Origin of the sequence: Streptomyces sp. NPDC102462 (assembly GCF_044765425.1) — a bacterium.
GTDB lineage: Bacteria > Actinomycetota > Actinomycetes > Streptomycetales > Streptomycetaceae > Streptomyces.
Window position 1 is genome coordinate 1 of record NZ_JBIWKB010000005.1, and the last position, 57,671, is coordinate 57,671.

A 57,671-nucleotide genomic window follows, 5' to 3' on the forward strand; every position below is an offset into this window, starting at 1 on the left:
ACCGCTTCCACGGAGACTGGAACTACACCCTCCACCCCGCCAGCCACCCACCGCACCCGGACCGCCCCCGGCAGGGCGGGACGTCAGCCGGCGGCTTTTACCCCCTCACGCCCTATGACCTGCAGCACCCGGATCTGACCGGCATGACACGCCAGCAGCTCAGCGATCTCATCGACACCGTGATCCCTGGGCTGGAAGAGCACTGTGAACAAGCCCGCCACCGATCCCGCGGCGGACCACGCCGCGTCGCCCGCGGCACGGGCCGCAAACCCACAATCACCCCCGCCGACAAGATCCTGATCACCATCCTCTACCTGCGAAAGCACTCTCTTCAGGAGCTTCTCGGGCAGCTCTTCAACACCACCGCCATGACCATCAGCCGCGCAGTCAAAGACGTCCGCCCCCTCCTGGAAGTACACGACGTCTGCATCCCCGCCTCAACAGCCCGATTCCGCACGCCAACCGACATCGCCAGATTCCTCAACCCTGACAACACCAAGATCAAACCAGCGTGTTGATTCCCGGCAACTCCTGAAGTTACTAACATTCGCGTTAGTGTCACGCCGCCGAGTGGTGGCGGTGGTCCGGCCGGACCGTCGCCTCGATCGGGGCCGCCTACGTCGTCTCCGAGGCCGGCGTGGGGATGCGGTGGTTGCTGAGGAGGCGGTGTCAGACCGCTGTGCCAGGGTGTGCATCATGACCGTAGTCAGGAGTTCGGCCGATCGGGGTGGTGCCGTGGACGCCCTGTTGTGGCGGTGGGTGGATCACGTCGACCGTAACGGCGAGATGGGCATGCGACGGCCCGAATGGTTCGCGCAGGCAGGGGAGTTGGCGCTGGCCGAAGAGGTCACCTGGTTCGGGATGACGACCTCCGGCGGCTGGTATCACGGCGATCTGCCCGCCGGGCTGAGCAAGGCCCCGGTGTACGCGGGCTACTCCTGGCACCAGCAGGAGAGCGGGCCGCCGGTGGCCCGGGCCGGCATCGTCGTCGTACCGCTTGCGGATCCGGACCGGATCGCGGCGGCCGAATGGAGCGACGAGTACGGCGGTTACGAACCGGCGCCGGTGGACGGGTACGCCGTCCTGTGCAGCAGCCCGTTCGATCCGGTGACCGGCGGGGACCGCGCGGCCGGGGTCGCCCTCGGCGAGGCCCGGCGCATCATCGCGGCCGGCGACGCCGAGGGGCGCCGGGCCAACTACGCCGAGATCGTCACCGATCCGGACCGTGGCGGCAACGCCCTGTTCTTCCCCGTAGCGGGAGAGGAAAGGGAGGGCTACGAGGCCGTCGAGCCGGACGGCACGATCGTCTGCCTCTGCTTCATCGCCTACGACTTCGTGTAGGGGGCGTGGCGATGACCGTGTCCCACGGACGACATCAGGATGCCGCGACCGTCAGGTGGCGGTCCATCGGCCGTGTGCGATCAGGCGCCGCCATGGCCGGAGTTCCGCTGTCCCGGTGGTGGGGTGGGTAGGTCTTCCGGTAGGAGGGTTTGGAGTTGGGGCATGGTGGGGGAGGTCATTGCGGCCAGGCGGCGGGCCTGGCGGGTGGCCATCTGTTCGACGGTCTGCCGGGCCAGCCGCGCGTTGCCGAAGGAGCGGTCCCTGGGCTGGGCCTTGAAGAACGCGAGCAGGGCCTGCGGGACGTCGGGGGCGCACTCGAAGCCGGAGGCGGCGGCGTGCTGCTGGACGATGGTGACCAGTTCCTCCGAGCTGTAGTCGGGGAACTCGACGTGCCGTGAGAAGCGGGAGGCCAGACCGGGGTTGGAGGCCAGGAAGCGGTGCATCTCGTCGGTGTAGCCGGCCACGATCACCACGACGTCCTCGCGGTGGTCCTCCATCAGCTTCAGCAGCGTGTCCACCGCCTCCCGTCCGAAGTCCGCGGGCGATCCGGGCGGGGTGAGGGTGTACGCCTCGTCGATGAACAGCACGCCGCCGAGCGCCTTTTCGAAGATCTCCTGGGTGAGCTGGGCGGTGTGTCCCACATAGCGTCCGACGAGGTCGGCGCGGGCCACCTCGACGAGTTGGCCGCGGGGCAGCACGTCCAGCGAGCGCAGCAGTTTCCCGTACAGCCGGGCCACCGTGGTCTTGCCGGTGCCGGGCGGTCCCGCGAAGACCAGGTGCCGGTTGATGCGGGAGGCGGGCAGCCCGGCGGCCTGCCGTCGCCGGGACGCCGACAGCAGGTTGATCATGTCGGTGACCTCGTGCTTGACGGTGTCGAGGCCGACCATCGCGTTGAGTTCGTCCAGCGGTGAGGTGGCCCGGTCGCCGGACGAGGCGGCCCTGACGGCGGCGGCCGCGGCCTCGCCGACGTCCTCGGGCAGCAGGACCGTCAGATCCTGCTCGCCGGCCTCCGGGAGCGAGGCCAGCCGGAACGCCTGCCGGTCCACCATCTCCTCGAACACCTGCCGGGCCACCCGGCCGTTGCCGAAGTTGGGGCCCCGGTGCATGTCGGCGAAGTGCGTGGCGAGCGCGTCCCTGGTGTCGGGGGCGAGTTCGTAGCGGTGCCGTTCGCACAGGCTCTCCACGATGGTCACCAGCTCGTCGACGGTGTAGTTGACGAACTCGATGGTGCGCGCGAAACGGGACGCGAGGCCGGGGTTGACGGCGAGGAAGGAGTCCATCTCCTTGGAGTAGCCGGCCGCGATCACCACCACGTCGTCGCGGTGGTCCTCCATCAGCTTGACCAGGGTGTCCACGGCCTCGCGGCCGAAGTCGGCACCGGAGTTCTTGCTGTCGGAGGCCAGCGTGTACGCCTCGTCGATGAACAGTACGCCGCCGAGCGCCCGGTTGAACGTCTCGGTGGTCTTGATCGCCGTACCGCCGACGACCTGGGCGACGAGGTCGGCCCGGGAGACCTCCACGAGGTGGCCGGAGCGCAGTCCGCCCAACTCGGCCAGGATGGAGCCGTACAGGCGGGCGACCGTGGTCTTGCCGGTGCCGGGGGCGCCCGCGAAGATCAGGTGCCTGCTCATCGGCGGGGCCGGCATGCCGAGGCTGGCCCGGCGCTGGGCCAGCCGAGTCAGGTTGACCAGGCTCTTGACCTGGTGTTTGACCCCTTCCAGCCCGACCAGGGCCTCCAACTCCTCGACGGGCCCTTGTGGTTCGGCGGGCCCGTCGTCCTTGGCGGCCGGACCGGCAAGGTCCGCTGGGGCGGGCGGCGGTGCGCCGTCCCAGGCGTCCCGGGCGCCGTTCGCCACACTGGACAGCCGGTCCACGGTGAGCATGCCGTCCCGGGCGGTGTGCCGCAGCCCGGCGCCCCGGTTGTCGCTGACCGTGCAGTCACGCACGGAGACCCGTTCGGTGGTCTCGACCCGGATGCCGTCGGCCTGACCGCTGGAGACCTCGCAGTCGCCCAGCGCGGCCCGCGCCCCGGGGGCCAGCAGTACGCCGTGCGACCCGGAGGAGATGATCCGGTTGCGGACGAGGGACGCCTCGCCGCCTTCCTCGACCCGGACGCCCTCCGCCGTGCTGCCGTCCACGACGGTGTCGCGGAGGTCGGCCAGGCCGCCCGCCGCGACGAGGACGCCGGGCCCAGCGGCGTGCGACAGGCTGCTGTTGCCGAGGTGCGGGCGGCCGTCGTCGGCGACCCGCAGGGCGGCGCCGCCCGCCTTCTCGATCACGCAGTCCTCCAGCCGGCCGCGTCCCCCCTTGACGACCTCCACGCCGTGGCCGCCGGTCGCCACCACGCGGGCCCGCCGGATCAGTGGGTTGGCGCCGGAGAACACGGAGATGCCGACACCGGCGGCCGACGTCACCTCAAGACGGTCGAACTCGGCCGCCGACTCCCCGGTCAGCAGCACCGCGGACGCCGCCGAGCAGTCACGTACCACGGTCCGGTTCAGCATCGGCGCCGCGCTCTCGGTGGCCAGCACGGCGGGTCCCGCGCAGTCGGTGAACGCGCAGTCCTCGTACGTTCCCCGGGCCCGCCCGGTGACGGCAAGGCCGCTGCCCTTGGTGCGGCTCACCCGGCAGTGGCGCAGCACGGGTTCGGCGCCCGAGGAGACCAGGATGCCGTGCTCGGCGGTGGCCAGGACGTCGAGTTCGGTCAGCTCCGGGCGGGAGGCGCTGGTCACCAGGGCGCCGATCGCGAGGTCGTGCACCCGGGTACGGAGCACCCGGGTGGCGCTGTGCTGCTCCAGCGCGATACCGGGCTTGTCGGTGGCGGAGATGTCGCAGTCCTCGATTGCTCCGCGGGCCTGGCCGTTGGCGAGGACGCCGTTGCCGCGGGTGTCGCGCATCGTGCAGCCGCGTACGGTGGTGCGGGCCTTCTCGCTGATGACGACGGCGGAGCTGCCGAGGTTCTCCAGTACGCAGTCGGCGACGACACTCTCCTCGGACGAGGTGTCGACGACGCCGGCGCCCTCCGGGTTGGTGATCCGGCAGCCGCGCATGGCCAGCGACCCGGTGTTGCGGCTGAGCACCGCGGTCCAGCCGGTGCCGGCGATGTCGCATCCGTCGAGGGCGACCTGGCCCTGGAAGGCGTCCACGACCGGGACGTCGTCGCCGTCCGGGCCGCGCAGCACCAGATCGGTGAGCATCACGGCGTCGGCCGCCAGGGTCACGGCGGAGCCGGAGCGGGGCGCGATCTCCACGCTGCCGCGCGAGCCCTCGGCGACGATGGTGACCCGCCGGGAGATCCGCAGATTCTCCTCGTATCGCCCCGGCAGGACGCTGATCACCGCGCCCGTACGGGCCTTGGCCAAGGCTTCGCTTATCGTTCGGAAGCTGTCCGGCCCATCGGGCCTTTCGGGACCGACCGAGAGCAGCTGGCGTGCCACGCTCGAATCTCCTCCTCGTCAGCGGCGTCAGGGCGACGGCGGTCAGGTGGGGCGACAGGGGACAAGAAAACAGACTGTAGGACCGCGCGGTGAACAGCAGGCGGCGGCAGGGCGTCGCCAGGGCTGCGGCGGATCCTCCCCGGGGGCGGTACGGGTCGTGGTGCTGGGGTCATCATGCCCGTTCGAACGTCAGCCCGGGTGCGCCGAGGGCGCCCCCCTTATCATGCGCCTCATGAGGCAATCCCGGTTTCTCCGGTCCCCACGGCTTCCCCAACCCCCCTGCTCCCGCGTGCACTTCAGGCTGTCCGCGGGGCTGGGCGCGCTGGCCGTGACGGCGGTGTGCGCCCTGTACGCCCCGGCGCCCGCCATGGCCGCCTCCCCCTCTCCCGCCCCCTCTTCCGCGGCGTCCGCGGGCGACGGCACCGGCCGGACGAGCCTGCCGCCGGTCCCGCTCACCCTCGGCGACGACGACCCCTGCACCGCCGCCTCGAACCGTACGGCGCAGGCCGCGACCTGGGCCCAGCGGAGCCTGTCGCTGCCCCACGCGTGGCAGCTGTCCCGGGGCGCGGGCATCACCGTGGCGGTGGTGGACACCGGGGTGTCGGGCAAGGCGGCGGCGCTGTCCGGGCGGGTCACCGCCGTCGGGGACGCCACCGACGACTGCGTGGGGCACGGCACCCTCATCGCCGGCCTCGTCGCCGCCGCGCAGACCGACGGCACCGACGTCCACGGAGTGGCCCCGGGCGCCCGGATACTCGCCGTGCGCGGCACCGACGAGCGGGGCAACGCCAGCGCCGAACGGGTCGCCGACGGCATCCGCGCCTCCGTCGACAACGGCGCCCAAGTCGTCAGCGTGTCCGCGGCGTTGACCACCGGCGAGGCCGAGCTGACGGCCGCCGTCCGGTACGCCACCGATCACCAGGTCCTTGTCGTCGCCGCCGCGGCGCCCGACATCGAGCCCCGGGACGGCGAGGGCGCCGCGCGGTACTGGCCGGCGTCCGCTCCCGGAGCCCTGTCCGTGGTCGGCGTGACGGCCGACGGCGCCATGCTGGACAGCGCCGCCGGTCTCGCCGGGGCGGACCTCGCCGCCCCCGGCGGCCCCGTGGTCGGCATCGGGCCGCGCGGCTCCGGGCACTACATCGCCGCGGGTTCCTCCGCGGCCGCCGCGTTCGCCGCCGGCGCCGCGGCCCTGGTGCGCGCCTACCACCCGGACCTGACCGCCGCCGAGACCGCCGAGCGGCTGACCGCCTCCGCCACCCCGACCGGGGGCGCGCCCCGGCTCGACCCGTACGCGGCGGTCTCCATGGTCCCGCCCGGCTCCGGCACACCCGCCGCCGCGCCGAGCACGGCCCCGCTGCACCTGCCCGCGGTGTCCACCGCCCCCCGGGACCGTGCGCTCCTGTCCGCGGGCGTCATGGCAGCCCTGGTCCTGCTGGTGGCCGCGGCGGCAACGGTGATCCCCCGCGGCCAATCCCGAGGCTGGCGCCCACCCTCCTGACGTACCTGCGGTTACGTACGGCGGTGGCTGTTGCTTGCCCATGCTTGCGGGTGCCGCTGCGCCCACCCGTGCCGCCCCAGCGGCACGACTGCCCGCAGCAGTGCGCCCCGCCAGGGGCGCGGGGAACTGCGCGAGCAACCACGATGTGCCCGCGGCTGCGTACGCCGGTGGCTGTTGCTCGCCCAGCGGCACGACTCCCCGCAGCTGTGCGCCCCGCCAGGGGCGCGGGGAACTGCGCGAGCAACCACGATGGCGCCGCAGACGAACGACGGCGTGCCACGGTCCCGCCGGCGCAGCAACGCGCAGATGAACGACGGCCTGACACGGCCAAGCCAGCGCAGCGCAGCGCAGCGAACTAGTCGGTCTGGGCCGTCTGTACCAGCGTCATCGCCCGGCGGGCCACGCGCATGGCACGGCCGCGCGGCAGGATACGGGGCTTGATGTTCCCGAACAGATACCCCTCGGTGGGCGGGCAGGACAGCAGCAGACCGGGCGAGTTGACCTCCTGGAGGCGGCGCAGAAGGGCCTCCTGGAGACCGCGCCCGGCGCCGGACGCGGAGCGGGCGACGACCATGTGCAGCCCGACCTCGTAGCCCAGCGCGAGATGGTCGAGCAGCGGCATGAAGGGGTTGTTGCCGGGCCCCGCGCCGATCATGTCGTAGTCGTCGGCCAGGACGAACAGCCGCGGCCCCGTCCACCAGTCGCACCGCCGCATCCGGTCCGGGGTGATGTCCGGCCCCGGCACCCGGAGCCGGATCGCCCGTGCCGCGCCGCTGACCAGCTCGCGCAGCGCGTCGATGGACACGGCGTGCCCAAGCCGGTACTCCTGCGGTACCGCCTCCACCAGGTCACGGCGGTAGTCCACGACCAGCACCCGGGCCTCCTCCGGCGTGTACCGCTCGGTGATGGCGCGGGCGACGAGCCGCAGCAGGTTGGTCTTGCCGCTCTCGGTGTCGCCGACGACGAGCAGATGCGGGGTGACGGAGAAGTCGTGCCAGGCGGGGGCGAGTTTGTCCTCCTCCACGCCCAGTGCGACGCGCAGCCCGCCCTCCGCGGTGGTCTGCGGGGCCGGAAGCTCGCCGGCGGCCAGCAACTGTGGCAGCAGCCGCACCTCGGGCGCCCGCGGCCCCGTCCAGTGCTCCTTGATGTCCAGGATCAGGGCGGACGCCCCGGCCGCGAGGCCGTCGGCGCTCTCCACGCCGTCGATCCGCGGCAGCGCCGACAGGAAGTGCAATTTGCCGTCGACGGTCAGGCCCCGTCCCGGGGTGGCGGGCACCGTCCTGGCCCGGCGGGTGTCCACCATGGACTCGATGGGGTCACCCATCCGCAACTCGATGCGGGTGCCCGCCTGGTCGCGTACGGCGGCGGCCAGCTCCACCCAGCGGGCGGTGGTGACGATCAGGTGGATGCCGTAGTTGAGACCGCGGGCGGCGATCCGGGTGAACGTCTGGATCAGGTCCTGGTGGTCCTGCCGGACGGTGGACCAGCCGTCCACGACCACGAACACGTCACCGTGCGGCTGGTCGGCGAACTCACCGGCCGCCCGGCGGGCGCGGTACTCGGGCATCGAGGCGACGCCGTGCTGGAGGAAGAGCCGTTCGCGGTCCTCCAGGATGGCGGTGACCTCGGCGACGGTCCGCCCGATCCGCTCGGTGTCGACCCGGGCGGCCACCGAGCCGACATGCGGCAGTCCGGCCAGCCCGGCCAGTGATCCGCCACCGAAGTCCAGGCAGTAGAACTGCACTTCACGCGGGGTGTGGGTGAGGGTCAGCGCCGATATCAGGGTCCGTACGACGGTGCTCTTGCCGCTCTGCGGGCCGCCCGCGATGGCCACATGGCCGCCGGCGCCGGACAGGTCGACCGTCAGCAGGTCCCGTACCTGGTCGAAGGGGCGGTCGACGATGCCGACGGGCACCGAGAGACGGCCGCGGCCCGGCCAGCCCACCGTGGTCAGGCCGTGCTCGGGGTGCGGCGCCAGCGGCGGAAGGATCTGGTCGAGGGACGGCGAGGCGTCCAGCGGCGGCAGCCACACCTGGTGGGCGGGCGGTCCGGAGCCGCGCAGCCGGTCCAGGGCCACCGCCAGCAGCGTCTGCCCGGCGCCGGGTTGCTCCTCCTCGTCCGGCGCGGCGTTCCCGTCCGGTGCGTCCGGAAGGTCCGGATCGTCCGGTGTGTCCGGCGCCGGGTGCGGCGCGATCCAGTCCGTCGTCCAGGGTACGACCTGGCCGGCCGCCCGCGCCTGTGCCACCGGCCCGCTGCGGTGCTCGTAGGGCCCGGAGACATATGCGGCACGGAACCGGGTCAGCTCCTCCACACCGCTCTTCAGATAGCCGCTGCCGGGCTGCGGCGGCAGATGGTAGGCGTCCGGCACGCCCAGCACACCCCGGCTCTCCATGGCGGAGAAGGTGCGCAGGCCGATGCGGTAGGACAGATGGCTCTCCAACTGGTGCATCCGGCCCTCGTCCAGCCGCTGCGAGGCCAGCAGCAGATGCACGCCGAGGCTGCGCCCGAGCCGGCCGATCATCACGAACAGCTCCATGAACTCCCGGTGTGCCGCGAGCAGTTCGCTGAACTCGTCGACGATGACGAAGAGGCTGGGCAGCGGCTGGAGCGGGGTGCCCGCGGCGCGCGCCCGCTCGTACTCCAGGGCCGAGGTGTAGTTGCCGGCGGCGCGCAGCAGCTCCTGACGCCGTATCAGCTCTCCGTGCAGGGCGTCCTGCATGCGTGAGACGAGCGCGACCTCGTCGGCAAGGTTGGTGATCACCGCGGAGGTGTGCGGGAGTTCGTCAAGGCCGAGGAAGGTGGCGCCGCCCTTGAAGTCCACCAGGACGAAGTTGAGGGTGTCCGAGGAGTGGGTGAGCGCGAGGGCCAGCACCAGGGTGCGCAGCGTCTCGCTCTTGCCGGAACCGGTCGCGCCGATCAGCATGCCGTGCGGGCCCATACCGCCCTGCGCGGCCTCCTTGATGTCCAACTCCACCGGGCTGCCCTCGGCGCTGATGCCGATGGGCACCCGCAGCCGGTCCGCACCGCCGCGGCGCGCCCACAGCTCCCGCGGGTCGAAGCGGTGCAGGTCCGTGAGGCCGAGCAGGGACGTCAACTCGATGTCCGCGAACATCGGTTCGGCGGCGTCACCTCCGAACGCCATGCGGTACGGGGACAGCCGCATGGCCACCGCCCGCGCCATGGCCGGACCCAGCCGGTCGGGACGGCCGAGCAGCGTGTGCTGCTCCTGGCGGTTGCGGTCGGTGCGCACCAGCGAGACGGTGCCGGTGGTCCGGTTCCGCCGCCCGGCCCCGCCCTCGTCCTCGCTGAACTCCAGGCGCAGCGTGGAGCGTCCCGGACGCCAGGTCAGCTCGCCGGACAGGTCCAGCACGACGGCGTTGCGGAACCCGGCGCCGTCGAACCGGTGACCGCTCGGCACGCTCCCCTGGTCCACCACGATCACCGTGAACGGCTCCTCCCGGCCCGGTACGGCCTCCGGGTCGAACGGCGGCCGTTCCTGGAACTCCGCGCCGAGCAGATCCTCGAGGCCGGTCATGGTGGACACCACCAGCCGCACCGGACCGGCACCGTCCTGCTCCTCGGCGTGCAGGGCGTGCGGCAGCCACTTCACCCAGTCCCAGTCCGCGCGCCGGTCCTCGGACACGCAGAAGGCCAGCCACAGGTCGTCGGGCGAGTGGAACACGGCGAGCTGCGCCACCAGGGCCCTGACGGCGCCCCGGATACGGTCCTCGTCGCCGCGGAACAGCACCCGTGACCAGGCCCGCAGGGACAGCGCGATGGGCTGGTCGGGGACAGTCGCGTAGGCCCGTATGAAGCTGCGCAGGGCGTGCGCGGACAGCGGTTCCAGGTCCTCTACGGGCTTGGTGGACATCGGTGCCAGGCGCAGTCCAAGACGCTGCCCGCCCACCGCGAGCCGGGCCTCGCCGAAGTCGTCGTGCCCGGGCCTGCGTTCCCACAGCCGGGAGGTGCGGGCCAGCGAGGACAGCGCGGCGGGTTCGGGGTGCCGCCAGGACAGGGCGTACTGCTGCTGCACGAACGCCCCGCGGACCTGGGTCCGGGTCTGCCGGAGGTAGCGCAGATAGTCGCGGCGTTCGCCCTTGAGCCGGCGTTTGCGGTCGCCGGCCTTGCGCATCACCTGGCCGAGGATCATCAGGCCGGAGGCGGTCACCATCAGGGCAAGGGCGGTGTAGCCGAGGGTTGTGCTGCCGGTGCCCATGCGGATGAACAGCAGCATCATCGAGGCCGACATCATGCCCATGGGCAGGTAGTTCCACACCGCGGAGGTGTCCGGCACGATCTCCGGCAGGGTGGGCGGCTCCTGGAGGCTCAGCTCTCCCTCGGGCAGGTCCGGGGCCCTGCGACGGGCCGGACGACGGAAGAGAACCACACTCAAGGGACAGCCTCCTCGGCGGCGAAAGCCCACACGGCCAGAACGGCGGGCCGGTCGAATCGAGCGAACGGAACGGTCGGACGGACGGTGCGGTCGACTGGACGGGGTGGTCGGGCGGGGGAGTGGTCGGCCGGGTGGATGGTGTGTCAGGCGGGTGTGTCGGTCGGCTGGTGTGGGTGGCCGGGGAGCGGTCGGCTGGTCGGGACGGGCAGGTGGTTGGAGCGGTCGGTCGGTTGGAGTGGGGAACTGGTCAGTGGCGTCGGCTGGTCGGACGGGGTGGTCAGGTGCGTTTTGGTCGGCTGGTCTGAGTCGGCGGGCGGGAGTGGTCGGTCGCGGCGGTCAAGTGGACGGTGCGGCCGGGTGGTTGAGACGGGTCGTCTGGCCGGGTGGTCGCGGCCCTCGCGTTCGTGGTCCACCCGGCAAGGTCGGTGGGTGGGGTGGTTCGCCGGGTGGGACGTCGGGCGGGGGAGTGGTTCGGTCGGGCGGGGTGGTCAAGCGGGGGGTTTGGCTGAGGGGTTGGAGGGGGTGGGCGGAGTGCTTGGGCGGGCGGGGCCTCCGTGGGCGGTGTGGGTCGTCCGGTGTGAGCCGAGTGCCGCGGTGGGGGCCTCCGGGTGGGGCGGGGCGGGTGCACCGGAACTGTAAAGGGCTTCCGTCGGGGAACTCGTAAGCGGGGTTCTTCTGGGGTGGATTCCGCGGAGCGCATGTCCTGGGATGGGCCACCCCGGGCGGGACCGGAAATGATTTTGTAGGGTACAGCCGTCCGATTCCAGACGCCGATGTCGCGCGTCGGTCCCGGCACCCCCACTGCCACAAGGTTTCTTCCACCCTCATTGCCCGAAGGCCCCTTGCCCACAATTCGGAGAGACGAGCGAGCCTTGACCGACAGCACGGTGGCACATCTGTGCCGGATCACGGTGCGAGCACCCGAGAAATCCATGGACCTGGCCGTACCCGGTGACGTACCGGTGGCCGATCTGCTGCCCGCGCTGCTCGACTACGCCGGCGAAGAGACCCAGGAGGCCGGCCTCGAACACGGCGGCTGGGTGCTCCAACGCCTGGGCGGTGCGCCCCTCGACGAGGAGGCCACGCTCGACGAGGCGGGGGTCCGCGACGGCGAGACCCTGCACCTGAGGCCACGCGCCGACGCACTGCCCGAGCCGCACTTCGACGATCTGGTCGACGGCATCGCCACCACCATGGAACGCCGCCCGTTCGCCTGGACCCCCACGGTGAGCCGGCGGGTGCTGATCGGCCTCACGGTGACCGCGCTGGCCGCCGGCTCGGTCCTGCTCGCCCTGCCGGGCATGGACTTCGCGCTGCGCGTCGGCATCCTGTTCGCCGGCGGCCTGCTGATGCTGGCCGGCGCGGCCTCGGCGAGCCGGGCCGTCGGCGACGCGGGCGCCGGCGCCGCGCTGGGCGTGATGGCCACCGTGTACTGGACGCACGCGGGCTGGCTGCTGCCCGGCGGCACCTTCGAGGGCGACCAGGCCGACCAGGTCCTCGGCGCCCGGCTGCTGGCCGCGTCCGCCGCCGCGGCGGGCGGCGCGGTGCTGGCGCTCGCCGTGGTGGCGGCCTTCACCCCGCTGTTCCTGGCCACGGCCGCGATCGCGGCGGGCGGTGCGCTCGGCGGGCTGCTGCTGGTGCTGCTCGATCTGACGCCGCAGCAGGCGGCCGGCGTGACCGCCCTGGTCACCGTGTTGTTCGGGGCTTTCACACCCGCGCTGTCCTTCCGGCTCTCGGGTCTGCGCACCCCACCGCTGCCGACCAACGCCCAGCAGCTCCAGCAGGGGATCGACCCGCACCCCAGCGCCGATGTGGCCGCACGCACCGCGGTCGCCGACATGTGGATGACCGCGTTGTTCGCGTCCGCCGGGCTGCTCAGCGTGGCCTGTATCGCCGCGCTGGTCCGGCCGTTCGGCTGGCCCGGCGGTTGCATGGCCGCCGGGCTCTCGCTGCTGCTGCTGCTGCACGGCCGCGGCATGGGCAGCTCCTGGCAGCGGCTCGCGCTGATCGGCCCCGGCGTGCTCGGCGTGGCCGGCCTGGTGGTGTCCGCGGCCCTGGCGATCTCGCCCGGCTCCCGACCGGCCCTGCTCGTCGGGCTGTTCGCCACGGCGGCGGCGTGCGCCATCGCGTCCTGGACGGTGCCGGGGCGGCGGCTGGTGCCGTACTGGGGCCGGGCCGCCGAACTGCTGCACTCGGCCGCGGCGATCAGCCTGCTGCCGCTGGCCCTGTGGATCCTCGGCGTGTACGGGTACCTGCGGGCACTGGACCTGTGACGCCCTCCGTGGACGTCCGGGACCTCGACGCCGCGTGTCCACCGCTGACTTCCGAACGCCCGGCTCCTGAACCTTCGGTGAACTCCGAGCCGCCCACCTCCTGATCCCGACCCCTCCAGGGAGCAAGACGTGCAGAACAGACGCGACCAGGTCCAGGCGCACATGTTCGTCATGGGGCGGCTGACCTCGGGGCTGCTGCGCACCGATCTGGACGCGCCGGAGAGCCCCGTCGGCCGCACCAACCGGGGCCTGGCGATCGGCATCGTCGTCGCGCTGCTGGTGTCGGCCGGCGCCTTCGTCTACGGCCTGATATCCCCTTCCACCACCGACTCCTGGCGGGTGTCGGGGACCCTGATCGTGGACAAGGACACCGGCGCCCGCTACTTCTACCAGGACGGCGAGCTGCGCCCCGTGCTGAACTACGCGTCCGCGATGCTGCTCGCCGGTGCGCGCGGCGGCGGGATGTCCACCACGGCGGTCGGCACCGAGTCGCTGCGGCACACCCCGCGCGGCGCCGCCGTCGGCATCAGCGGCGCACCGGACGTACTGCCGGACGCCGGCGCGCTCGCCGACTCCCGCCCCTGGCTGGTGTGTTCGGCGCCCGAAGGCGGCGCGGGCACCCATGCGACCGTGCTCTCCGTGGCCTCCACCGCCGCCGAACGTCCGCTGCCCTCCGGCAGCGCGCTGCTGGTGGCCGACCCGTCCGGGAACCGTCATCTGGTGTGGCAGGGCAGGCGACTGCGGATCGACACCGGCAGCAGTGCCCTGGAGGGCCTCGGCTACGGATCCGCCGAACCCCGCGAGGTGTCCGCCGCGTTCATCGACGCCCTGCCGGCCGGTCCCGACCTGGCCCCGCTCGATGTGCCGGGCCGCGGCAAGGCAGGACCGTCGCTGGGCGGGCTCGACACCCGGATCGGGCAGGTCTTCCGCACCAGCGTGCCGGGATCCGCACGGACCCAGTACTACCTGCTGCGCGGCGAGGGCCTGGTGCCGCTGACGAACACCCAGGCGGCGTTGCAGCTCGGCGATCCGGACACCGCCGAGGAGGCGTACGGTGGCGGCCCCGCGAGCGCGCGGCAGCTGGAAGCGGGCGCTCTCAAGGGCCACTTGACGGCCGGCGACGTGGGCGCCGGCTCGACCGGCGGCGCCGCCGAGGCACTGCCGAAGTCGCCGCCCGTCCTCGCGACGGTCGGGGAGGACCAGGGGGTCTGTGCGGCCGTGACGCCCGGCACCGCGGCCGGAACCGGGGTGCGGGTGGGCGTCGCGGTGGTGTCCCAGAGCGCGCTGACCCCGCTCGCCCAGCGGCCCGCCACCCCAACGGCCGCCGCGTGCCCGGGCGTTGACGGGGTCGTGGTCGAACCCGGCGGTGGCGCACTGGTCCGGGCGAGCAGCGCCGCCGGTGGCGACGCCGGGGGCAGCCGGTACCTGGTCACGGACACCGGGGTGAAGTACCGGGTGCCGACGGACGGCGACGGGTCCGCCCTCGGCTACAGCGACGACCAGGTGCGGACCGTGCCCTCACTGCTGCTGTCGATGCTGCCGACCGGGCCGGACCTCGCGGCGGCGGACGCGGCGGTCGCGGTCGTCGCAGCGAACGCGCGCAGCGCACCGGACGGCGCGGGCTGCACAGCCTCCCGACCGCGACCGGGGGAATCGCCGGCCCAGGGTGGGAAGTCGGAATCGCCCGAGAAATCCCGGCGGACCGAACAGACACGGTGACGCCGGCTCCTGTGTACGCGATACCAGCAACTCCCGCTCAAAAGAGCGTATTCGGCGCTTCAAATGTCCCGTCGGATACCTGAAGGTGACGGGAAGGTGAATGGGGGCGGAGTTGGTATTGATGCTTGTGCGTCAAGGGCCAAGAACTGTTGCACCATGAATTTGCCGCTCTTTAGGCTGGCAGCGAATCAAAGCGGTCGGGAAAAGAGTCAGGAAGCTCCTCCGGTCCTTTGCGTCGGTACCTGAACCTGCCTGCGTGCACCGCACCGTGGTCGGGCCGGCGCGACGGTTCGACCAGCCGTGGGCCGGAGGCGACGCCGTGGAGCAGGGAAGGGGCAACATGAGCGAGGCCGGCGGTCAGCAGTCATCGGAGTCGTCCACCCGTAGCGGGATCCAGGCGCTGGAGCAGGCGTACAGCGGCGTCCAGCGCATCCTCCAGGACGTGGAGAGCACCAAGAACAACCTGTCCAGTTCCTACCAGGGTTCGGACGGCGGCGCCTACGGCAGGCTGCTCGACCTGTGGGACGACCAGGTGGTCATCATCCTGAACAACCTCGAAGACATGATCGACAAGCTCAACACGAGCCTGGTGCAGCACGGCCTGACCCAGGGCTCCGGCAACGAGGCCATCGACCAGGCGTTCAGCGCGAGCGAGGCCGCCTTCGACGCCCTGTCCGGTTCGGGGGCCATCAGCCCCGCCGGCTGATGCCCGCCGGCGGTCACCGCCGGCCCCGCCCCACTGGCACCCCCACGAGATGAGGATCACCGATGTCCGACCTGACCGACGGCTACATCCACGTCGAGTACAACCCCGTCTCCAACGCCGCCGACGACATGGTCCAGCAGACCCGGGCCATCGAAGGCACCCTGAGCAACCTGGAGATGGAGCTGAACGAGCTCAAGCAGACCTGGTGGGGTGATGACGCGAAGGTCTACGAGCAGAAGCAGGCGGCCTGGGACAACGCTGTCATCACCATGCAGCAGCTGCTGAACTCGCACGCGAACCTGCTGACCGACGTCTCGGACAACTACCGGTACACGGAGCAGAGGCTGAGCCAGCTCTGGTCCGAGGTGTCCATCGGCCGCTGAGCCGTGTCGTGAGAGCCACCGCCTCCGGCAGCAGCAGGGCACCGTCGGCCGGAGGCGGTACCACGACGGGACACACGGCGTGCACCGCACGCACGGCCTGCCGTCGCCGCGGTACCGGGGACATCCGTAGGAGGGGAAACAGCCATGGCGGACCTGAGTCACCTGGACAAGACGTCCATCCAGTCGTTCATCGACGGGGATCTCGCGACGTTCATCGGGGACCTCAAGCAGATCCTTGAGGGCGATCCGTCCATGCGGGACCTGGCGGACGGCGTCACCACCAAGGACACCGTGGGCGGGGTCTCCGCGGGCAAGCCGATCATGATGGGGACGATCGACGCGGACGATCTCACGTCCGGCGCCGGCTTCGTCGACGCGCTGGCCACCAACATCGACACGGTCGTCACCGTGCTGCTGGGACAGCAGGACACGTTCGACGAGATCGACGAGGCCCTGCGTACGACCGTCGACAAGCTGTTCAAGGCGCAGGGCGACAACCTCGGCGACATCGAGGCGGACAAGTTCTCCGAGGTCCTGTACGACTCCGGTTTCTCGGGCGAGTCGGGCAGCGGTGAGCACGGGGACTCGTCCGGCGGCGACAAGGGAAGCAAGGGCGACAAGGGCGACAAGGGAGGCAAGGGCGGCGACAAGTGACGCGCTCCCTGCCCTCCGTTCCCTCCCTCTGACCCCCTGACCCCCACCCACCGGTTCCATCTCCGGGAGTCCCCCCATGGCCGACGAATCCGATCACTGGGCCAGAGCCGTCGAGTCGTTCACCGGCTACAAGATGCCCTCCCGTCACGACATGTTCAAGGACGTGACGGCCCTTGAGCCGAACGGCAACGCGCCGTTGATCTCGGTCGCCATCGAGGACCGGGAGTTCATGGAGATGACGGAGAGCGCGTACCAGCTCTACTCGGGACCGGACATCGACGGGCACGACTTCGTGATCCACTTCTTCCTGCCGGGCGAGGAGGACCCGGACAAGGTGGATGTCGACGACTACTCCGAGGACGAGCTGAAGAAGAAGATCTACCCGAGGCTGCGCAAGGTCGTCATCGACTTCGTCGGTCCGAACGGTGCGGACGTCAAGCTCAACTACCTGAGCCCGTTCAGCTGGAGCGAGTACGACAGCGGCAGCTCACTGGTCGGGATGAAACACGCCATGGGCCAGTACGTCGAGGGCGCGGGGAGCGCGCTGTACCAACTCGGCTACCGGGGCATCACGAGCCACAACAACATCGACTTCGAGTCCAACGGCGTGACGGTGGACGTGTCCCGGGCCATGGACTTCGAGTCCTTCACCAGGACGGCCCAGGCGTACGACCGGGTGGCCAAGTTCTTCATGGACCACGCCGAGACGCTCAAGCAGTGGAAGGAGTCCCTGGGCGAGGACACCGCGGCCTGGAAGGGCAAGGCGGCCGAGGTGTTCGCCGATCTCATCGAGGGACTGCACAAGAACTACGGCGGGTTCGCCGACCAGATGCATCCCAAGGGCTTCTCCGCCGAGCACGAGTCGATGTGGGACTACTACGCCTCGTCCAGCAAGCAGGGCGACGCGATCCTGGGCGCGGGCAACGCCGTGTTCGCCGGGATCCGTGACCTGTACCAGGCGTGGACCGACTGGGAGACCGGAACCAACTCCGACTGGACCGCGCTGAGCACCGGCGAGGACCCCGTGGAGTACCTGCCGGGCCTCGGCAGCCCCTACGGCATCCTCTACTCGATGCTGGAGTCGGCCCAGACCTGGGCCTACAACCACAACGCCAGGTTCGCCGTGAAAGGGACGAAGAGCGGTACGAAGTCGACGTACTACTCGGGCAACTCCACCGGCGCCGGCAGTTGGCACGACACGAAGACGACGACGCACTTCTACGTCCTGAGGCCCGAGGCCGAGCAGGTCATCCCCGGGCTCGGCAAGCTCAACGACGTCTCCACCTGGGCCGGTCTCGGCACCAAGGCGGTCGAGTCCTGGAGCAAGGGCGTCGAGGAGCACCTGGCTCCCACGGCCGACAAGGTGCTGTCGAGCGTCAACAACGCCTTCATCGCGGCCCGGCGCGTCATCGACGAGGTGCTGGAGCCCGAGGTCACCGACTTCTTCAGCGGATCGGGCGGAGGCTCCGGCAGTGGCGGCAAGAACGACGCCCAGGACGCCATCGACAAGGCGAACAAGGCGGCCCAGGACGCGATCGACAAGGCGAACAAGGCAGCGCAGGACGCGATCGACAAGGCGAACGCGGCGGCGGAGAAGGCCAGGGCCGAGGCCGAGGCGGCGATCAAGAAGGCCGGCGACCAGGCGGAGAAGGCAGCCGAGGACGCCAACAACCAGGCGAAGTCGGCCATCGAGGAGGCCAACAACCAGGCCGAGAAGTCGAATGCCGACGCCAAGTCGGCCATCGACAAGGCCAACTCCGAGGCCGACAAGGCCGTGCAGAACGCGCACGACCAGGCCGACAACGCGGCCGACAAGGCGAACTCCGACGCCAAGTCGGCGATCGACGCGGCGAACGAGCAGGCCGACAAGGCCGTCGACGAGGCCAACAACCAGGCGCGGTCCGTCATCGGCGACGCCAACGACCAACTCCAGAGCGGCAACCACCAGTCCGGTGTGCCGCTCGGGCCCACCAGCGGCTTCGTCACCTCCGCGCCGCCGGCGGACCGCTCCTTGGACGACTCCCGCCGGCGCACCGGCGGCGTCACCGTCCAGAACCCCGACGGCAGCGAGACGACCACCTACTCCGACGGCACCGAGGTGACCACCGGCCCGGACGGAACGGTCACCGAGACCGGCCCCGACGGCACCGTCACCGTCACCGCCCCGGACGGCTCGGTGACCGTCACCGCCCCCGACGGCTCCGTACGGACGACGGGCCCGAACGGCGAGAACTCCGGCCTCCCGGGCGGCCGGACGACCATTTCCGGCCCCAGCGGCGAGATCACCACCTCCCCGGACGGACACACGACCGTCTCGGGTCCGAGCGGTGGGATCAGCACGGACCCGGACGGTTCCACGAGCGTGGACGGCCCGAGCGGCCGTACGACGACGTCCTCGGACGGCACGGTCACGGTGACGGGCCCGGACGGCAGCACCATGGTGACGTCGCCGGACGGCAGCACCACCGTCACGGCTCCCGACGGCAGCAGGACGGTGACCTCGCCGGACGGCAGCACCCGGGTGACGTTCCCGGACGGGAGCGTGCAGGTGACGGATCCGGGCGGCAGGGTCACCACGACCCATCCCGACGGCAGCAGCAGTGTGACCGCCCCCGACGGCAGCAAGACCGTGACGTCGCCGGACAGCAGCAGGACGGTGACCTCGCCGGACGGCAGCACCAGGGTGACGCTGCCGGACGGGAGCGTGCAGGTGACGGATCCGGGCGGCAGGATCACCACGACGTATCCGGACGGCAGCGTCAGCGTGACCGGGCCGGACGGCGGTACGACGGTGACGTCCCCCGACGGCGGTACGACGGTGACGTCCCCGGACGGCAGGACCACCGTGACGCCACCGGACGGTTCGACCACGCACACCAGGCCGGACGGGTCGACCACCGTCGGCAACCCGCACCACTCCAGCAGCGGTTCCGGCCCCGGGTCCCACGTCGACACCCGCTACCCGGGCGGCGGTTCCGGGAACGCCGACATCAACACGCCGCATGCGTCGTCCGGCTCGCACGCCACGTACCCCTCGATCCCCGGAACCCCGGGGGATTCGTCGGGCCTCGGGTCGGGCGGCGGCCGCTCGTACGGGTTCGGGAGCGACGGGGGATCCGACGGCTACGCGTACGACGACGCGGCCGCCGCGGCGCACTCCGGATCGACCACCGGCTACGAAGGGACCGGCTCCGGCAACCCGTTCACGCAGGGCGACCACGGCGGCGCGGGCTCCGGCGCGCTCGGCGCGGGCGGCTCCGGGAGCGGGGGCGGAAGCCCGATGATGCCGCCGATGGGCGGCATGCGCGGCGGCGGCGAGTCCCCGACGGAGCGCGAGCGGTCCAGTCCCGGGCCGCGGGTCAGCAGGACGGCGATGCGGCGCGGTTCGGCGTCCTCGCAGGCCGCCGTCGGCCGCCGGGCGGCGGCGACGCCCGACGAGGAGGTGGAGGAGGACGTGATCACCAAGCGTTCCGGCGCGCCGTTCGTGCCCGCGGTGCCACCGCCCGCGCAGCGCGGCCGGGCCACCCAGAGCGGCGACCGCGAGCGGGTGGCCTGGGTGGCCGAGGACGAGGACGTGTGGGGCACCGACGAGGGCACGACACCTGCGGTGATCGGACGATGACAGGAGGGTGGGGCCGGCGATGAGCGACCACATCGAGCGGCTGGAGAAGCGGCTCGCGCAGGCGAACGCGGAGCTGGAGTCCGTACAGGCCGCCGTGGCGGAGGCCGAGCGGCGGATGGGCGCCTTCTCGTCCACCGTGGTGTCCAAGGACGGCTCGGTGGAGGTGACGGTGGGCACCCAGGGCGAGCTGACCGGGCTGAAGTTCCTGGACGGCAAGTACCGTTCCATGTCCGCCTCGCAGTTGGCCGACGCCGTGCTGGACACGGTGCAGGAGGCGCGCTCGCACTTCGCCCGCGCGGTACGGGATCTCTTCGAACCGCTCACCCGGCCCAGCGGGACCCTGCCCGAACTGCCCGGCATGGAGATCGACTGGGACCGGCTCGTCGGGCCCGCGGCCGATGTGCTGCCCGAGGGGCCGCGGATGCGGACGGCGAACGACCGGCTGCGCGACGAGATCGACGAGGACGACGACGCGGTCGGCCCGGCAGACGGGGCGCGGCGCCGCCGGTGAGCGGCGTCATCGCCGGATTCCGATCGAGAGCCAGGAGGCAGACGTGGGTGACGAGGATTCCTTCGACGTGGATCCCGAGCGCGTCCACCAGGGCAGCGCCCTCATCACGGAGCTGGGCTCGTACGCCTGGAGCATCCTGGCCGAGTTCAAGAGCGCCATGGCCGACACCAGTTGGACCGGCGACGACGAGAACGGGCACAAGATCCGTAGCAACTTCCTGGAGAACCGGGACTCCACCATCGGCACCCTCCAGTCCCTCGGCGAGGCTCTCGAACGGACCGGTGAGGCGACGTTGATGAACCTGGAGACCACGAAGGGCACCCAGGACGGGATCCTCGACGCGATCGGCGAGCAGTCGGGTGAGTACGGCGGCGGGAACGGCGGCCGAAGAGGCTAGCGCATGACGCTCAAACCCAACGCATGGCAAGAGACCATGATCTTCATCCTCACGGGAGAGCAGTTTCCCAGGACGGACGAGGACGAGGCCAACATACGCAACCTCGACTACCTGGCCACCAAGGGCAACGTCGAGATCCTGAAGGGGAAGATACGCGACGCCGTCAAGTACGTCGGCGACGCGCTGCCCGGTGACGTCGGGGCGAGCTTCATCGACTCCATGAACGAGGTCCTGCCGTACCTCGACAAGCTCACCGACGGCATGACCGAGGTGGCGGGCGGGCTGCGGAAGACCGCCATGGACGTCCGCGAGGCCAAGTGGCAGCTCATCGCCGAACTCATCAGGCTGGCCGTGGAGATCGCCGTGCTCACGGCGCTGTCGTACTTCACCGGCGGTACCTCGCTCAGCGCGATCGCCGTGCGCAAGCTGGTCGCCAAGGCGCGGATGCTGGTGATCCTGCTTGAGCTGAGCACACGTCTGCATTTCCTCCCGAGCATCACGGAGGCCATCGAGGAGGCGTTCCAGACCCTGGTGGTCCGGCTGGCCCTGATGAAGTGGGGCCCGGACGGCCAGCGGCCCGACGGGATCGACTGGAAGGACGTCGGGATCAGCGCGTTCGTCGGCGGGTTGGCCGGCGCGTTCGCGTCGATCTTCAGCAACATCGCGAAGGACATCACCGGCTTCATCGACAAGGTCTTCGACAACACCCTGAAGGACCCGCCGAACAAATGGGGCAGGAACTTCGGCCCCGACGACATCAACGGTCCCGGCAAGCACCGGGGCGGCGGCAACGACGTACCGAACGGCAACCACTTCCCCGACGGGAACCGCGGCGGCCCGGACGGCGTGGGTGGCCCCAAGGGCGGTGGCGGCTACGGCAAGGGCCACCACGACGACGGGCATGAGTTCGACCTCAAGGACCAGCCCTTGCAGTTCGTCGCCGACGGCGGGGCCGAGTGGCTGGCCGAGGCCATCACCATGGGCGCGTTCTACGGGGACTTCGGCGCGAGCTGGATGACCTTCGTCGGGGCCGGGCTCAGCGGACGGGTCGAGGCGGGCATCGGGAAAGTCTTCGGCTCGCTGCACGACCTGACGTTCAAGGCCCCCTCGCCGGACGGCTTCAGGGACACGAACACGCGGGACTGGGGCGACAGGCGCTCCGGCGGTACGGGTGGCAGGTCCGGCCATGGTGATACGTCCGGCAGCCGCGGGGAGGGCGGCGGCGGGGGCGACCGGGGGGCCGACGGCACCGGAGCGACGAATGGCGGCCCGTCGTCGCTCGACCTGACGAGCAGCCCGACGAACTTCGGCACCGGCCGCGACACCGGGGGCTTCGACGGCGGGAGCGAGGGGTTCTTCGAGGGCGGCCCCGCGAACTTCACCGAGGGCGTGGGGAGTTTTCCGAGCGGTGCGGGGAGCTTCACCGGGGGCGTGGGGAGCTTCGCGAGCGGTGCGGGGAACTTCACCGGAGGAGCAGGGCGCTTCGAGAGCAACGCGGGGAAGTTCACCACGGAGACGGGCGGATACGACGCGAACCTCGGGAGCCTCAACGGGAGTTCGGACGACTCGCACACCAGGGACGGTGGTGCTTCCGACGCGGGCGCCCCCACGCAGGCGCCCCGTGGCGACGCCACCAGCGGCAGACCGGTCACTTCGTCCTCCACGGTCCCGGACGCCCCCGTCCGTTCCGGCCAGAGCCAAGGGCAGGGGGAGGGGCGGGGGCAGGGGGAGTACCAGCCGCAGGGGCTGGACCAGCCGCGCCGGCAGTCCACGGCCGACGGGAACTCGGCCGACACCACGACGCAGGCGCCCGGCAACCGCCCGCCGACCGCCGGCAGCGACGCCCCGCGCATTCCGGTGTCCGCCACGGGGTCCTCCCAGGGCCTGCCCGCCGACCCCGGCACCGGCAACGGTCACCGCACCCAGCACGGCGACGTCGACAGGGGAAGTGGTGACAGTGAGGGCGGGGAGAGGAGCTTTGGCGGGGGCTCCGAGACCCGCACGCAGCGCGTCGACACACAGACCGACCAGAACCAGGACCAGGTCGAGACACCGGAACCGGAGTCGAGCACCGGGCCGCCCAGCGCGGCGCCCCCGGTTTCCCCGTCCGTTCGGTCCCCGTCACCGGTGACCACGTCCGCCGGCGCAGGCCACTTGACGGACGTGTCCGGGCAGCGCGTGCCGTACCCGTCCGGCGCCGCCCCGGACGACGACACGAGGGGCGGGTCCCGTCTGCCGGAGGGCGACGGGCACGACGACTTCATGGGCGGCGAACACGTCGACACGCCGTTCGACGCGGACATCGCCCTCGTCCTGGACCAACACGCCCAGGCGGTACGGGCGTTCACGGATGCCGTGCACTCCATGGCCGAACTCCGCAACGGTACGGGGACCGGCGCGGCCACCGACGCCACCGCCCTGCACGAGGCCATGGCCGACGCCGGGCGCGCCTGGGACGACGTGGTCCGGATCGAGGGCCACCTGCGGGACCTGGGCGTAGATCCGTACGGCCCGGTGCCGGACTCCCGGCCCGACAGCGGTCCGGTCGTGCCCCGCGACGACGTGGAGCGTGCGTGGCTCGCCCAACAGGTCTCCGCCCAGGATCTGCCCACCGGCACGCCGGATCTCGAGGTCGACGGCACGGTCTCTCTCGACTCGCTGCGGGCGGCCGGGATCACGGTCCCGCCCGCGATGCTGGTGCAGGAACAGCTCGGTGTCGATCAAATCCCCTTGCAGGGCATCGAGTTGTCCACAGTCGAGCAGGCTCGGCTGTTGCTGCTGGGTCCTGGTCCCTGGCCGCAGTCGCTCGACGTCATCGCCGCGAACGTGACACGGCGGCTGTGGGGGGAGGCGCACACGGACTTCGTGAACTCCATGGCGGGGGAGACGAACGGGGGCCCGGCCGTGGACCCGTCCCGTGCGTGGAACACGGCGACGGCGCTGGTGCTGCCGGTGCAGGCGCACCCCGTGCTCGCCGACTTCCGGTACGCCGGGGCACCGTACCGGGACGCCGTACGACAGGTCGCCGACCTGCTGATGACGGGCGGGGACCCACGGGCGGCCACCGATCTCGCCGACCGTCTCCGGACCGGGCTGGGCCTGCCGGTTCGGAACCGCGGCGGCGAGCGGACGCCCACCCACCCCAGTCCCCTCATGGAGTCGGCTCCGCCCCTGGTCACCACGTCCTCCGAACCGCCCCCGGCGGCGGACACGTCTTCGGACGCCCCACCGGTACCGGTCGTCACGTCGTCAGAAACGCCGCCGGCCGCGGACACGTCTTCCGACACCCCGCCGGTTCCGGTCCTCACGTCCTCCGACACGCCGCCGGTCGCGGACACGTCCTCCGACGACACCCCGCCCGTCATGGACCCGCCCACCGGCATCCCGCCGACCACCGCCCCGCCCGCTACAGCCCCGCCCGTCGGTGCCCCGCCAACTACCGCCCCGCCGCCCACCGACCCGTTCACCCCCAAGCCCGTCGGTCCGAAGGCGCGGTCTTCTGCTCGCGGGGCGCGGGGCGTCGAGCCCGTCGAGAGCGGCGCGCCCCCAGCCGGCCGTTTCCGGTCCGCCGTGCCCCCGCGTACGCACTCGTTCGCCACCCCGCTGAGCACCGTCCCCGAGGAAGCGCCCCTGACGGTCCCGCCGCCCGCGCCGCCCCCGGCGGCCCCGCCGCCCCGCGGTGTCCGGCCGCCCACCTGGGTCGGCCAGGACATCGACCGGCGGCGCCCGCCGCGCATCGACCGCGACCTGCCGCCCGCCCCCGTGGACGGCGGCGGTCCGGTGCGGTTCACCGACGGGTCCCGGCTGCCCGCCTACATGGGCGGCATCGCCGCCCTGCACCCCGGGCTCTCCCCCGAGGTCGTGCGCCGTTCCTACACGTTCGGCCAGAGCGATCCCGTGCTGCGCGGCACCGACCAGGTCGCGGCGGAGGTCGTCGGCCGGCTCCCGGGCCGGGTGGCCGCCGCCTCGCCCAAGAAGCGGTGGGGGACCGCCGGGCGGCCCCTGCTGGAGGACGTACAGCTGCGGCTGGCCCGGAATCCGCGCGGCTTCTTCGGCGACGGGCAGCGGTTCACGTACCGCACCACCGGCGGCCGTACCCGCGTGGTCACGGTGACCGCCCGCCCGTACGGGAACTGGAGCCGGTTCACGTTCGGCTACGCCAATCCGGTCAAGGTCGACACCATGCAGCGGACCACCACCACGACCGGCCGGACCGCCGTCAACAGCACGTCCACCTCACTGGTGCCGCTGGTGCCGCTCGGGCCCGCCAAGGAGCAGTTCCACGTCTGGGGCCGGGTCCACTTCCGCAAGTCCTGGGGCAAACGGGCGCAGTACGCGATGCAGAACCAGACGCTCAACCAGATCGAGACCCGTACCACCGACGGATCCCACCCCCACCTGGGGGACGTCTGGTACGACGTCCGGGTCACCGACCGCCTGGGCCGCCCCGTCGACGAGGCAGGCAAGGCCGTCCGGGACGGCAGCACCCGGGCGGTCGGCTTCGGTTTCGCCGTCCGGGACGGGGTGGCAGCACGGCTCGCCGACAGCCTCACCCATGACAAGCCGCTCCCGGAGTCGCTGCCCGACCGGATGGACCTCGGCGGCAGGCCCTCCTACCGCCTGGTCAACACCGAGGCGTACGGCCCCGTGGCGCACATCCGCGACTGGACGCTGCAACAGGCCGGCGTGAAGTCGGACAGCGTCGCCGGAGCGCAGCTGAGCGACTTCTTCTCCACCGACGGCTTCCACCGGATGAGCCGGGTGCTGAACGCCGGCCGTACCACCACACCGCCGTTGTTCCGTGACTCGGCGGGCCAGTCACCGCTCGGCGTGTTCTCGGTGGAGGTCCGCTCCGGCGACGCGGTCCGCATCAGCGAGACCAAGGCCGCCGAACTGCGGGACATCACCCAGTCCACGATCCGCAACGAACGGGTGGTGGGCCGGTCGAAGAACTCCGAGATCGGCGGCTCCGTCGGGCCTTCCTTCCAGTTCTTCGGCCTGGAACGGGGCGCGTTCGACCTGCGTCTGCTGTTCGGGATCAACGCCCGTTACGGCAGTTCCCGCAGCCGTACCTCGACGACCGGCGGCACCGGCGCCGTCAAGGCCGCGGGACAGGCCAAGGGCGACCCGACCGGGCTCTACATCGTCCAGAAGACGATCACCGTCACCGCGCCGCCCGACACCAAGGCCCCGCTGCCCGACCAGCGGGGCGACGGGGGAGCGCGGCGCGGCAAGCTGCGCAAGAACCCGCCGGGGACATGGAGCCTGCCGCCGCGCAGCCAGACCTTCCAGACCTGGGCGGTGGAACGGCTGACCCGTACGGAGGCCCGGCGGCTGGCCGGCCTCGACGGGGGCCCGCCGCACGGTGCCGAGCCCGCCGTGCCGCCGTACCTCGCCGAGGACGACCCGACGACCCTGGGCATGGCACGCCCGGAGGAGTTCACCTTCGCCGACGGCGCCTTCACCCGCACTACCGGCGGCCGGGAGCGCACCTTCCCCGAACACCTCGCCGAGCATGTGCTCGACCAGGTCGCCCGGGCCTACCCGGACCTGGTCGCGCCGCTGGCCGAACTCAACCCGGACAACCCGCGCTGGCGCGACAGCGACCACTTCCAGATCGTGCTCTCCAACACCCTGGAGGTCCTGAACACGCTCACGCACCACGGCATGGCGGGCAACCTGGAGACCATGATGACCAGCGGGCTGCGCGTCGCGCTGGTCGACTCCGGCCGGATCACCCGGGGCCTGCGGTACGTGTGGATCGACGCCAGACTGACCGGCCGGCGGTACGAGGGAGCGCAGAAGGACCTGCGGCTGCGGTTCAGCGCGCCCGGCAGCGAGAACCTGGGCGGGCAGCAGAGCGGCGGGCGCGGCCTGCACGTCGGCGCTGAGGGCCTGCTGTCCGTGCGCGACTCCGGCACGGACAACATCGGCGTCCCACTGCACGCGGGCACGGCCTCGCTCGGCGGACGGTACGGCACCCGGCACGACTCCGACAGCTCCCACGGCCCGAGCGTCACGCACGAGGCCATGTCCATCGGCACCAAGGGCTCCCAACTCTACAGCTACCAACTCACCGTCACCGCACGGCGTGGCGGCTTCTGGCGGTTCCGCAGCCTGCTGCGCGGCATCCTCTTCCTGAACCTGCTGGGCACCCAGCCGTTCGTCTTCTCCGAGCGGGAGAGCAATCTGTTCGGGCCGGCCCCGCACGGTCGCCCGCCGGTGGTCGGACGGGTGCTGCTGAGCATCCCCGCCGAGCACGTCCCCACGGCCCGTACCACGCCCCGTGACCCGCACCCCCTGCACGGCACGCCGCTGCGCATGCCGACCCGCCTCGCCCGGGACCTGGCCCTGGCCACCCCCGCCCTGTTCGAGCAGGCCGCGCGGCGCCGCCCCCCGAAGCACCAGAGGCACCCCTTCCTCACCCTGGCCGTCACCTCGCACCCCGGGCTCGCCCAGGCCGCCCAGGAGACGCTGGAGGAGGCGTCCGACGCCTCGTGGCTGCTGTCGCAGGAGGGCGCCCCCTCGCACGACTCCGCGCTGCGGGCCTTCCAGAGCCAGTACCTCACCGCCAACTTCGATCAGACCTCCGGCCCGCTCGCCTGGCGGGTGTCCGGGCTGTGGGACAAGGCGCCGTACCTGAACCGCTCCTCGGTCCTCGCGCACCGCACGACGATCGTGCCCGACACCCTCACCGCGCTGACCGGTCCCGTCCCGGTGGACGCCGAGATCACGATCGGCGGCATCACCCCGGTCGCCGGCCGCAACGCCCGGGTCAGCACCCTGTTCTTCGGCGGCCAGCTCGGCTATCTGCACTCCCACCACACCGGGCCCGGAGTGACCGGCACCTACGGTGTCGCCGTCAGCCCGTACCGGCTCGACCGCTCCCGGGTGCTCACCGTGTCGCGGTCCGCCGTCGCCGAGATCAACCGCAAGGACTTCAACCGCCAGGTCCTGGTGAGCGGTGACGTCCAGCACGAGATCGCGGCCGCCTCCTCCACGGTCGGCCAGAAGGCGCTCGGCCGGCGCTGGGTACCGCGCCGGCTGGCCGGGGCCGCCGGGCGGCGGGTGCGGGTCGACGACGGCTGGACCGGGCACATCCCGGAGAAGTCCGCCTACCGGCTCGGCCTGCTCACCGACCGCTGGAGCGGCGACCGCCACGGCGGCGTGCCGCTCTACACCGGCCGCTCCTGGTCACCGCAGCCGTGGCTGCTGGACAACCCCTTCGGGGGTTTCCCGGTGAACTCCCTCAACGCGGCGTCCGTGCTGCTCGACTTCGACCGGAAGCTGCGCCCGCTCGGCTGGTCCAAGGCGGACCGGGACGCCGTCCTGCGGCTGATGTCGGACCGGGTGGTGCGGGCGCTCGGCAAGGAGATGGTCGGTGCGGGTTCCTCGGTGACCGCCGGTATCGGCCGCTGGGGCTCCAGGAGCGTGCAGTTCTGGGTCGGCGGGCGGCAGGCCAGGGCCCGCGCGGAACTGATTCCGGTCCGGGTGCCGCGCACCGGGGCCGACGCCGACGGTGAAGGGCCGGGGTTCGCGGGCCTCGGTCACAGCGTGGAGCTGGAGGAGCACCGGCAGGCGGTGGAGACCGTGCAGGAGGGCCGTGACCGGGCCTCGGGCGCCAGCGTCGGCACCGTCGTCACCGAGGGCGTGCACACCGGCAACGACACGGTGCGGGCGGCGGGTCCCACCTACTCCGAGGTCGGCTCCACCCAGCAGAACGTGGGACAGAACCGTTCCGAGGGCGGCGTCCGCATCGCCACGGCGACGACCACCCAGGCGCACGGCGAGTACGTCACCCGCTACCGGCTTCGGCTGAGCCTGGAGGTCACGGACACCGGGGACGCGCACGGCACCCCCGACGCCGGCCCCGCGGCCACCACCGGGGGCTTCACAAAGCGGGCCGGGCGGTGGGCGCGCAAGGTCACGGGCCGGCGCCGGCTGTCCGTCGTCTCCGAGGGTGACGTGGGAGACCTCGTCGAGCACTACCCCCTCAGCCTGATGCGCCCCGATCCGCTCGCCCGGGCCGAAGACGGTGCCCCGGGGCCCGACCCGCTCGCCTCGCCGGCCCTCGCCCCGCCCGGCGCCCCCCACAAGGTGGACCTGCCGCGCGCCATGGGCCCGGGCGGCTGGCACGACGTACCGCATCCGGGCGACGGCAGCACGAAACCGTTCACCCTGCCCGAGGACGGTTTCAAGGTCCGCCGCATCATCGGCCTGGACCAGTTGCACGACGCCAACACCCTGGCGCTGGCGGCCGCTTACGACCCGTCCCTCCAGGTGCCGCGCACCGGCCTGCCGGGTGAGCGGCTGTTCGCCAAGGCGCTGGACACCCCGCTGACCCGGGCCGGCACCGGCTCCGCGCAGAACCTGGAGGACGGCACCGGCAACGGGGCGCTGACCGCCTTCTACGACCGCACCCTGACCCCGCAGGGATACCAGGTGCCGGGCCTGACCGACCGTGGCTTCTTCGGCGGCGCGGACGGCGACCTGACGCTGTACTCCAAACCCGACTTCGGCGGGGCCCAACTGCTCGCCGTCACCGACGGGATGAAGCACGAGGCGCCCAAACGGGACACGCACGCCGGCGGCATGTCCGCCACCCGCGTCGGCACCACCGAGTCCTCGCTGGGCGGCGGCCCCGTCACCTCCACGCAGAACACCGGCTCCAACCAGATGGGCGCCTCAGGACCCGGTGACTCCTCCACCGACTCCGACGCCTTCACCGCCAGTGGGGACCGGCTGGCCTCGGTGAACGTCAAGCCGAACACGACGCGTTCGTTCCTGTTCGCCGTCCCCACCACCTGGCTGAGCGTGGCCGCCGTCCGCCACCACGTGAAGGACAGCGGGGCGGTACGGCTGCTGCGGAGCCCGTTCGGCGACACCACCCGCGCGCCGCAGGCGGTGCAGACCGACACCGCCGTGCTGGCCTGGGTGCGCGAGGACATCGCCCGCGACCTCGGCCTCATCGACGACACCCGCTTCCCGCCGAAGGTGGCCAAGGCGTGGGACGCGGTCACCAAGGCGGACAAGGCGTGGACGGCCGCCGACAAGAAGTACTGGGACCTGCGCCGCGGCGAGGGGGCGCGGCTGGAGGCGGCGCTGGAGCAGGCGGAGCGGAACCTGGCCGCGCTCACCGCCCGCGACCCGGAGACGCTGCCGCGGATCGTCGCTGCCCGCGAGGCACTGCGGCGCGTCCAGGACGAGACCGAGTCCGCGGAACCCGCGCACGACGGCTGGGCCGGACTCCAGGACGAGCAGCTGGAACGGGCCGGGCGACGGCTGGCGGACCTGCGGCGGGCGGCGGCGGACGAGGTGGCCGCCGCCCGGCGCACCCGGGACGAGGCACGGGACCAACTGGACACGTTCACGGACCTGTTGCAGCGGGCCCGCACCACCGCGGAGGCACTGGCCGACACATACGCCCAGGTACGCGAGGACGCCGACCGGCTGACCCGCTACCACCAGCTCCACAGCACCGAGGAGGGCCGACGGCACCTCGGCACCACTCCCGAACCGGACGCGGTCACCTTCACCCCGCCGCCGGCCGCCGCCGAGAGCAAGCCCCCGGAACCCAAGAAGGACGAGCCCAAGAAGGACGAGTCCAAGAAGAGCGAGCCCAAGAAGGACGACGGCACGAAGGGCGGGACCGAGGACCGCGGTGCCGACCGGTCGGGCCGCCCTGCCTACGCACGGCCGCCCTGGCAGCCGGACCCGGCGGGGCCCGGCGTACGCTTCGACGCCGCCTCCGACCACCGCACCCTGACCGCCACCGAACCCGACGGCCGCGCCCGCGTCTACGACCTGCACCGGCCGGAGGTGGACGGCAACGGCTTCTTCGCCGCCGTCGCCCACGCCCTCGGCGGCCGGCCCACGCCGCTCGCCGAGCTGGCCGCCCGGGTGGCCCGGAGCCGGTACATGCCCGACGACCCGGCCCTCGACCCGGACGCGGTGTTCCACCTGCGGGAGTTGGACATCAGGATCGGCCGCGGCTTCGCACGCGACGCCGCCCTGCGCGCCGGTGTCCAGGCCAACGGGGGACGGCTGACCGACGCCGTACGCGACGGGCTCACCCCCTTCCAGCGGCGCAGCCTGGTCCGGCTCCATGTGCAGCGGGCCCGCCGCTGGGACGACGCCACGGCCGACCTGGCCGCGTCCCTGACCGCGCGCACGCTGGGCGTGAACCTGACGGTGGTCCAGGAGGACGGCTCCGCGTGGCGGTACTCCGGCGCGGGGCCGCGCGCGACCGGACCGCTCGGCGAGGCGACCGTGTACCGCAGGGGCGACTCCTACCTGTCGGCCCTGCCGCGCCCCATCGGCCCCGCGACGGCCGCCACCGACCACACGACCACGACCACTTCACCACCTCCCGCACCCCCGGCACCCCCGGCACCTCCCGCGCCGACGCCTCCGCCCCCGCCGAGGCGGGTGGTGACGGAGACGGAGTCGACCCCTGCGACGACGCTGACGACGGGGACGACGACGCGCGGGACGACGGTGCCGACGGAGACGACGGTGCCGACGACCGAGCCACCGGTGGACAGGGGCCTGGGCCTGGACCCGGCCGCGCTCGACGTCCCGGTCGTCGACCTCGACGAGGCCCACCGCCGGTGGATCGCCCGGCAGTTGACGGACGGCGACCTTCCGGCCGATCGCTCCGGACTCGGCATCCCCGACCCCGAGGGCATCTACGACGCCGACGACCCCGTGGACCGGGTACGCGAGCTGATGACCGGCACCGGTCACTGGCCGCGGCCGATCCGCGCCGTCGCCGCGCACGTGACCCTGCGGCTGTGGAACGAGACGTACGCCCGGTTCGCGGACGCCGCGCTCGACGCCGACCCGGATGCCGACCGGGGGGACATCCGGCGGAACTGGTACCGGGCCCTCGGCCTGATCACCCGGGCGGAACGGGAGTCCGCCCTCGCCGACCCCCGGCTTGCCGGGGACCGGATCCGGGATGCCGTACGGCAGGTGGCGGACCTGCTGGTGGCGGGCGGGTCGCGGAGCGAGGCGAGGGCGCTCGCCGACCGGCTCAGCGGCGACCTGGGCCTGCGCCCCCCGAAACGGGCCGACACGGCCGACATCCCACGGGCTGTCCCGACGCCGCCCCCGGCGCCCGCGTCGCCCGTGCCCACGTCGCCCGCTCCCGTCCCGGAGCCCGTGTCCGAGCCCCCCGCTCCGGCCCCGGCACCTGTGTCCGAGTCGCCTGCTCCAGCTCCGGAGCACGTGCCCGCGTCGCCCACTCCGGTCCCGGCGTCTGTGTCCGAGTCGTCTGTTCCGGCCCCGGCACCCGTGCCCAAGTCGTCTGTCCCGGCTCCGCCACCCACGCCCAAGCCGCCCGTTCCCGCCCCGGCACCTGTGTCCGGTTCGCCTTCTCCAACTCCGGAGCACGTGCCCGCGTCGTCCGCTCCCGCATCCGCGTCCGTGCTCACGTCGGCCGCCTCGCCCGTCGGTGCGCCCGCGCCTGCCTCTGATGTCGCGCCTTCTGTCCTGACGAGTTCCACACCGGCCGCCGACGTGCGGACGTCCAGCGAGACGCGCTCCCCGCACCCCGCCGCCGCGCTCTCGGTGGCCGCCGCCGTGCCGGTGCAGGCACGGCCCCGGCCACACGTCAACTTCGCCGAGGGCGACAAGAGCCTCGACGAGGACGCGCTCCGGCAGATCGGTGAACTGGCCAAGGAGATCGTGTCCCAGGGGCTGCGCGAACTGAGCGCCGGGCTGAGCGTCCCCGGGATCACCGTCACCGGCTACGGCAACGGCCCCCGGTTCACCATCGGTTCCAGCGCCGTACGGCAGGCGGAGCACACCGGCAGACGCCGGGCGCAGGCCGTGGCCGATGCGCTGCGTGCCGCGATCCGCCGTGAACTGGCCGCGTCGCGTCCGGCATCGGAGGCGGTGCGGGCGCGCCGGGGCAGGGCGGTCGGGGTCGACGACTTCCCGATCGCCGTGCGCAGCGGGGGGCGTACGGTCCCGGTGAGCGGTATGACCGATGCGGTGGACGGGCCGGTCGAGCGGCGCCGGGTGGTCATCGACGTCGAGCGGTCGCCGCTGTCCCCTGTGCTCGACAGACTGCAGCAGCTCTACCCGCAGCTCGATTTCTTCGACCTCAAACCGTCGTCACTGAGTCTCGAAGAGGTCGCGGACCTTGCGCTGAGCTTCCCCGCCGGCACGGCCGCCGGCCGCGGCGCCGGGCCGGACAAGCTGCGTGACCTGTACGACCTGGTGACGGACGCGATGACCGCCGGGCGGGACTCCAGCGCGACAGTCCTGGCCGCCTTCCACCTGAGCAGGCAGGGCTTGTTCGCGGACGACGCCCTGCTCACCGAGAACGGCACATCTCGGGGCCGCAACTGGACGTCCCAAGCCGGTAAGGAGGTCGACACTGCCACGTATCACGAGGTGCCGTTGATCGGGAGCAACAGCGTTCCCGTCCCCGGACCTTGGGCGAGGGCCGGCGCCCGAGCCCCGTACGTGGTCGCCACCCATGGCGACCACGAGACGGTCAGGCTGGCGCTGCCCGACGGCAGACGGTGGCGGACCTCCCGGGAGGTGTTCGCCGAACTCCTCACCATGGATCCGGTCCTGGCGGGCCAGGATCTCGACGTTCCGGTGGTGCTGGTCTCGCCGAGGGCCGCTGACATGGGCCTGGACCTGCCCCGTCTGGCCTCGTTCCGTACCCGGCGGACGGTCTGGGCCCACAGCGGTCGCGTGAGGCTCAGCGAGGATCCGCAGACCTCCCGCCGCCGTATCGACGTGGAAGACGAACGTGCGATCCTGCACCCGTTGGGCACATGGATCGCGAGCGAACCGGACGACTGGGCCCAGGACGACCGGTCGGACGTGTCGGCGGAGCTGCCCCTGACGGACGGAACCACCGTCCACGCCGACGAGATCAAGAGCGTCACCTTGCCCCTCGACGGCCGTTCGTCCGGCCGGATGCTGATGGGCACCCGTGACCACTGGGCGCGTGAACCGCACATCTCCGCTGCGATGACGTCGACTGAGTGGTACGCCATCGACCCCACCACCAACGAGCCGGTCGGCGGCCCGCGTCCGGTGCCGTGGAAGGGGCGCAAGCCTTACTTCCTGTGGGTGCACGGAAACCCCGGGCGAACCCAAGTGGTCGGTGCCGACACCCGGCCCAGAACCATGCCGGGCTCTTCGACCGGCCGTTACGTCCGCCGTCGGCCCAGCCTGCGCAGACTCGCCCCGGACGTTCCGATCGTGCTCGTCTCGTGCTGGGGTGGCAGCCTCGCGACCGCGGAACGGCCCGGCGATGACGGTCCCGCCCCCTTCGTCAGTGATCCCCTCGGGATCACGTCCGTCGCCCAGGACATCGCCAACGAGAACCAGCGCACCGTCTTCGCCCCGAACCGGAAGCACTTGACGCAGAGCCGCGGCGGGGGATCCAGATCCGGGGTGTACACATCCTCCCTGGGGACCCTGGCCGACTGGAGGGAGGTGCGGCCGGAGCCGGATAAGGCCGGTCTGGACGCTGTCGCGCGGATGGCGGGTATTGATGATCCGGCGATCGGTGCGGAAGAGCGACGGGATGCCGCCTTGCGGCTGGTGCGGGCGATGCGTCGGATCTTCGGGGTGTCGGTGGAGGACGACCAGAACGACTACCGGGAACTGCTGGGCGGGCTGGGCGCGCTGGAGGTCATGCGGCGGCAGAATACACAGCCGGTCGGGGGCGTGTTCACGCTTGATCTACTGGAGCGGGCGACATGGGCGCACACCGGACAGCCGCCCAAAGCCGGAAGCCCTGTGCCCCCGTCCCTGCGTCCGGCTGATGTACGGGCCACACTCCGGGCGGCGCGTGCCGCTCTGGACGCCGACGGTCGGATGGGGTTGTCGGGGTTCGTCTCGTTGCCGGCCGTGGACCGGGCCCGGGAGGTGCTGCGGACGGCGGGCGGTCTGGAGGGGCGGGCCCGCCGGGCGTTGGGCATACCGGCGGGGAAGAAGCTCACGCCGGCTGATCGCCGGGCGTTGATGTGGGCCGTGGTGAAGGCTGTCGAGGCGGTGGACAACCATCCCGATGCGGATGCCCTCACACGGCAGGTGTTGCACCTGCCGGCGGGGCAGGACCCCCGTGATCCGGCGCATCGGGACGCGTTGTTGTGGACGGCTGCCGGGGCGGCGGCGATCGGCCGTGACGTCCACAGTCCGGTCGCGCTCGCCGCTTTCGACCTGCAGCAGCATGGTGCGTTGGACGACGGCAGCCTTGTCTCGTCGACGGGTGGTGGTGCCGTGGGGCGGAACTGGTCACCGCGTGCGGTCACCGGTCGGCTGGAGACCGAGCGGTACACCGTGGTGGATCCGACCGGGGGCCGTGCGTCGTCGGAGCATCCGACGCCGTGGGCCGAGGGACCTGACCGTGGCAACCCGTACTTCGTGGTTCTCAGCCCGGGGGCCGAACCGGACACGGTCGCCATGCCATGGCCCGACGGTACGACCCGGTCCGTTCCCTATGCGGAAATCGCCGAACTGGTACGCCATGACCGGGTGATGGGGCAGATGCCGTATGCCAGCGAGGTGCGCGTCGTCCCCGTGGGTCTCGGACCGGACACCGGGAAACTCGTCGACGTATTCACGGACCGGGGCTCCGCCAACCGTGCCGTCATCGCGACTCTGCGCCCGCTGGAACTGCGTCACGACGCCACCAAGAACGCGACGTCCCTCGAACTGACCGTGCCGCCGCCCTACAGCGACAGGAACTGGTCTCTCCACCGCCCCCAGACGTTGCCGGCCACGGAACCGGCGACGGCTACGGCACCGGCGACGGCTACGGCACCGGCGACGGCCACGGAACCGGCGACGGCCACGGCACCGGCCACGGTCACGGCACCGTCCACGGGCATGGCACCGGCCACAGCCACGGTCACGGCACCGGTCACCACGTCCAACGGCACCACCGCCGGCCCCCGGACCCTGACCTCCGCGCCCGTCGATCAGGGCTCCCCGGCCGGTTCCCTCGGCTCGGCGGACATGGATCTGGACACCCCCGAGCCCGAGGAGTCGCCCGCCCCCGCGACGCCCTCCCCGGACGCCCTGTACCACCAGGCACTCGTCCGGATCTTCGGCGGCGGCATCACCCGTAACCGGCTGTATCCGCAACTGCACGACGCCGTAGGGCGGTTGGACCGGCTGCGGCGGTCCGCGCAGGACGCCGCGCTGCACGAAGGGCCGCTCGACCTGGACACCGTGGCCCGCGAGGTGCTGCTCCTCGACCCGGGAACCCCGGTCACCGACGAGCACCACGGGGACCTGTTCCGGATCGCCCTCGACCCGGCCGTGGCACACGCCCGCGGCCTTGCGACGCTGACCGCGTTCGGTCTCGCCCTGCGGGGCAGCCAGTCCCCGGCGACCGCGCTCACCGGCTCCGACGGCACACCGTACGGACGCAACTGGATCGACCCGCCGGGCACCGGCGAGCGCCTGGACCTGAACCTGGACACCACGACGGTGCTCGTCGAGCACGACGACGGAACGTCCGAGGAGACCGATCCCCGGCCGGCACCGTGGCGGCCGGCGCCGGGGCGGCCACGGCCGTTCGTCGTCCTCGCGGGCGGCAATTCCGAGGTGGTCACCGTGGCGCTGCGCGACGGCACCGAGGTCACGGTCGGGCAGGACGTGTTCATCGAACTGCTCGCCATGGACCCGGTGCTGGCGGGACTCCCCAAGGACGTTCCCGTGGTGCTGGTCGTCCCGCGCGGCGGAGCCGGGGAGCTGGAACTGCCGCGCGCGCTCGCCGACCGGCTCGGCCGCGAGGTGTGGTCCACGAGCGGTACGCCCGCCCTGAACACGAAGGACGACGGAACGCCCGCCACGCTCACCCTGGAGAAGAAACCGGGCGTGCCACGCGGCGAGTGGATCCGCAGCAGCCCCGGCGAGGTGGTGCCTGAGGACCGCACGGACGTCCCCGAGTGGGAGCGGCGGATGGTCAGCTTCACCCTCGTCGCCGACGAGGACGGGCACCCGCAGCTCGGCCGGGCGCTCTTCAGACCGGCCGAACTGGCCGGGACACGGGAGCACCTGTACCGCAACCTCCACAAGATCACGTCCTATCGGCAGGTGCACCCCGGTTCGTTCGCCAGCACCCCGGACCTCCCGCTGAACGCCGGCGCGCGCCCCGGTGAGCGGGTGTACCACCTCATCCTGCACGGCCTGCCGGACAGCGTCTCCGTACCGCAGGAGGACGGCAGGACCTACCGCGCGTCCGGCGAGAGCCTCACGGGCTGGCTGAAGCGACGGCCGAGCGTGCGCCGGCTCCGCGACCAGGACTGGATCTACCTGGAGGCGTGCTGGGCCGGGCGAAGCGCCGACGGCGGGGATGCGAACACGGCCGGGAACGTGGCCGTGTCCCTGCCGCCGACCGCCGATCCGCTCGCGGACCTCCCGGTCGCCCAGATCGTGGCGAACGGCACGCGGAAACGGGTACGGGCCGTGGACCGCGCCACCGGTCACCAGGAATCGCCCGGCCCGAACCCGGGCCTCTGGAAGGGGGTGTACACCGACGCGCAAGGGCGGTACGGCCGGATCCTGGAGTTCTGGCCCGAGCCACTGGACGCGGAACTGGCCGACCGCGCCCGCACCGCGGGCCTGCACACCGGCGCCGGGCCGGTGCCGAGGGAGATCCTGGACCGTACCCTGCGGCTGGTGCGGGCGCTGCGGCTGGCCCTCGGCCCCGGTATCGACGGCGACCCCTCCTACGACGATCTGCTCCGGGGCATCGGCGCGCTGGAGGCGATGGGGCTCCGGGATCCCAAGCTGGCCGGGACGGGGCCGTTCACCATGGACCTGTTCCAGCGGGCGGCCCTCGCCGACCGGCGCGACCACGGCGGCGGCCCGGGCCCGGTGGACGCCGCCGCCTACCGCGGTCTGCTCACGAGGGCGGCGGCCGCGCCCCAGGGCACCGCACTGACCGACTTCGTCCGGGTGCCGCACCTCGCCGGGATCGCCCAGCAGACACGCTCCTTCAAGAACCCCGCGGCGACGGCCGCCAGGGTGCTGCGCCTGGACCCGTCGGCCACGGTCGGCGAACGGGAGACATCACGCCTGTTCTGGGCCCAGGTGCGATCCTTCGAATGGCTCAGCGGGGTGACCGACGTGGGCGCCACCGCCGCCACGGTGCTGCACCTGAACGCGCCCGACCCCGCGAAACGCGCCGAGCTGGGCTGGCTGGCCACCCGGGCGATCGCCGCCGGACGCAACCCGCACAACCTGGTCGAGCTGGCCGCGTTCCACCTTGAGGAACTGGGGGCCTTCGCCGCGCAGACCGGGATGCGCGACGCCGCCGGACGGCCGTCCGGCCGTAACTGGGCGCAACCGCTGCCGACGGGCGCGCACCTGGACGCGTCCGTTCTCGGCACCGTGACGACCGGGCCCGGCGGTGGGCTGCGCCGCACGGGCGAGAACCCGTCGCCGTGGCTCGCCCAGGGCAAGGATCCCGCGTACGTCGTCTCGGTGGGCGGTGCCGGCTCCGGCCGGACCTGGCTCAACCTGCCCGGCGGCCGGTTCGCCGTGCCGGACGCGGAGGTCGCCGAACTCATCGCCCGCGATCCCGATCTCGTCGGCCGTGACCTGCTGACCACCGACATCGTGCTGGCCGGTGTGCCGGCCGGAGCCGCGGTGCCCCAGCCCGGCGCCCCGCTCCCGCTGCGGCACGAGGTCTCCTGGGTCACGGCCCGGCCCGTCTGGACGTCGCAGGGCATGGCGGGCCTGGGCCGGGCCGGGAACACCGGGCCGTTCTCCGTGGGCGGAAGCTCCGCAGCCGACTGGGCCGTCACCAGGCCCGGCGACGCGTGGCAGGCGCGGCAACTCGCCCAGTTCTCACCGCCGGCCGGCCGGCCGCCGATCGTCATCACCGCCGAGACCCCGGCGACCGGATCCACCCCGCTCACCACCGCGACCCCACCCCCGGCCCCCGAAACGGCGGCCGACCCGCACCGCGACAGGAGCCCCGACGAGCGTCCCGGCGGCCCGGAAGCCACCGTGCTGACGTTGAGTCAACCCGCTGGCCACGACGACTGGTTGCCTGCCGCACTGGCGGGCGCGCTGCACACCCGGGCGCCGGGGCGCCTCGGCGGACCGGGACTGGGCGCGGTGCTCTCGGGGCCGGACCCCGCCGACGCGCTGCACCGCTGGGTCGAGTCCCGGCTCGCCGCACCCGACGCGGCGCACCATGTCCCGGGCCTCGCCGCCGACGGCTGGGCCGGAGCCCGCCGCACGCTGACCATCGACGAACTGAAGGAGGTCGGCGTGGAACTGACGGGTGATCAGCTCGGGTACGCCACCCTCGCGGAAGGGCTGACGCCACAGGAGGTCACCCTCTCCCTCGCCCAGCGGTACCGCCTGCTGCGGCGGCGGGGTGATGCCGGCGCCGCCGTCACGGAGATCGCCGCCGCCCTGGCCGCGGCCGATCTCGGCATCCGCATCACCCTCACCGAACCGGACGGCTCCGTACGGCACTTCGACCCGTCCCCGGCGGGCGAGCCACTGCTGAACCGACCGTGATCACCTGGCCACCTCCCCACCACCTGGACGACCTCATGCCCTCTCGGCCCACGACCGCGCCGACCGCCGCGACCCCATCGCACGACACCGGCACGACCTTCCGGGACGCCCCGCCCGAGCCGCCCGAGGAGGTGGTGGAGGCCGCCCGGCGCGCCCCGGACCACTGGATCAGCGCGGTCGATCCGGGCTGGCGCGGTGAGGGCGTGCCGCCCGACTTCGCCGTGGCCGGCCGATGGCGATCCGGCAGCGGCGGGGAGATCGAGGAATGGCAGGACAACGACGCCTACCGGCCATCCCCGGAGACCCTGGGCTGGCCCGAGCCCACCGACGCCGTCGACGCCGCACTCCAGCGCGCCGTCACCGGTTACGGACCGCCCGAGGACGTCGCCCACGCCCTGGCCGCCGCGGACCTCGCGGTGCTCACACTGCCCGACGGTTCGCCGGTGACCGCCACGGCGGCGGACGGCACCCCCGTGGTCCCCGTCTTCACCTCCACCGTCCACCTCGACCTCGTCGGCGGCTTCGCCTTCGCACGCCGGACCATGAACGACCTGCTGCCCCAACTCCCGCCCGGGCACCGGCTGTACGTCAACCCGTCCAGCCCCGCGGGCGCCGTCCTGGAACCCGGACCGCCGGCGGAGACGATCGCGACCGCGACCGGTGCCGGGGGCGTCGCTCAGGTGTCGGCACGGACCCGCTGATCCCGTGTCGCCCGACGTTCACCGATTTCGAGCTTCACCAGCAACGAGTGTTGGTCCAGAGTTGGTTGAGTGAGTTGAGGGCTTCGTGAGTACGTGGAACGGGCGTGTGACCGGTGGAACTGCAACGTAGGGCATGTGTGGTGGGGAGAGGCGTACGGGTGTGGGACGCGAGTACGCCGGGGGAGGACGCCGGATGAGCCGCTGGAACGGCCGTCCGGCCCGCCGCCGTGCCGCCGGCGTGGCCTCCCGCGCCGAGCGCGAACGGCCCGCCGCCGCACCGGGTCCGGGGCCCGGAGCGGAGCCGCGGGTACTGGTCGAGGACCATGACGGCCTGCTTCTGCTCCGCCTGCCCACGGACGACACCCTGCTCCCGGCCGATGTCGCCGATCTCGCCCGCGTGCTGCGCGCGGCGGACGACGGCACCGTCACCATCGTCGCCGTCGCCGAGGGCGACGCGGCAGCGGCGCTCTGGCCCCGGCTGAGCGAGTCGCTCGACTCCCTGCGGGACACCGGCACCCGGTCGGTGCGGCTGGTGATGTCCGGCGCCGGACACGACCGCACGGACCGGCCCGCCCTGGCCCGCCGGATCGCCGACTCCTGGGACCTGACGGTCGAGGCCCCCGACGGACCGGTCCTCGTGGTGCCCGGCGGCTCGGTGTTCGTACCGCCCGGGAACGGCGGCTGGTGGCGGTTCGCCGCGGGGCAGGAGGCCGAACTGCTCGGGCCGCGCACCCCGTCGCCCGACTGGCAGGCCGCGGTGCGCCGCACGCCGGTCCGTACGGCGGACGGCTGCGTGGTCGACCAGATCCCGGCGGGCCTGCTGATCCGCCCGGCCGAGGCCGGCGCGCCCCGGCCCGGCGACCTGTTCCACGCCATACCGGTGGACCCCAGGCGGCTCGCCGTGGTGGTCGGCGTGCCATGGGGCGAGGACGTCGTCGCGACCGATGTCGCCGAACTCCTCGGCGCGCTGCCGGCCGCCGTGCGCCCCGGTGTCCGGCTCGTCCCCGGAGGGCGGCGGGACCTGCTGCCGCTCGGCCAGTCGGTGGCCGCCCTGCTGGACGCGGAGGTCGAGGTCACCACCGGTCTTCCGCTCTTCGCCGCCGACGGCCCGCTGGGCACCTACCGGGTACGGTCCGTGCTGGTCGGCCCGGACGGGGACCCGCGCTGGCTGCCGTTCGTGGACGCGGTGATGTGCCTGCCCGCGCGACAGACGGCCGCGGAGCCGGCGCCCGGCCCGGACGCCGGTCCCGCGCCCACCCCGCGGCCCGCCCCCGCACCCCGGCTGCTGCGCTGGTCCTCGCCGGTGCCGGACCTCGCGGGCTCGGCGGACGGCGCGATCAGCCTCTCCGACGCGTGGCAGGCCGTGGTCACCCGGGCCGGGCTGTGGGTGGGGCCCCGCGACGGCACCCCGCCGCCGAGGAGCGCCCGGCAGGTGAGCATCGAGGGCCCGGTCATCGAAGTCGGCCGGACCGGCGACCGGCTCGACGCCTCCCTCTGGCCCGTGCTGTCCCGCTTCCTCGGCCGTCTCGCGCCCGACCTGCGCGCCCGTACCACCCTCGACGTGCACGCCGCCGCGCCCGACGGCGGTCGCGCCCTGCGCATCCTGGCGGCGGAGCACGCCCTGCGCGTCATCCGCTTCGCCCCGGCGCCACGCACCGCGCCTCCGGCACGACGCGACGGGCCCGCGGCGCGCACGGGCGGCCCGGCGGGAAGCCCGCAGAACGGCGCGGTGAACGGTCCTGGAAACGGTCCTGTGAACGGCCCTGTGCAGGGGGCCGGTTCGCGGCCCGTGCCGCTGCCGTCGTCGGCGGCCGGTGCCGCCGGAGAGGCCGCGGCGAACGGTGACGCCGAGTCAGTGCCAGACGGTACCAAGGCGGTTGCCGTGGCCGTGCCCGGCCCGGACGGTTCGCCCCAGCCGCCGAAGCCGAGCCGGGTGCCCGTCACCGCGACCGGCGGAACCGGGCCCGGCCCGGCGGCTCCCGGCCGCCCGGCCACCGTGTCCGGGGGTGATCCGGCCGGCGAGCCCTCGGGGCCAACGTTGTCACCCGCCGGGCCGGCCCCGGAGCCGGAGCCGGTCGCCGTTCCCGTCGCCACGCCGGTGTCCGAGCCGGTCACGGCACCGCTCACGGAACCCGTCGCGGAACCGGCCCCCGAGCCGTCCTCCGAGCCGTCCTCCGAGCCGTCCTCCGCGCCGCCTTCCCGCGCGGTGGTCCCGACCCCCCTGGTCGTTGAGCCGGCGTCCGCGCCGGTAGCCGCGGCGCGGACGCCCCGCCCGGATCCGGTGGCCGTCGGCGCGCCCGCCGCTCCCATCGCCCCCGCGCGTCCCGTACCGACCGCCGGCGGCGCGGTGCCCCGGCCGCCGTCCCCTCCCGGGACGACCGTGGCCCCGCACGCGGAGACCCCCCGCACAGAGGGCCGCCGCTCGGAGACACCACGGACAGCGGAGGCCCCCCGCACCGAGACACCCCGCACCGAGGCCCCCCGCAAGCCGGACACCGCCGGTGCCGCCCCGGCCCCCACCCCCGCGGTCCCGCACCCGGCCGGGACCGGCGGCGGTCGGCCGCTGCCCGCCGTACCCGTGCCGCCGCGGCACCGCAGCACCACACCGGAGCGGGACTCCTTCCGCAGGCTCGCGGAGCCGGTGTGGGAGCGGCACAGCGCCGCGGTGAACCGGGCGCTGGCCGGTATGCCCGCGCTGCGGGGCGAGGAACAGGAGGCGGCCAGGTCCGACCTGATCGCGCTGCGCATGTACCTCGACAACGGCGAAGGCCCCCTCGGGCACGCGGAGTTGACACGTTCCCTGCGGGCCGGCGAGCAGCGCCTCGTGCCCTACGCCGGGTGTCTGGCGTCCGGGCTCGGGCGGCTGCCGTCGTACCGCGGGGCCGTGCTGCGCGGCGGTACGGATGCGCCCGGCCCCGGCGGACTGCGGCCCGGTGACGTGCTGCGCGACCCCGCGCCGCTGAGCGGGCTGCCGCTCGATCCGGCAGGCAAGGACCGGATCGCGGGCGTGGGCTTCGCGATCTGGTCGATCACCGGCCGCCGGGTCCGGCAGTTGCTGGACGGCGGCGACGAGGTCGTGTTCGCCCCGGGCACCGCCTTCAAGGTGCTCGACGTACGGACCGACGCCGCGACCCGTCTGGTGCTGCTGCGTCAACTGCCCGACACCCAGGCGGTGTCCCCCGTTCCGGAGGACGCCGACGACACCGCGCTCACGCGGCTCGACCACGCCCTGACCGACCGTACGGCCCCCGGCCCGGGCGACTGGCCCGACCGGTGCGCCGGACCCGTCGGCGCACCGGGCGAGAGCTGACGGGAGCGCACGGCAAGCCCCCACTCATCGACAAGGAGCAGTGTTCATGCCACGTCAGCACGAACCTCCGGCCAACGAGACGACGTCCTCCGTCGCCGTTCGCCGTGCGGTGTCCGTGCCCTCGCCGGGTGCGGATCCCGGCGCGGACCTCGGACCGCGCACCCCCGATCCCGGCCCCGATCCGGCCGCCCCCATACCGATACCGGAGTCCCCCGCGCCCGCCCCCAGGCGGCTCTTCGGGCGGCGCTCCGCGTCCGCCACCGCGGAACCGGCGTCCACCGGGCAGGGGCAGCGGCCGGAGCAGCCGGAACAGCAGCAGCGGCAGGCGGCGGCGTCTGACGGATCGGAGCCCGACGCGGGGACCGGAGTCCTCTTCGTCAGGGGCGACGACGGCTCGGACGGTCCGGACGCGGCCGGGGCATCGCCGGGACGGCCGCGCGGCCCCATGCTGGCCGCGGCCGCCATCGTGGGTGCGGTGCTCATCTCCGTACCGTTCCTGGTGCTCGGCCTGGGCGGTGACGACGAACGCACGGTCAACACGGCGCCCGTCGGCGGTACGACGCTCGAGGCCGGCCTGTCCGACGACGAACCGGCCGCCGACTACGCGGCCGAGTCCCCGTCGCCCTCGGCCTCGGCCTCGCCGAGCCCGTCCAAGTCCCCCTCGCCGAAGGCGACGGCCGTCGAGGTGAAGGCCGCACCCCCGCCCGTCGTCGAGGAGACGGCCGCCGCGAAGCCCACGCCGAAACCGAAGACCGAGACGAAGACCGAGACGAAGACGAAGAAGGCCACCGCGCCCACCACCCGGCAACTGGTCAACGGGTTGTCCAACCGGGCCAACGTGCTGTTGAAGAACGTCGCGACCGGCAAGTGCGCCGACCTCCCCAACTTCGGGAAGGGCCAGGCGACCGGCCCGGTGAACCAGTACATCTGCCGGCCCACCGACACGGACAACCAGCTCTGGGACCTGAAGGTGATGGACTCGGACGGCGGCCCCGGGGGAGCGAGCCTGTTCGTCGTCAAGAACCGCCAGGACGGGCTGTGCCTGGACCTGCCGTACTACAGCAGCGTCTCCCCAGGGACGAAGGTCAGCGAGTACTACTGCGACGGAACGAACGCCGACAACCAGCTCTGGTGGTTGGATCCGCGCCCCGAGGGCTACTGGATCCGCAATGTCGCGAGCAACCTGTGCCTGAGTGTGTTCGGCGGCAGGAACGCCGGAGACGACGCCAGGCTGTACGTGGTGAGCTGCGGCGACAACCAGCTGAGCGCGCAGCGCTGGATGATCCCCCAGGTCGTCAAGTCCTGAGCGGGACGACCCGAACGGGCGTGCAGCCGACCGGAGTTCACCGCGGTCGGCTGTGCCTTCCCGTCCGTCGGGGTGCCGCACCGAGGCGCGGCACCCCGCGCGTTCACGCCGGGCCGGGTCCCGCCGGATAGGCCACGGCCCCCGCCACCCAGCCCGCCACCAGGGCCAGACGGGTGGGGCGGTGGATGGCCAGGAAGGCGAAGGGCCGGTCGAAGACGGCACGGACGACGGTGGTTTCGTGGCGGTACTGCGGTATACCGCCCGGCGCGGCCATGACGGCCGTCACCGCCGCCGACCGGAAGCCGAGCGCGCCGAACCGGGCGACCGCGGACTGCGCGGCCGCCCCGATGGCGAGCGGGGAGCCGCTGATCCCGGGGAAGTGGCCCCGGCCGGTGTCCCGCGCGCCGGTGAGCCCGAACAGCTGGTGCAGGGCGAGCAAATCGTGGTCGGCGCGCACGTCGAAGGCGACGGTGGTGACGTCGAGGGTGACCGGCTCGGGGGTGATGGCCGGCTGCCGTTCCACGGTCAGGCCCGGTCCCACGTGCCCGTAAGGGAGTTGGCCGCCCCCGACGACCGGCAGTGTGCGCTCCAGGGCTTCGATGCCGGCCCGCAGGACCTGTCCCGGGGTCATCCGCTCCTCGCCGAGCAGCAGATGGACGTCGATGCCGTTGTCCCCGGGGACCTTCAGCGCGGTCACCATGCCCTCGGCGGCGCTGACCACGCCGATCCGGTCGGGCCGCACGCCCCTGCGGTGCAGCCCGAGCAGGGTACGCCCACGCCAGGGTCCGGTCTGCGGGCGGCTCGGCTGCTCCGTGAAGGGGCGCGGCCAGTCCGTGCGCACGGTGAGGGCGGTGGCGAGCACCAGGGCCGCCTCCCGCGTCAGCGTGACCGGCATCCGCTCGATCAGTCCGTCGCTCCGCTTCGCCGCCCAGGCGTCGAGGGTCCGCTGCGCGGCCTCCGGGTCGTCGTCGAGCCTCCCGTGGGTGTCCGCGGGCAGCCCGGCCCGCCACTCCTGCCGTACGTCCAGCGTGCGGCCGGTCCACAGGCCGAGGGCGGCGCCCAGGCCGGGTATGCCGTCCAGCGCGGCGAGCACGTCCCGTGCCGCACCGGCCGCCCGCTCGGCGGGCACCCCGACGGCCCGTGCCAGTTCGGTGCGGGCCTGGCCCGCCGCCCCGTCCGCGAGAAAGGCCAGCAGGGGCCAGACCCCGGCGGCCGAGAGCACGGTGCCCTCGGCCGAGGCCCCGGCCCAGCTCGCCGTCAGCGCGTTGACCGCGCGGACCGTCTCGGGCGTCAGCTCGCTCACTCGTCGTTCTCCCACTCGTCCTCGAAGCGAGGCGGGGGCCCGTGAGCCGGACCGTGCACCGCGGGAACCGTCGCACGCGTGACCCGCATTTCACCCCCACCCGTAGCGCGCTTACCATGCGCGAAGTCGTACGTCAGTTCAGCGCTGCCGCCGTCCGAACCCAGGAGCACGGTACCGGTGTCCATACCCCCGCCCCCCGGCCCCCACCAGCCCGAAGGGCACTCCCCGCAGCCCGGTCCGTATCCGCACCAGCCGGGCCCCTATGCGCAGGGGCCCGGCCCGTACCCGCAGGGGCCGTATCCGCACGATCCCTACCAGCACGGTCCGCATCAGCAGGCCCCGTATGGGCAGCCGCCGTACTCGGCGTGGGGGCAGGGCCACAGCCCCTACAACCGGCCGGCGCCCGTCAACGGGCTCGCCATCTCCTCCCTCGTCCTCGGCATCCTGTGCTGTCTGCCCGGCGTGGGCCTGGTGCTGGGGCTGGTCGCGCTCCGGCAGATCAAACGGCGCGGGGAACGCGGCAGGGGGCTGGCGATCGGCGGCTCCGTGCTGTCCGGGATCGGGCTCGGGCTGTGGGTGTTGATGCTCGCCACGGGCGGGGCGGGCGCGTTCTGGGAGGGGGTCAAGGAGGGCGCACGTGACAACGTCGTCTTCACGCTGTCCAAGGGCGAGTGCGTCAACGCGCCGGGCGGCTCGCTGCGCGGCGAGACCTACGACCTCGACACCGTCGACTGCGACGGGGAGCACGACGCCGAGGTGTTCGCGTCCTTCGACCTGCCGGGCGGCTCCTACCCGGGCCAGGAGGCGCTGGACGAGACGGCCGGCGACCGCTGTTACGGGCTCCAGGACGGCTATGCGATGGACGTCTGGGCCGTGCCCGACGACGTCGACGTGTACTACCTCGTGCCCACCACGGAGAGCTGGTCCCTCGGCGACCGCGCGGTGACCTGCCTGTTCGGCAACACCGTCGAGGGCCGGCCGCTGACCGGCTCGCTGCGCAACGACGAGACCGTCCTCGACGCCGACCAGGTCGCCTACCTGAAGGCCGCGCACGTCCTGAACGCGGCCCTCGACGCCGTGCCCGACACCGAGTACGTCGAGGACGACCTGCCGGGCCACCGGGCGTGGGCGCGGCGCATGTCGACGGCGCTGGGCGAGCAGGCCGGGATGCTGCGCGGGCACGACTGGCCGACGGGCGCGAGCGGACCGGTGGCGGCCCTGGCGGACGATCTGGACAAGGCCCGCGCGCAGTGGTCGAAGGCCGCCGGGTCCGGCGACGTGGACACCTTCTACGAGCATTACGAGAAGGGGTTCGACCTTCTTGACCCCAAGCGGTCGGTCACGGCGCGCAAGGCTCTGGGGCTGGCCACCACCCCGCCGTCGGTGACGGACGGCGGCAGCGGCACGGGCGGCACCGGCATGGAGGTGTGATCGCGTCGGGAGCGGGGAGAAAGAATGCCTGGGCACGGCCTTCCCGGGCCGTAAGTAATCACATCGAGTGATTCTCTGGCCTTTGCTTGCACGTCTCAACCCACGGTTGCCACGCTGTTGCTTTCTGTACAACCTGATGGGAGCGGCCAGTGACTTTCGGTGAGCAACCGGCGTATCTGCGCGTCGCGGGTGATCTCCGCAAGAAGATCGTCGAAGGTTCACTGCCGCCGCACACCCGGCTCCCCTCACAGGCCCGGATCCGCCAGGAGTACGGCGTCTCGGACACGGTCGCGCTGGAGGCGCGCAAGGTGCTGATGGCCGAGGGCCTGGTCGAGGGGCGCTCCGGCTCGGGGACGTATGTGCGCGAGCGGCCCGTGCCCCGGCGCGTGGCCCGTTCCGGGTACCGGCCGGACGGCGGCGCCACGCCGTTCCGCCAGGAGCAGGCCGATGTCACCGCCCGCGGCACCTGGGAGTCCAGAAGCGAGCAGGCCGAGGCGAGCGGGGTCATCGCCGAGCGGCTGGGCATCCGGGCCGGTGACCGCGTGATGTGCACCAAGTACCTGTTCCGGGACGCCGGGGAGCCGATGATGCTCTCCACCTCCTGGGAACCCCTCGCCGTCACGGGGCGCACGCCGGTGATGCTCCCCGAGGAGGGCCCGCTCGGCGGCATGGGCGTCGTCGAGCGCATGCGCGCCATCGACGTCATCGTCGACAACGTCACCGAGGAGGTCGGCGCCCGTCCCGGCCTCGCCGAGGAACTGCATGTACTGGGCGGCGTCCCCGGACATGTCGTCCTGGTCGTCCAGCGCACCTTCTACGCCTCGGGCCGGCCGGTCGAGACGGCCGACGTGGTGATCCCCGCGGACCGCTACCGGGTTTCGTACCACCTGCCGGTGAAGTAGCGCACACCCCCCGGGTGTTCGGCCTCACACCGCTCGGATCGGCCCGCGCCGGCGGGCCGTTGGGATCCGGCCGTCCTCGCAGATGACAGCTGCTGTGCCGGGCGCGCCCCGGCCCCGCGCGGCGGGACGCACCCAGGGCGCACCCGGCTGGGTGCGCCCCCGGCGTTCTGGCTGGTTGCGTACCTCTTTGTGAAAAGCCGTATTCGCTGAGTGAAGGTTAGGCGTACGCTCGGGCATATGCGGATTGCTGTTTCCTTAGAAGGCGGGGCGACGGGCGGCGGAGGGGCGCGATGAGCGACGGCACGGTCTTACTGCCCTGGCTCGTCATACGGCAGGACGACAACGGCAATCGCTATCGCGTGGGCAGGTACGCGACCCGCGCCGAGGCCCAGAAGATCGCCGACAGTCTCGACGGCCGCGGGCACAAACAGCTCTACTGGGTCGAGCGCATCGGCCAGATCGGAGAGGGCGCCGGCAACTGAGCCGGACCGCGCTCCCGTAGGCTCCGGCACATGACCGAACGGATCGTGGTGGTGGCGGCCGCCCTGCTCGACGCCGGCCGCCTGCTCGCCGCCCGCCGCAGCGCACCCCCCGAACTGGCCGGACGCTGGGAACTGCCCGGCGGCAAGGTCGAACCCGGTGAGCGGCCCGAGGACGCCCTGGTGCGCGAACTGCGCGAAGAACTCGGCGTCGACGCCGAGGTCGTCGCGCGCGTCCCGGGGGAGTGGCCGCTGAAGTCCCCGTATGTGCTGCGGGTGTGGACCGTCCGGCTGCGCCCCGGCTCCGCCGCCCCCGAACCCCTTCAGGACCATGACCTGCTGCGGCTGCTCGCCCCCGGCGAGGTCTGGCAGGTGGACTGGCTCGACCAGGACGTCCCCGCGGTGCGCGAAGTGATGGGCCGACTGGCGTCGAACGCCCGCTGAGCACCCTGTACGCCGTTCGTGCCACAGTGCGCCTGTCCGGGCGGTACTGGCTCCCGGATATCGGGTATGTGCCTATTAACCCCACGAAACCGGACATGGGATGGGTTCGCTGGCCTGGGAAGTGATCGGCGTGATCGACACCGAAGGCGACTGCGCCGAATGGACGTTTCCGGCGCAGCCCGGCTCCGTGCGCACCGCCCGCCGCGCGGTCCGCGACCAGCTGCGGGACTGGGGGCTCGACAGCCTCGCCGACCTCTCCGCGCTCCTGGTGAGCGAGCTGGTGACCAACTCCCTGCGGCATGCGACGGGCCCCATCGGGGTGCGCCTGGTCCGCTCCGCGAACCTCGGCGCCACCCTGCGGGTGGAGGTCTCCGACCCGCTCCCCGATCTGCCGCGCGAACGCGTCCCCCGCCCCGATGACGAGAGCGGCCGCGGCCTCCAACTGGTTGCCAACTCCTCGCGGCGTTGGGGGACCCGGCCCGCCGACAGCGGTAAAACGGTCTGGTTCGAACTGGCGGTGCCGAACTGAACCGCCGGGAAGAGGGAGCGGAGCCATGATGCGCGGAAGGGGGAGGAACCGGATGGAAACGATGTACACGCGCTGCCGTGGCGTCCACTGCGGGCGGCCGTCCTGCGGCGGCTGCCGGGGGACGTGATTCGACGGCGTGCTCCCTGGTTAGAAGACTGGAAGTGTTGTCACGGCCCGGCCCGAACAGCGCCTGGACCAGGCTGTGATCGTGAACACCGTGTCGTGCGGACCCGTAGTGCTGGATACTGCGGGCAGCCGCCCCCGGTGACCGGTGCCGGGCGCGGTGAGCTGGAGGGGACGGTTCGCGTGAGCGAGATACCAGCGAAGGCCACGGAGTCCGAGGATCCGTCGGACGCCGCGAAGGCCCGGGGCGTGGCGGCTGCCGCGGCGCCCGGCGACGCCATGTGGCAGAGCAGTCCGCCCGGCTCCATCTACGACTACATCAAGGTCGCCTCCTTCTCCATCGGCCCCGGCGGACTCGTCGACCAGTGGAGCCTGCGGGCCGAGCAGCTTTTCGGGATCCCCGCCGAACGCGCCGTGGGCATGGATCCCATCGAGGCGTTCGTCGACCCCGACCAGCGCGAGCGCGGCCAGCGGAAGATGGCCGAAGTCCTCGACGGACGGGAGTGGACCGGCGTGGTCCCCTTCCGGGTGCCCGACGGACCGGGCGGCGGGCGCGGCGAGGAGGGCCTTGCCGAGGTCTACGTCATGCCCACCCGCACCGCCGAGGGCGAAAGGGCCGCCGTCTGTATCGTCGTGGACGTCCGCACCCTGCGCGGCATCGAGACCGACCTCGCCGCCTCGCAGGCGATTTTCGGTCAAACCCCGTTCGGGTTCTTCCTGATCGACACCGAGCTGCGGGTGCGCCGCGTCAACACGCGGATCGCCTCGATCTTCGGCGGCACCCCCGACGACCACCGCGGCCGGGGGGTCCACGACTATCTGCCACGGGGCGAGGCGGAGCGCATCGCGGCCACCCTGCGCCGGGTCCTGGAGACCGGCGAATCCATCACGGACATGCACGTCACCGGCTTCGTCCCGGACTCCGAGGAACGCCGGCACTGGTCCGTCAACCTCTATCGCGTGCAGAGCGGCAGCGGTCGCCCGCTCGGCATCGCCTGGCTCGGCACGGACATCACCGCCCGCCGGGAGGCGGCCCGGGAGGCCGCCGCCGCACGACGCAATCTCGCCCTTCTCAACGAGGCGGGCGCCCGGATAGGGAACTCCCTCGACCTGGAGACCACCGCCCGGGAACTCCTCGACGTCGTCGTCCCCGGCTTCTGCGACCTCGCCTCCGTCGACCTCTACCAGGGGCTGCTGGCCGGGGACGAGACCCCACCGGGCCTCGCCGACGGCAGCGCCGAACTGCGCCGCGTCGCCTTCGCCAGCGCGGTCTCCGGCGCGCCGATCCTCGGCGGCGGCTCGCCGGTCGCGGTCGGCGCGGTCCACCACTACCCCTTCAACTCGCCCTGCGCGGACGCCCTGCGCACCGCCCGCCCGCAGACCGTGCCCGCCGAGGAGGGCGGTCTCGTCCAGTCCACGCTGGCCGTTCCGATGGTCGCCCACGACACGGTCGTCGGCCTCGCCCAGTTCTCCCGGACGAAGGGCAGCGAACCGTTCGGCGACCGCGACCGGGACCTCGCCGTGGAACTGGCCGCGCGCGCCGCGGTCTGTATCGACAACGCCCGTCTGTACCGGCGCGAGCACGAACGCGCCCTGATACTGCAACGGTCCCTGCTGCCGCCGGGCGACCCGGAGGCATCCGGCCTCGACATCGCCTGCCGCTATCTGCCCGGCAACGCGGCCACGGAGGTCGGCGGCGACTGGTTCGACGTCATCGAACTCCCCGGCCACCGCACCGCGCTGGTCGTCGGCGACGTGATGGGCCGCGGTCTGCGCGCGGCGGTGGCCATGGGCGAACTGCGCACGGCGGTACGCACCTTGGCCCTGCTCGACCTGGAACCGGCCGAGGTGCTGTCCGCGTTGGACGAGATCGCCCGGGGCCTCGGCACGCCCGGCGGGGTGCAGCAGGCGACCCGCACGGCCCGCCAGTCCCGGGACGCGGACCTGTCCGAGGTCTACCTGGCGACGTGCGTGTACGCGGTGTACGACTCGGTGACCAGGCGCTGCACGTTCGCCAACGCGGGGCATCTGCCCCCGGTGCTGGTGGAACCGGGCGAGGCGGCGCTGATGCTGGACGTGCCGCCCGGCATGCCGCTCGGCGTGGGCGGCGAGCCGTTCGAGGAGGTGGAGGTCGAACTGCCCGAGGGCGCGCTGCTCGCCCTCTACACCGACGGCCTCGTCGAATCCCGAGACCATCCGCTCGACGAGGGCCTTCAGGCGTTCGTGGGCGCGCTGACGGATCCGACCAGCGCGCTGGAGGACGTCTGCGACCACGTCCTCAACACCCTCGACACGCATCACGGCGAGGACGACATCGCGCTGCTGATGGCACGGGTGCAGGGGCTGCCCGCCGAGTCCGTCGGCGACTGGACGCTGCCGCGTGAGCCGCGCAGCGTGGGCCGGGCCCGTGAGTACGCGCGCGGGCAACTGCTCGGCTGGGACCTGGAACCCCTGGTCGACACCACGGAACTGCTGGTCAGCGAGCTGGTGACGAACGCGCTCAGGTACGGCGAGGGAGAGATCAGACTGCGTCTGCTGCTGGACCGCACCCTGGTCTGCGAGGTCTGGGACTCCGGCCTGGTCCAGCCGCGCCGCCGCCGGGCCCGGGACACCGACGAGGGCGGCCGGGGCCTGCAACTCGTCGGCCTGCTCAGCGCGGCGTGGGGCTCCCGCCGCACCCCCCGCGGCAAGACGGTCTGGTTCGAACTCCCCCTCCCCGACGGACAAAACCCCCTGACAGACCCAGCGGAGGCCCTACTCAGCCTGTTCTGACGGCACGAAAGCGCCCCAAAAGGGGCGCGGGGAACTGCGCGACCAGCCACGGCGGAGCCGCACCCGCCCGACGACACCGCGTGGCACTTCCGGTGGAGCGCACCTGCCACAACGGAGCCGCACCTGACATCACGGCGCAACTAGCAGAGCGCTCCGCCGAAGCGGGCCGGCGGGCCCCCGTCGGGGTCCTCGCCGAGGAGGACGCCGCCGAGGACGGCACCGGCGAGCCCGGCCGCGTACCCGGACTCGCCGACGTACGGCGTGCCATGGGTGCGCACGTCCCGTTCGGCGAACTCCCGTGCCCTGCGGGCGAGTTCGTCCGCGGCCCGGCTGTCGCCCTGTGCGAGCACCCGCACCGCCTCCGAGAGCAGCGTGCGGGCCTCGGCGCCCACCGCCGCCCTATGCGTGGTCACGAAGTCCTCGGCGATCGCGGTGGCGCTGCGGGCGGCGAGAAACCCGGCGAGCGGTACCGCGCCGGAGCGCCCCGCCCCGACCGGCTCGACGGCCCGCGCGATCCGCCGCAGCGCGTCCAGCGGGTCGTACGGCCCGCCGGTCAGCTTCCCCCGTACGGCGGCCAGTACGGCGTCGGCGTGCGCCAGCCGGGCACGGAACTCACCGAACGGAATCCGGTAGGCGGCCGCCTTGCCCTGGGGCGGCGGTGGCGTGTCCGGCCGGGCGGCGGGTGTCCCGTCGGCCGCACGCCGGCCCGTGGCCCCGGGCTCGACGGCCGGTGCCCGCGGGACCTGGCCCCGGGCCCGGGCCAGTTCCGCCTCAGCTCCGGTGAGCGCCGACGGCACCAGCGCCGCGGCCTCGGCCAACTGGTCGGCCAGCCGCTCGACGCCGGTTATGAAGATGTCCGCCTGGGCGATGGCGCCCTCGGCCGCCCGCAGATGGCGGGCCGCCCGCCCGGCGTCATCGCAATCGGCGGCCTGGCGGGCCCGGTCGAGTTCCGCGGTGGCGAACAGCAGCCGGTCCTTGGCCTGTTCGGCATGGCCACGGACCGGCTCGGCGGCCATCGGCCCATAGCGCTCGCCCAGGCCGGCCGCGGACGCCTCCGTACTCGCCGTACGCCCCGCCAGCGCCCGGAGCCGCCGCTCCGCGTGGTCCAGCGCACCGCCCACGTCACGCTCCAGCGCCCGCAGCCGGTCGAAGGCCGCCGCCTCCGTGGCCAGCCGCCGCCCGGCCTCCGCGCACCGTCCGACCACCCCCACGAGCGCCTGCCGCCGGGCGGCGTCGTCCCCCGGCAGCCCCTCCTCGTAGCGCCGTCGTATCGCGAACGCGGCCGACAACTCGGTCTCGGCCGCCCGCAGGGCCCGCGCGAACGGCTCGACGGCCGCGGGCCCGGACCGCGCCTTTGCCCAGGCCAGTTCCTCCCGGCTGGTGCGCACGGCGTCATCGGCCGCGACCAGGGCGGCGCGGGCCCGCCGGTCGGACTCGGCGGGCGCGGGCGAGGACGGGGCCCCGGGTGTCGTACGGGTCCTGGCCCGCCGGGTGCGCCGTACGTAGGCGTACCCCGCGAGCACCCCCGCCGTGCCCACCGCCACCAGCGGCAGGACGAGATCGGCCGGGGACGTCCCGGTCCGTCCCGGCGCGGCGGCGTCGGCCACGGGTCCCGCGCGCGCCGCGGGAACCGGATCTTGCGCGCCGATCGTCATCCCCGGCGACACCAGCCACGCGACCGAGACGACGCCGCCCAGCACGGTGTGCGCCACCCGCACACGTATGTGCGACGCGGCACGCCTGGGCCGCCCCCGGATCAAGGATGACGTCACATTACGGAGCGTATGGGCGTGCGCCCGGCTCCGCGACCGGGGCGGATACGCGCGGGTGACCACGGAACAGGGGGAAACACGATGACCGCAAACCCGACCCCGACACCCCCACCCCCCAACGCCGACCACAACTCCGCCACGCCCACCCCCCAAGCCGCGCCCTGCGCGCCCGCCGCTGAAGCGGTCGCCGGCCCCGTCACGGAGCAGAACTCCGACGCGCCCACCCCCCAAGCCGCGCCCGGCGCGCCCGCCGCCTCCGCCTCGCCTGCCGCCGAATCGGCCCCTGGCTCCGTCGCGGAGCAGGATTCCGACGCGTCCACCCTTCAAGCCGCGCCCGGCGTGCCCGCCACCTCCGCCCCGCCTGCCGCCGAATCGGCCCCTGGCCCCGTCGCGGAGCAGGACTCCGACGCGTCCCCTCAAGCCGCGCCCTGCGCGCCCGCCGCTGAAGCGGTCGCCGGTCCCGGTGTGGAGCAGGGCTCTGATGTGGGCAACCCTCAAGCCGCGGCCGGGGTCGTTGCCCGGCGGGGGGTTGGCGGGAGCAGGCTGCGGCGGTGGGGGCGGTGGGTGGTCGGTGGGGTGGTGCTCGTCGTGGTCCTGCCGCTGCTCGCCGCGGGGATCGCGCTGCGGGTGAACTACGCGGGGGAGCCGGCCGACGGTACGTACACCCGGAACCGGGACGCGATCTGGCTCGGGCACGCCTGGGTGGACGGCCGGAAGAAGGACGCCGACGTAGCGGCGCTCGCGCGGCGGCTGCACGGCACCGGCATCCGCGATCTGTACGTGCACTCCGGGCCGCTGGAGCACGACGGCACGCTGCCCGAGTCGGCGCATCCGAGGGCGCGTTGGCTGACCGACGCCGTGCACCGCGCGATCCCCGGCGTCCGCGTCCAGGCATGGCTGGGCGACGTGCTGGCCACCGAGAGCCCCGACGGGCTGCGCCTGGAGCGCGCCGCGACCCGGGCGGCGGTCGTCGACAGCACCCGGCAGGTCCTCGCCGCCGGGTTCGACGGCGCCCACTTCGACCTGGAGCCGCTGCACTCAGGCGACCGCGACTACCTCTCCCTGCTGGACGACCTGCGCGGCGTCACCCGCCGGCACGGCGCCCTGCTCTCCGTCGCCGCCCACCAGATCGACCCGCTGCCCGCCCTGCACTCCGTCTTCGGCGCGGTCACCGGCCACCCCAAGTGGTGGTCGCAGGCGTACTTCGGGCAGGTGGCGCGCCGTGTCGACCAGATCGCCGTGATGTCGTACGACACCATGCAGCCGCTGGAGAGCCTGTACGGCGGCTATGTGGCGCAGCAGACCGCCCTGGCCCTGGAGGTCACCCCGGACTCCACCGACCTGCTCATGGGTCTGCCGTTCTTCCGGGAGAACCGTTTCGGACACTGGGCGCACGCCGAGACCGTCCCGGCCGCCGTGCGCGGCGTGCGGCTCGGCCTGTCCCGCACGGACGCCGACCGGGCCCGCTTCGGCGTCGCCCTGTACGTGGACTTCGCCGCGACGGAGGCGGACTGGGCGGCCTACCGGTCGGGCTGGGTCCGCTGACCCCCGGCGCCCCGGCCGAGCGGGTCGCCGCGCCGCCTGATCTTGGAGCCCAGCCACACCAGCGGGTCGTACTTGCGGTCGACGGCCCGCTCCTTCATCGGGATCAGCGCATTGTCCGTGATCTTGATGCCTTCGGGGCACACCTCGGTACAACACTTGGTGATGTTGCAGTAGCCGAGGCCGTGCTCGTCCTGGGCCGTGGCCCGCCGGTCCAGGCCGGTCTCGGCGGCGGCGTCCAGCGGGTGCATGTCCAGTTCGGCGACCCGCATCAGGAAGCGCGGCCCCGCGAACGCCTTCTTGTTCTCCTCGTGGTCGCGCACCACATGGCAGGTGTCCTGGCACAGGAAGCACTCGATGCACTTGCGGAACTCCTGCGGACGGTCCACGTCCTCCTGCATCATCCGGTACTCGCCGGGACCGAGGCCCGCGGGCGGCACGAACGCCGGGACCTCCCTGGCCTTCTGGTAGTTGAAGCCGACGTCGGTCACCAGGTCGCGGATCACCGGGAAGGCCCGCAACGGGGTGACGGTGATCGTCTCGTCGCGGTCGAAGACCGACATGCGGGTCATGCACAGCAGCCGGGGCCGGCCGTTGACCTCGGCGGAGCACGAACCGCACTTGCCCGCCTTGCAGTTCCAGCGCACCGCGAGATCGGGCGCCTGGGTGGCCTGGAGGCGGTGGACGATGTCCAGGACCACTTCGCCGTCGTTGACCTCGACCCGGAAGTCCTCCAGGCCGCCGCCCTCGGCGTCGCCCCGCCACACCTTGAAACGGGCCTCGTAGCTGCTCACTCGTACAGCTCCTCTTCGGCGAGGTACTTGACCAGCTCCTCCTTCTCGAAGAGGGCGAGCAGGTCGGGGCGGATGGGCTCGGTGGTCTCGCGGGTGAGGGCGATCCGGCCGCGCGCCGGGTCCGTGTCCGCGAGCCCGTCGGCGGGGCGGGCGAGCGCGCACAGCAGGTTGACGTTGCGCCAAGCCCGGTCCATGCCCGGACGGTCCTCGCGGGTGTGCCCGCCGCGTGACTCCGTGCGTTCCAGGGCCGCGCGGGCCACGCACTCGCTGACCAGCAGCATGTTCCGCAGGTCGAGGGCGAGGTGCCAGCCGGGGTTGAACTGGCGGTGCCCCTCGACGCCGGCCCGCCGCGCCCGGGTCCGCAGCTCGGCCAGCTTCTTCAGGGCCTGCTCCATCTCCGGCTCGCGGCGGATGATGCCGACCAGGTCGTTCATCGTCTGCTGCAGTTCCTGGTGCAGGGTGTACGGATTCTCGGGCGCACCCCCCACCGCAGCGCCACCGTCGGCTGCCGCTTCGCCGCCCGCGGAGAACGGCCGCAGGGCCTCGGCCGCCGCCGCGTCGACCTGCTCGTCGGACACCCGCGGCCGGTCGTCCGCCGACGCCGCCGCGTGCTCGGCCGCGTGCAGGCCGGCCCGGCGCCCGAAGACCAGCAGGTCGGAGAGCGAGTTGCCGCCGAGCCGGTTGGAGCCGTGCATGCCGCCGGCCACCTCGCCGGCCGCGTACAGGCCGGGCACGCCGCGCGCCGCCGCCGTGTCGGAGTCGACGGCGATGCCGCCCATCACGTAGTGGCAGGTCGGTCCGACCTCCATG

Annotated in this window: 28 protein-coding genes (1 of these 28 running past the window's edge); 22 read left to right on the forward strand and 6 right to left on the reverse strand. The window is 73.0% G+C overall.

Going from position 1 to position 57,671, the window contains the following annotated elements:
- Together ACIRFL_RS06160 and ACIRFL_RS06165 are read left to right on the forward strand one after the other, a co-directional pair.
- Positions 1 to 518: transposase family protein (locus ACIRFL_RS06160; protein WP_404024445.1), on the forward strand; the 518-nt coding region annotated here is incomplete at its 5' end.
- Between the two features lie 178 nt (positions 519 to 696).
- Complete coding sequence (locus tag ACIRFL_RS06165) at positions 697 to 1,341, forward strand: hypothetical protein (RefSeq protein ID WP_404024447.1); 645 nt, start codon at positions 697 to 699, stop codon at positions 1,339 to 1,341.
- 80 nt (positions 1,342 to 1,421) lie between these two features.
- Here the strand turns inward: ACIRFL_RS06165 and ACIRFL_RS06170 are convergent, their stop codons facing one another.
- Positions 1,422 to 4,778: a right-handed parallel beta-helix repeat-containing protein gene (locus ACIRFL_RS06170; protein WP_404024449.1), complete on the reverse strand. Its 3,357-nt coding sequence runs from the start codon at positions 4,776 to 4,778 to the stop codon at positions 1,422 to 1,424.
- Positions 4,779 to 5,067: 289 nt separating this feature from the next.
- Here ACIRFL_RS06170 and ACIRFL_RS06175 point away from each other — a divergent pair, with 289 nt between their 5' ends.
- Positions 5,068 to 6,276 carry a S8 family serine peptidase gene (locus tag ACIRFL_RS06175; protein ID WP_404024451.1) on the forward strand — a complete coding sequence of 403 codons (1,209 nt, stop codon included), beginning with the start codon at positions 5,068 to 5,070 and terminating at the stop codon, positions 6,274 to 6,276.
- Positions 6,277 to 6,631: 355 nt separating this feature from the next.
- On the opposite strand, the gene eccCa is transcribed toward ACIRFL_RS06175, so the two are convergent.
- Positions 6,632 to 10,669, reverse strand: a complete 4,038-nt coding sequence (eccCa, locus tag ACIRFL_RS06180) for a type VII secretion protein EccCa (RefSeq protein ID WP_404024453.1) — start codon at positions 10,667 to 10,669, stop codon at positions 6,632 to 6,634.
- A gap of 872 nt (positions 10,670 to 11,541) precedes the next feature.
- Between eccCa and eccD the strand changes: the two genes are divergently transcribed.
- The 12 genes from eccD (at position 11,542) to ACIRFL_RS06240 (ending at position 44,770) form a co-directional block, all read left to right on the forward strand.
- Positions 11,542 to 12,942, forward strand: a complete 1,401-nt coding sequence (gene eccD, locus ACIRFL_RS06185) for a type VII secretion integral membrane protein EccD (protein ID WP_404024455.1) — start codon at positions 11,542 to 11,544, stop codon at positions 12,940 to 12,942.
- 129 nt (positions 12,943 to 13,071) lie between these two features.
- Entirely contained in the window at positions 13,072 to 14,661 is a 1,590-nt protein-coding gene (gene eccB, locus ACIRFL_RS06190) for a type VII secretion protein EccB (protein ID WP_404024457.1), read from the forward strand.
- Between the two features lie 256 nt (positions 14,662 to 14,917).
- Positions 14,918 to 15,367: a hypothetical protein gene (locus tag ACIRFL_RS06195; RefSeq protein ID WP_404024459.1), complete on the forward strand. Its 450-nt coding sequence runs from the start codon at positions 14,918 to 14,920 to the stop codon at positions 15,365 to 15,367.
- 62 nt (positions 15,368 to 15,429) lie between these two features.
- Positions 15,430 to 15,750 carry a WXG100 family type VII secretion target gene (locus ACIRFL_RS06200; RefSeq protein WP_404024461.1) on the forward strand — a complete coding sequence of 107 codons (321 nt, stop codon included), beginning with the start codon at positions 15,430 to 15,432 and terminating at the stop codon, positions 15,748 to 15,750.
- Between the two features lie 144 nt (positions 15,751 to 15,894).
- A complete protein-coding gene (locus ACIRFL_RS06205) occupies positions 15,895 to 16,404 on the forward strand; it encodes a type VII secretion system-associated protein (RefSeq protein WP_404024462.1) in 510 nt (169 codons plus the stop codon).
- A 76-nt stretch (positions 16,405 to 16,480) separates the two neighbouring features.
- Positions 16,481 to 20,026 (forward strand): AAWKG family protein, encoded by a 3,546-nt coding sequence (locus ACIRFL_RS06210; protein ID WP_404024464.1) that lies wholly within the window; start codon positions 16,481 to 16,483, stop codon positions 20,024 to 20,026.
- Between the two features lie 19 nt (positions 20,027 to 20,045).
- Entirely contained in the window at positions 20,046 to 20,537 is a 492-nt protein-coding gene (locus ACIRFL_RS06215; RefSeq protein ID WP_404024466.1) for a YbaB/EbfC family nucleoid-associated protein, read from the forward strand.
- Positions 20,538 to 20,580: 43 nt separating this feature from the next.
- On the forward strand, positions 20,581 to 20,934 hold the full coding sequence (locus tag ACIRFL_RS06220) for a hypothetical protein (RefSeq protein ID WP_404024468.1): 354 nt from the start codon (positions 20,581 to 20,583) through the stop codon (positions 20,932 to 20,934).
- 3 nt (positions 20,935 to 20,937) lie between these two features.
- Positions 20,938 to 39,453, forward strand: coding sequence for a lonely Cys domain-containing protein (locus tag ACIRFL_RS06225; RefSeq protein ID WP_404024470.1), 18,516 nt, complete (start codon positions 20,938 to 20,940; stop codon positions 39,451 to 39,453).
- 35 nt (positions 39,454 to 39,488) lie between these two features.
- Complete coding sequence (locus tag ACIRFL_RS06230) at positions 39,489 to 40,154, forward strand: type VII secretion system-associated protein (protein WP_404024472.1); 666 nt, start codon at positions 39,489 to 39,491, stop codon at positions 40,152 to 40,154.
- Positions 40,155 to 40,347: 193 nt separating this feature from the next.
- Positions 40,348 to 43,464, forward strand: a complete 3,117-nt coding sequence (locus ACIRFL_RS06235; protein WP_404024474.1) for a hypothetical protein — start codon at positions 40,348 to 40,350, stop codon at positions 43,462 to 43,464.
- Positions 43,465 to 43,510: 46 nt separating this feature from the next.
- The gene (locus tag ACIRFL_RS06240; RefSeq protein ID WP_404024476.1) at positions 43,511 to 44,770 is read left to right on the forward strand and encodes an RICIN domain-containing protein; all 1,260 of its coding nucleotides are present in this window, start codon (positions 43,511 to 43,513) and stop codon (positions 44,768 to 44,770) included.
- Positions 44,771 to 44,873: 103 nt separating this feature from the next.
- Here ACIRFL_RS06240 and ACIRFL_RS06245 read toward each other — a convergent pair whose 3' ends face one another.
- Positions 44,874 to 46,073 carry a serpin family protein gene (locus ACIRFL_RS06245; RefSeq protein WP_404024478.1) on the reverse strand — a complete coding sequence of 400 codons (1,200 nt, stop codon included), beginning with the start codon at positions 46,071 to 46,073 and terminating at the stop codon, positions 44,874 to 44,876.
- A 177-nt stretch (positions 46,074 to 46,250) separates the two neighbouring features.
- On the opposite strand from ACIRFL_RS06245, the gene ACIRFL_RS06250 reads away from it, so the two are divergent.
- From ACIRFL_RS06250 to ACIRFL_RS06275, 6 genes are all read left to right on the forward strand, one after another.
- Entirely contained in the window at positions 46,251 to 47,504 is a 1,254-nt protein-coding gene (locus tag ACIRFL_RS06250; protein ID WP_404024481.1) for a DUF4190 domain-containing protein, read from the forward strand.
- A 149-nt stretch (positions 47,505 to 47,653) separates the two neighbouring features.
- Positions 47,654 to 48,406, forward strand: coding sequence for a GntR family transcriptional regulator (locus ACIRFL_RS06255; RefSeq protein ID WP_404024483.1), 753 nt, complete (start codon positions 47,654 to 47,656; stop codon positions 48,404 to 48,406).
- A gap of 290 nt (positions 48,407 to 48,696) precedes the next feature.
- Positions 48,697 to 48,888, forward strand: coding sequence for an SPOR domain-containing protein (locus ACIRFL_RS06260; protein ID WP_404024485.1), 192 nt, complete (start codon positions 48,697 to 48,699; stop codon positions 48,886 to 48,888).
- Positions 48,889 to 48,918: 30 nt separating this feature from the next.
- Positions 48,919 to 49,329, forward strand: a complete 411-nt coding sequence (locus tag ACIRFL_RS06265) for a (deoxy)nucleoside triphosphate pyrophosphohydrolase (RefSeq protein ID WP_404024487.1) — start codon at positions 48,919 to 48,921, stop codon at positions 49,327 to 49,329.
- A 100-nt stretch (positions 49,330 to 49,429) separates the two neighbouring features.
- Entirely contained in the window at positions 49,430 to 49,858 is a 429-nt protein-coding gene (locus ACIRFL_RS06270; protein ID WP_404024488.1) for an ATP-binding protein, read from the forward strand.
- 306 nt (positions 49,859 to 50,164) lie between these two features.
- On the forward strand, positions 50,165 to 52,753 hold the full coding sequence (locus tag ACIRFL_RS06275; protein WP_404024490.1) for a SpoIIE family protein phosphatase: 2,589 nt from the start codon (positions 50,165 to 50,167) through the stop codon (positions 52,751 to 52,753).
- Positions 52,754 to 52,893: 140 nt separating this feature from the next.
- Here the strand turns inward: ACIRFL_RS06275 and ACIRFL_RS06280 are convergent, their stop codons facing one another.
- Positions 52,894 to 54,525 carry a hypothetical protein gene (locus tag ACIRFL_RS06280; RefSeq protein WP_404024492.1) on the reverse strand — a complete coding sequence of 544 codons (1,632 nt, stop codon included), beginning with the start codon at positions 54,523 to 54,525 and terminating at the stop codon, positions 52,894 to 52,896.
- Positions 54,526 to 55,008: 483 nt separating this feature from the next.
- On the opposite strand from ACIRFL_RS06280, the gene ACIRFL_RS06285 reads away from it, so the two are divergent.
- Positions 55,009 to 56,070, forward strand: coding sequence for a hypothetical protein (locus ACIRFL_RS06285; RefSeq protein WP_404024842.1), 1,062 nt, complete (start codon positions 55,009 to 55,011; stop codon positions 56,068 to 56,070).
- Here ACIRFL_RS06285 and ACIRFL_RS06290 read toward each other — a convergent pair.
- Entirely contained in the window at positions 56,046 to 56,861 is an 816-nt protein-coding gene (locus ACIRFL_RS06290; RefSeq protein ID WP_404024493.1) for a succinate dehydrogenase/fumarate reductase iron-sulfur subunit, read from the reverse strand. The genes ACIRFL_RS06285 and ACIRFL_RS06290 overlap by 25 nt on opposite strands.
- Positions 56,858 to 57,671, reverse strand: partial view of a fumarate reductase/succinate dehydrogenase flavoprotein subunit gene (locus tag ACIRFL_RS06295; RefSeq protein WP_404024496.1) — the final stretch only. 1,139 nt of this gene lie beyond the right edge of the window; the window shows 814 of its 1,953 coding nt (coding positions 1,140-1,953); its start codon lies off the right edge, out of view; its stop codon occupies positions 56,858 to 56,860. The genes ACIRFL_RS06290 and ACIRFL_RS06295 overlap by 4 nt, the downstream gene beginning before the upstream one ends.

Excerpts from the sequence above, each read along its gene's own strand:
- ACIRFL_RS06270 (WP_404024488.1), top strand. The coding sequence starts at position 49,430 with ATGGGTTCGCTGGCCTGGGAAGTGATCGGCGTGATCGACACCGAAGGC.
- ACIRFL_RS06260 (WP_404024485.1), top strand. The coding sequence starts at position 48,697 with ATGAGCGACGGCACGGTCTTACTGCCCTGGCTCGTCATACGGCAGGAC.
- ACIRFL_RS06240 (WP_404024476.1), top strand. The coding sequence starts at position 43,511 with ATGCCACGTCAGCACGAACCTCCGGCCAACGAGACGACGTCCTCCGTC.
- ACIRFL_RS06165 (WP_404024447.1), top strand. The coding sequence starts at position 697 with ATGACCGTAGTCAGGAGTTCGGCCGATCGGGGTGGTGCCGTGGACGCC.
- ACIRFL_RS06235 (WP_404024474.1), top strand. The coding sequence starts at position 40,348 with ATGAGCCGCTGGAACGGCCGTCCGGCCCGCCGCCGTGCCGCCGGCGTG.
- ACIRFL_RS06225 (WP_404024470.1), top strand. The coding sequence starts at position 20,938 with ATGACGCTCAAACCCAACGCATGGCAAGAGACCATGATCTTCATCCTC.
- ACIRFL_RS06215 (WP_404024466.1), top strand. The coding sequence starts at position 20,046 with ATGAGCGACCACATCGAGCGGCTGGAGAAGCGGCTCGCGCAGGCGAAC.
- ACIRFL_RS06265 (WP_404024487.1), top strand. The coding sequence starts at position 48,919 with ATGACCGAACGGATCGTGGTGGTGGCGGCCGCCCTGCTCGACGCCGGC.
- ACIRFL_RS06200 (WP_404024461.1), top strand. The coding sequence starts at position 15,430 with ATGTCCGACCTGACCGACGGCTACATCCACGTCGAGTACAACCCCGTC.
- ACIRFL_RS06230 (WP_404024472.1), top strand. The coding sequence starts at position 39,489 with ATGCCCTCTCGGCCCACGACCGCGCCGACCGCCGCGACCCCATCGCAC.
- ACIRFL_RS06205 (WP_404024462.1), top strand. The coding sequence starts at position 15,895 with ATGGCGGACCTGAGTCACCTGGACAAGACGTCCATCCAGTCGTTCATC.
- ACIRFL_RS06210 (WP_404024464.1), top strand. The coding sequence starts at position 16,481 with ATGGCCGACGAATCCGATCACTGGGCCAGAGCCGTCGAGTCGTTCACC.